Here is a 51754-nt window from a genome sequence, read left to right as displayed (position 1 = left end):
TTTGGTTTACAGAATTGAATGTCATTAGGTCACTTACGGATTTTAGGAGCTATCGTGGAGAGAGGTCTGCACCCGCCTTGATGTCATTCCCTTTCTGTAAATGCCAAATTTTCTCCACTACCAATGACATAATTCGGATCACTCTTCATGCTGATCCCGAAGGCTTTTGGGCCGAGGTGAAAACAATGATATGTAGGCTAATGGCATCATAGCGGATAATTGCATAGGGAATTTGATCTGAACCACACTAGTATTTCCTTGGCTTTAGCTTAAAAGTTGAATCTATGTAAAAGACTAGGCAATTATTGTTTACTTTGATAACCACGCTCCTAATCTATCTTTAAGTTTTAGAGATTGGATATCATTGATTGGTTTTTCCCAAAAATCAATCACCAGAGGAAACTCATTTGATTTCTCCCTATCCACTTTGCTAAGGGAGGAAGTTACCATAATCACTTTGATGTCGGCTTTTCTGATTTTTTTGATAAGAATCTCCAAAAAATCCCACCCGGACATTTTCGGCATGTTGATATCCAGAAAAATCAAAAGTTTTGAAGAATACTCATCAAGGGTGCAAATATAGTCCAATGCATTCTTAGCGTCACAAAAGCATTCAGGATTATCTGTCAATTTACTTTCTTTGATAATGATTTCGTGGAGAAAAATAACTCCGGGATCGTCATCAATAATAAAAACTTTTGGTTTAATTGCTGCCACTATTTTTCTAAATTTTCAGATTTCGAATGCGTATCTCTTACTATGTTGTCAAGTTGTATCAATGTCTCCAATAACTCGCTTTCAAGTTCTTCCCGACTTTTGCCTACATTTGAATATTTGGAATAATTTATCAATAATTGATTGATTCCCATTGCCTTAGTTAGTGGAGCTCTGACCAAATGCGACTGGTTCCATGTGATTTCTTTTAATGTTTTGTTTTGGGTTTCTATCTCCGATATTGCATTTTTCAATTTTTCATTGGTATTACTTAGCTCCAAAGTTCTTTGGTTAACCAACCTACCCAAATCATTCTTCATTTTAATGTTTAAATAATATTTGATTATAAAGTAGATCAAAAGAAATAGACAAACCACTAAAAAAACTTTAAATGTTAGGGTTTCAAAAAAATAAGCTCGAATTACTATCGGCAGAGAATGTACTGTATCCAATTTACCATGCCTGAAAATCTTTACTTCAAGATTATATTTACCAGGTTTTAGACCATTGAAAATCAGTTGTCTTTGGTCTTTGATAGGCAGCCATTGAGCATTTTTCCCTTCAATTCTATAAAAGATTGAATATTGATTTGGGTTTTGAAAGTCAATAAGGGTAAATGAAATCTGGAACATCTTTTCCCCTGGAGGTATTTCAATTTTATTCTCGAACGGAACATGAAGATTACCAACAAAAAGTTCATCCCATATAAAATTGATTCCTGTTTGCTCATAAGGTGAAATTGCAGCAGGATCAACAATACCGATTCCTTCTACTGTGGGAATCCAGATTTTTCCGGAAATGTCCTTTAAAGCCGCCGGGAAAATCAGGCCGTTGGCCTCTGAGTTGGGCATCCCGAGGTTTTTATTGTACAGAATGGAACTGATGAAAAAACCCTTGTCGGTATTTTCTTTAAATCTTTTCAATTCTGAATTTGGGATATATTGAACACCAAAATTATTGCTTATCCAAATTCCCTCAGAATGGTCATCTGTGATACTGTAGACACTTTGGGATTTCAGACCATGAGACTTTTCAAGTCTTTTAAATTTACTGTTGGAATAAAGTAACATACCTCCGTGAGTCCCAAACCAAAGGTCTTCATCTTTATCTTCATAAATACAATAAACAATGTCTTCTCCCGGGGTTAATGGCAATTTTAGATTTTCTATGTAACGGCCATCATTAATTCTAAAAATACCTTGATTCATGGAACCTATGAGTATTTCTTTATTCCTCAATTCAGAGATGCTAACAAAGTTGGTATTTGTGAACCTTTTTGGCAGGTCAACTTTATGGAGGATACCATTTTTATCAATATAGTGCATGCCGCCATACCTAGTCAAGATCCACAAACAATCTTTTGAATCTTTAAAAACAGCATACACGTGATTACTTTTTAACCCATTTTCCTGGGTTATTTTGCCTGTTATTTCTCCTGTTTTAAGGTCGATTACCGAAACTCCTGCTGTAGAGCCGGCAAAAATTTCATCACCGATCCCACCAATGGTTATTATACCGTTCTGAAGTAACCCATCCGCTACATTTATGGATAATATTTCTCTGGATTTAATTCTATGAATACCATCCGATCGCGTTCCAATCCAAATGCTACTGTCGGGTGCCTGGTAAATGGCTTTGATGTTTTTTTCTTGAAGGACTTCAAAGTCAAGTTGATTTACTTTTGCAGGTTTGACCAATGCAAGTCCTCTACCGAGCGTACCCAAATAAAGATTATCTTTTTCTTTAATGATTTTTCTAACAGGATAGTTTTTCAGTTCAGGATAAGAGAAACGGGTCACGTTTCCATTTTCAATCATTAACAGCCCCATTTCCAGTGATCCCGCCCATATTCTATTTTCGGAATCTGAGGTTAGGCTCACCGGGTTAATGTCAGTCAATTCTTCATAAGACAGGATTTTATCCATTTCGTAATTCCCTTTCAGTTGAAAAATGCCTGACTCAGGTGAAGAAATATAAATGGTGGAAGTGTTTCCAAATATTTTTTGTGCTGAAAAACTTTTTGCTGAAACAAGTCTAGCATTCTTTGATTTAAAGTTAATCTCATAAAGTCCCTGACTTGTGCCGACTAACATCAGTGAATTTTCGAGTTCGAAAAAACTGTGTATTTCAAGTATCGATTCGGGATTCCAAAAATCAAGCATCTGGAATCTGTTATTTTTCCAAATGTGTATTTCTCCCTTTTGAGTACCGATCAATATCTCCCCATTATCATTTTCTGATATAGCTCTTATCCAAGTATTTTCTACTATTTGGGAACAATCAATGACTTGTCTGATATTTTTATTCAATAAGGCAATGCTTTTGTCGCCTGAGGCCCAAATCCCTCGCCTTGTTTTAAAAAATGAATAATAGGACTGTTCCAGCATTTCCGGGTAGCTTTCTTTGTCAAAGACTTTAATAAAAGTCCCATCCAAGCGAGCTAATCCTTCTTCAGTAGACATCCACAAAAACCCCATGTTGTCTTTCTCCATTGCATAAACAGCGTTTTGTGGCAATCCATTTGAATTGTCCCATATTTCCAAAACGTAGGCATTTCCCGCTAATGCAGGGTTTTGCCTAACGCTGTCAATCATAGAAAGATTTAACCTTTCTTTAGATGTCAAAGACGAGGAGAATATAAATAATATGAAGAATAAATTAAATCGGATCTTCACAATCAAAATCGTCAAACTAGGAGTGGCATATTTTTAAATATTAAGCAAACTGGGATTGATTTTGCTTTAATTATTATTTCTTTAACGTAAATAATTTCAAGGAAATGGTATCATGAATGAATCATATTTCATCGTGGTTTTTTAGTTGAATCATTTTCAGCGGAAAAGTAATAAATTTTTAGTGCTTTTATAATGCAAAGCAAGTTTAATAAAACAGTGTTTTTTTTTAACGGAAAATCAAAAAAAACAATAGTTCAGGCATTTTGTGAAAATTTTATTTTTAATTCCATAATACATGGTATTAACTGCGGAATCCTGTATAAAAACCTATTTTGAATTTATAATCTGATATTCTCTAGATTTTGTCTAATTTGGTTTATCGGTGATGTGTCTGGTTTTATATGATTTTACTGATGAATGATGGGGAAGATTTTATGGAAGAACATCTCCTTTGATTTTACCAAATACATTATTCAAGAAAAACTGTAATCAACAAGCCTCTATCCTCCATTTACTTTCATCGTTTCGTTATTGAAAACAAAAGTTTTGTCATTGTCAAGTTCTATTTCAATGTCAAACATGATTTCTATATTGTCATTAGGAGGACTGTTAAATTTAAGGTAAAGCCTTTCATCCTTCAAAAATTTGTGATTTCTCTTTAAAAAATCATCAATGCTGTATTCCACCTGAAATGTCAGGGTCAAATTAAAGTAATCATTGATTTGCTGACCGATTTCCAGAATTTCCTGTTGATTGATTTGTACTCTTTTTTTATTGATAATCCGAATGGACTTCAAAGTCTCCGTGGAAAAGGATTCAGGAGGACTGCATGCAAAAGCCATATTTGAAAAAAAAGAACCGGATGTAGAGGGAGAATTATTTGCAATTTCCCGTAAACCAGAAACCCAAAAGGCTTTATATAAGGTTTGATGGAAATAATAACGGTTTGGATCCACTATAAAATTATTATCCGCCCTGTATAGATTCTCAACAGAAAAAGCAGAAATTGTAAAGTCAGGATTTTCAAATACTGGATAGCAGCCGCAAGGTCCATCACATTGATCCACACAAGATGAGATAGGGAAGATTCCCATCATTGTAAGGAAAAGAAAAAAAGCTACATATTTATTTTTCATCATCCTGATCGATTTTCAAGAAAGCCTTGTATCTACATTAAAAATGGAGACCTACTTCTTTCCAAGTAACCCAATATTCTACTCCAAACAGGTCTGAACTCGGAACAGATATACCGGACATTTCAGTTTTATGCAGAGAATTATATTGAATTTTCATTTTACTGGTATAGTTGCTTACATATATAAAAATAAAACTCATTATTCATAAACATGTTTGAAATCGAAAAAAAACTCAATCCAGGTAAAAAAACCTTCACTTTTGAGTTCAGTTTCTTCGATATAAATTAACTGATTATGATACCGATAGAGCATCCTTTTTGATTACCATTGGCAACGAGAAAAAGAAGGTGCTTCCCTTTCCCGGCTCACTTTTTACCCAAATATTCCCTCCATTTTCGACAACATATAACTGACAGAGGTTTAGGCCTAACCCTGTACCTTGTTCACCTTTGGTGCCTCTTTTACTTTCCACTAGGTCTTTTTGAAAAAGCTTTTCAACATCTTCAGGTTTAATGCCTATTCCAGTGTCTTTTACTGAAATAATCAATAAATCATCATCTTCATACGCATTCAGAGTGATTATTCCCCCATTATTACTGAACTTGATGCCATTATTGATAAGATTCCTAAGTATCAGATCCAAGTGATTTGGATCGACCAAAACTGAATATATCGGATCAATCTCGGAGATGATAGCAATGTTTTTTTGTCTGCAAAGGGTCGAGAAAAAATCAAGGATTGCACTGACCTTCTCATGAAGATTTACCGCTAAGGGGTTAGATTTGACCATTTTCATTTCTCCTATAGACCATCTGAGCAGATTGTCCAATACATTCATGATAGCACCTACATTTTTGTACAAGCTTGGAACAGTAGACCTGAATTCATCTTCGTCCATCATTTTTCTATTGTATAGCCCCAACAGCATATAAAGACTCCCTATGGGGTTTCTCAGGTCATGACCGATGATACTGAAGAGTTTTGATTTTACCTCATTGGCTTTTTCCAATTCAGCTGTTCTACTTTCCAAGAGTTCTTTTGCTTTTTTCTGCTTAAAATAATTACCCAAAGTAATTAGCGCAATAATCAGAATTGATATAAATGCAAAAACCAGGATGTTTCTCAAGAATTTTTCCTGCTGCAATATTTTCTCATTCTCCAAATCCGTTGCTTTTTGTTCGGCTTGTATCAAGGTCAAGCGTTTATCATATTCATATTCCGCTTCCAGTTTAGCAGTTTTTCGTTCAAGTTCCTGCCTGTTGAGACTGTCGGCATAAGCTGTGGACTGTTGAAAATGATAGAGTGCATTTTCAAAATTTCTCTGCTTTTCGAAGATCTGACTGAGGGTGATGTGGCAAAGTTGAATTTCTTCTTTTGAGCCCAATTCTTTTCCTATGGCAATCCCTTTTTTTGCTAATTGGGAGGCTAATTCCAGTTCACCAAGCCTCAAATGAATTTTTGCCAAGTTTGTAACACTCAAAAGAATTCCTCTCTTGTTTTCGGTTTGAGAGTCCATTTCCAATGACTTGTAATAATTCTTAAGGGCTGCTTGATAATTTCCTTGAAGCTCATAGACATTGGCCAGGTTATTTAAACTTGCTGATATACCGTCAATTTCATTCAGTTCTTCAGAAATGGACAATGATTGTAAAATGAGATCAATTGCCAAGTCAAATTTTTCTTGGTACTCATACAATTTGGCTATGTTGTGCAAGGTGGTTGAAATCCCTCTTTTGTCCCCTAGAGATTCTTTGATAGTCAATGATTTTTGAAAAAATGAAAGAGATTCCTCTAACTTTTCTTGTTTTTCATAAATCAGGGCCATGTTGTTATAAACAAAAGCGATCCCCATTGAATCTGACAGATATTCAGAAATACGTAGTGCTTTTAAATTTGCTTCAAGCGCAGGGGCATAATTAGCCTGATAATAATAGATGGTAGCTATATTTTTGAGACTTGAAGCAATTCCTTTCTGGTCATCAATGCTTTCTTTGATTTCAAGAGATTTTTCGTAGTTGAGTATGGCCTTTTTGTAGTCACCCAGTTTATTGTAGACATTTGCAATATTGTTATATCCGGAGGCAACACCTTTTTTGTCATCAACTTTCTCCCGGAAAATCAATGCCTCCTCAAAGAGTTGGATAGCATCATTATAATGGCCTAAAAAGTAAGAAACATTGCCCATCATGTGCAAACATTCTGATTCCTTATTGGTATCCTGAAGATTTTTGAACATGTGAGCAGCTTTCTCAAAAGCCTCAAACGAATTATACAATTCGTTCTCTTGGTAATAGGCCATTCCAAGATCTTTTTGGAGAATTGCAGTCTCCTGCTGATCTTGATTTTCAGTTAGGTTAAGGATATTGATCTTAGTTTGGATCGAATCCGAAATGCTTTTTTGTCCAAATGCACCAAAAAGTAAAAAAGTACTGAATAGGGTTGAAAGAAAGGTTTTTTTCATGCAAGCATGAGATTAATCAGAGGTATAAAGTAATTGAATAGCCAATAGATGCTAATCCTGTAAAGATATACAAGAAACTGAAGAAATAAGAATTAGTTTGAATAATACTGATTTTTGTCAATATGAATTTATAATATTTCAAAAAAATAGCCCATTTATTAAACAGTCTATATTTTCTTTCTTAGCGATTGAGTCAAGCTTTTTAGTTTTTAGAAATCAAAATGGATTATCCTGTACCCTCATTTTTCATTTTCAATTTCTCGGTAATTAGTCCAGAGTTTTTGTGTTTGATGATCACTTTCTTATCCTGATTGGGCAATATCTCTTCTTTGATCAACCAATGTTCAGCATCATATTCCTGATAAACCGAAGGTTTGGTCAGTCCTCTTTTTCCCCTCCAAATAGGAAGTTCCACAGGTTCCCACAATTTCGTTTTTGCTGATTTATAGGCTGCATCAATGATCGCATTGACCACATAGCCATCATAGAAGGTTTCTCTTGGCAGTAGCCCTTTTTCAAAGGATTCAAACATATCAATAAACATGTTAGGATAGCCAAGTTCATGGGCTTCATCGCCAACGGGGAATAGCCATCCGGAAGAAGACTCCGCTTTTTCCGCTACGTAGTTCGTTCCGGCACCAGTGGTAAACATTTCAAAACCAGTGCGCAGAAAGGAATTGATCCAGATGGTTCCTTCTGTTCCCATCACCTCATCACGAAGATCCATTCCTCCACGGAAAGTCCAAGAAACTTCAAATTGACCGATGGCACCATTTTCATATTTGACCAAGCCAATGGCATGGTCTTCTGCATCAATCGGCTTGACCTGGGTATCAGCCCAGCACATGACTTCCACAGGCAGTACATCTTTTCCAATAAAATTCCGGGCTATTTCAATACAATGGCATCCCAAATCTACAATGGCCCCGCCTCCGGCTTTTTCCAAATCCCAAAACCAATCGGCATGCGGCCCGGGATGGGTTTCTCTTGATTTAGCCCATAAAATGCGGCCAATGGATCCTGATTCTACACTTTTCATGGATTTCAGGAATTTTGGAGTATAACATAAATCTTCTAGGTACCCTGCAAAAATACCGGCCTCCTCACAGGCCAAAGTCATCCGAAGTGCTTCCTCGGCAGTTCTACCTAGGGGTTTGGTACACAATACGGGCTTTTTGTGTTTTACACAGAGCATCACAGCTTCTTCATGAACATAATTGGGAAGTGCTATGACTACCATATCCGTATCAGGATGGCTAACAGCAGCTTCCATATCAGTGGTATGGTGGGCCACATTATAATCTTTGGCAAACCTTTTTGCAGTCTCTTCCTTTCGGGCATAAACTACTTTTACCAGATCCTTGCCACGTCTTCCAATTAGGGATTCAGCGTAGAATCTTCCAATAAAACCTCCTCCGAGTATACAGATATTCACCATAGTTTAGTTGTTCAATATATTTCGGACTTCTTTTAAATTAATCTGATGTGTTTGACCCTTCATAGACATCACTTGACATTAAGGGTAATCTCTGCCTCTTTCTTCAGGAAGTCGGCCTTGGTCACTTCTTTTTTGCCACTTTCCAAAATGGCTTCATCAGGAACCACCCGAACGGGGGTGATGCATGAAAGATTTTTCTCTCTAAATGGAATATTATAAGATAGGTTGTAAGCAGAAATTACTGACCATCGGGCATTCTCAGATAAATTGGCCTCAGACCTATGTAGAAGATTAGGATGGAAAAATAAGACATCGCCAGGTTTCAATTCACAATAGATTAATTCTGAAGTTTTCACAGCTTCTTTTACAAAATCCGGATCTGCACCTTGTTGTTCTCCTATAAAATTATGCTCAAAACGTTGCATTTTATGAGTAGCCTTAAGAACCTGAAGACAGCCGTTTTCTCTGTTTGCTTCAGTTAAAGCCAACATCACTGAAATCATAGCTTCGGGATATAAAAAGCCATTTTTGTACCAATAGCCATAATCCTGATGCCATTCCCATGCCCCACCGACTTTTGGTTGTTTTTGCATGATTTTGGAGTGAAAATGGCAGACCTCTCCGGGACCTACTAAATCCTGGACTGATTCCACCAATCTTTTGCACCTTGACATCAAACCAAAGGAATCATCACCAGCGGTAAACCATAAAGTCAGTTTGGTTTTTTTTCCATCTTGATCATTGAGGTCAAAGGAATTTTTGGTGACAGTATCGTCTGTCGCTACTTCATAAAGCAGGTCAATTTCTTCTTTGCTAAAAAGTTGCCTTTTTATGATATATCCATCTTTTTTATAGGATTCAATTTCATCTTCGGTCATATTGGTTTGGGTTGATCGTTTGAGGCATTAAAGTTTACTTTGGTAATTACCGGATTAACTTCAAGTAATTACTCTTAATTTATCTACTATTTTGGAAATAGAAAAGTGATTTTGCATAGAACTGAAAAAAGTTGACAGCTTAAATTAAATCTTAATAACTGATTTGTGTTTAAGTAATTTAAAATGGATACAGCATTTATATATATCTCAATTAGATTAGACTGTCATAATTAATTGGAAAAAATATAGTCTCTTGTTATGCTTTGTAAAATCCTTTAGATTTATGGCATCACGCCATGAAAATTGACACACTATCCAATTAGGGCTGTTAGATAACCCATTTACCATGAAGTTCAGTTACCTTATTCTGTTTATTCTTTTCCCATTAAATTTAAATGATTTAAACCCTTTTCAGAAACCTGAAACAAGAGGGAGTTTTGAAAGCATTGCTCCAAGAAAGTCCGGAATAAGATTCCAAAATACTTTGACGGAAGCTCAGGGTACAAATATCCTTACTTATGAATATTTTTATAATGGTGGTGGTGTAGCAATTGGGGATATCAACAATGATGGCCTCGATGATATTTATTTTACTGGAAATATGGTCCCCAATAAGCTATACCTGAACGAAGGAGATTTTAAATTCAAGGATATTACCAAACAGGCAGGAGTGGAGGGTAATCATGCATGGACCACAGGTGTCACTATGGTGGACATCAATGCGGATGGTTGGTTGGATATTTATGTTTGTTATTCAGGCAAAGGAAGTCCTGACACCAGAAGGAATGAGCTTTTTATCAATCAAGCTAACGGAACCTTTAAAGAGCAAGCTGCTGAATATGGTTTAAACGATTCTTCCAATAGTATTCAGGCATTGTTTTTTGATTATGATCTTGACGGTGACCTTGACATGTACCTTTTGAACCACAATACTAAAGTCATCAATGAAATCGAGTTTGACAATGCCCGGCAGGATAGAAATCCTGAAGCAGGTGATAAACTCTACAGGAATGATGGTGGCAGGTTTGTAAATGTAAGTCAAGAAGCAGGAATATTGGGGAATTCAATGGGTTTTGGCCTCGGAGTGGCAGTTTCTGACATCACCGGAAATGGATATCCTGATATCTATATTTCCAATGACTACATAGAACCCGATTATTTTTATATCAACAATGGTGACGGTACCTTCACCGAAAGCCTTACAGATTACTTTCAGCACATTTCTTATTTTTCTATGGGTTCGGATATCAGTGATTTCAATAATGACGGCCTTCCTGATATTTTCACTTTGGACATGCTGCCTGAGGACAACAAAAGGCAAAAGTTGCTATATGGGCCTGAAAACTATGAACAATATGCACTGATGGTGATGAAGGGCTTTTACCATCAGAACATGAGAAACATGCTTCAACTTAACAACGGCAATGGTACCTTCAGTGAAATCGGTCAATTGGCGGGGATATCGAATACAGATTGGAGTTGGGCTACATTCTTTGTGGACGTGGACAATGACGGTTGGAAGGATCTTTTTGTTACCAATGGCTATTTTAGAGACTATACCAATAGGGATTTTCTGAAATTCAAAGGAGATTATTATTTCAACAAGGCCAGGGAAAATGAACCGGCGGACACACTCTTTTTGGTGACGAGCATGAGTTCTACTCCGGTTCACAATTACCTTTTTCAAAATAACGGTGACCTTACCTTCAACAACAAAAGTATAGAATGGGGATTTTCCCAACCTAATTTTTCCAATGGGGCAGCATTCGCGGATTTGGACAATGATGGTAATATAGACTTAGTGGTCAATAACCTGAATGCGCCCGCAGGAATCTTTAAAAATGCGCTTTCTGGAGACAATAAGCCAAATAACTTCTTACAGTTTGACCTGAAAGGGGAGGGTAAAAATACTTTTGGATATGGAACGAAGATTTCGGTTTATACAAAGGGGGAAATACAGTTTTTTGAGCAACAGCCCACTAGGGGATTCCAATCATCTATGAGTCACCGGATACATGTTGGATTGGGTGAAAACACAAAAGCAGATTCAGTATTGATTCAATGGCCAAGTGGGAAATCGGAAAAAATTATGGATGTGGAATCCAATCAGATTTTTGTTGCTGAAGAAAAAAACGCCGTTCAGCACCATGCTGAATCCCAAATAGCTTCGAGTCCTTATTTTACCCAGGTTCAGCCACCTTTAGAATTTAAGCATGAAGAGTACGGTTTCAATGATTTTAAGAGGCAGCCACTGTTGTTGAATATGATGACAACTTGTGGTCCTGTCATGTCATTGGGTGACATCAATAACAATGGATTCACAGATTTCTTTATAGGAGGTACCAAAGGTTCACCTGGAAAATTGTATTCCCAAGTGTCGACAGGGCATTTTATAGAGTACCAAGGACTTGACCTTTCAAAGGAAGAAGAATTCACAGATGCTGATGCCGTATTTTTTGATGCCAATGGAAATGGCTACATGGATCTTTACATTGCGAGTGGTGGATACCATGATTACCTCTCCAATGACGAAAGCCTTCAGGACAGACTATACATCAATCAGGGAGGAGGGAATTTTATCAAATCTGAAGATGCGCTTCCAAAAATAAGGTCCAGTGCTTCCTGTGTCAAAGTAGTGGATTTTGATGGGGATGGTCACATGGATTTATTTGTCGGGGGCAGGGTTGTTCCCGGAAAGTTCCCCCAAAGCCCTAAAAGCTTCTTGTTGAAAAATGATGGAAAAGGAAAGTTTGTGGATGTAATTGCTGAAACCATTCCTGAATTGGAATTTGGTGGAATGGTTACGGATGCTACATGGACTGATTTGGATGGGGATGGTCAAGAAGACTTGATTGTAGTTGGAGAATATATGCCGATCCGGGTTTTTCTGAATAAGGGAGGAAAAAGATTTGAGGAAGCCACTTCACAGTATTTTGATTCACCTGTCGAAGGTCTTTGGTCAGCTATTGCGATGGCAGACTTTGATGGAGATGGGGATATGGATTTTATTGTGGGCAATTTCGGATTGAACTCCCAACTCCGTGCCAGCAAATCCGAGCCGGTGAAATTGGTCTTTGCTGATTTTGATGAAAACAGCTCGATCGATCCCATTCTCACCCAATACATTCAGGGCGTTGAATATCCATTTGCGAGCAGAGATGAATTATTGGATCAGATGTATAATCTGAGAAGTAAATTCACAAACTATGAATCCTATTCCGAGGCCAAGTTGAACAATATTTTCAGCAAAGATCAATTGTCAAAGGCATCAACACTTCAGGCCACTGAACTCAGAACCCTTTATTTGGAAAATAAAGATGGAAAGCTGATACCACATGCTTTGCCCATGCAAGCGCAGTTTGCACCTGTATATGCCATTTCTGTATTGGATGTCGATCAGGATGGGCATCTTGATTTTATTTTGGGAGGGAATCAGAATTCCAGTCGATTGAGAATAGGAGTGATGGATTCCAATTATGGGCAGGTCTTCAAAGGTGATGGAAAAGGTAACTTCCAATATGTGCCTCAAAAAATGTCAGGGCTTAATTTTATGGGTGATATCAAATCCATGGAAGTCATTAAAGCCGGTAAGATGGATTTATTATTAGTAGGGGTTAATAATCAAGGTTTGGATGCTTATATGTGGAATAAAAAATGAAAATCGCTTTCAGTTTAATATTGCTTTTTGGTTTTTTCTACTTAACCCCACTCATCGTTTTTTCACAGGAAATAACCTCTGATTTTTCGGATTTGGTGCCTTTTGTGACCACACCTGATGAGGTGGTTGAGGCCATGTTGAAATTGGCAGAGATCGATGAAAATGATATTCTTTATGACCTTGGGTCGGGCGATGGCAGAATTCCCATAGCAGCAGCCAAATTGTTTGGAGCAAATGCCATAGGGGTGGAAATTGACGCAGCACTTGTGGCCTTGGCAAAACAAAATGCTCTTAAATCCGGTGTTTCAGACAGAGTGACTTTTGTGCAAGGTGATTTATTCGAAATTGATTTTAGCGATGCCACAATTCTGGTGGTCTATCTTTTTCCTGATATCAATCTCAAATTGAGACCTAAGTTTCTGAAAATGAAGCCGGGAACCAGGATTGTTTCCCATCGATTTGATATGGGAGATTGGAAGCCCGAGAAAACCGAAAGAATAGTTCTCCCTGATGGAAAAGAACATCTGATCTACTTATGGAGGGTTCCTCAATAAGTAATTCTTACAATAGACAAAAATTCCTGAAAATATTCCTTCTCAAAATAATAAAGCCGGAAACTAAGATTTAAGCAGGCATCAAATTCGATTCATGCGAACATCCGTCATCAGACATCGGTCAAAATAAGCCAAACAGGTGTCCTTTCCATCATCCCAGTCAAACTGAGTTAGACCTTCATTTCTTTGAAAGGATAAAGCGAATGCGTTTCTCTATCGTTACGATAATAAACAATGCCACAGATACACCGATAATTCTCCACCATGAGTCCATTTGCAAGGGACTGGAATTGAAAAGGGTGTTCATGACCGAGGTATAGATATAGAGCAATTGGAAAAAGATCATGGCTCCAATGCCAATAAAGATCCATTTGTTTGTAAAAAAACCAATTTCAGACAAAGGCCTAACCATAGAGCGGCAGTTGAACAGATAAGCAGCTTCCATAAAAATAAATACGCTTGTTGCAACAGTCTGACCATAGGAAAGCGATTGGCCAAGGAATTCCACCTCATATATATACAATCCAAAAGCAGATATCATCATCAAGGTACCAACCAATAGCGTCCGCATGATAAGATCCGTGGTAAGGATTGGCTGCTTAGAAGGTCTGGGTGGTCTATCCATAATTCCAGGCTCTTTTGGTTCAAATGCCAACATCAATCCCAGTAAGATTGCTGTGGTCATGTTGATCCAAAGTAATTGTACCGGTAGAATGGGAAGTTGAGAACCAATGACCACTGCGGCAAGGATAACAAGCCCTTCACCTAGATTGGTGGGAAGGGTCCACACGATAAACTTTGTCAGATTATCAAACACGCCACGCCCTTCTTCGACTGCGCCTTCTATTGAGGAGAAATTGTCATCAGTCAAAACCATATCCGAAGCATCCTTTGCCACATCGGTTCCAGTTATCCCCATGGCAACACCAATATTTGCTTGTTTCAGGGCAGGTCCATCATTGACACCATCTCCCGTCATCGCTACTATTTTGCCTCTTTCCTGTAGTGCCTTTACAAGTCGGAGTTTCTGGTCCGGTGATACCCTTGCAAAAACAGCCACTGATTCTGCAGCATCAGCAAAATCCCCGTTATCCAACGACTGAAGTTCCTTGCCATTTAAGGCTTTGAGCATACCATTTTCTCTCTGACCTCGCAATCCAATCTGATCGGCAATGGAAGCAGCAGTGACGGCATGGTCACCTGTTATCATTTTCACATCTATGCCTGCTTTTTGACAAAGTGCTACTGCTTCAATAGCTTCTTTTCTAGGCGGATCAATCATTCCTTGGATACCCAGAAAAACCATTTCTGAATTCACGTCATCATGGTTTACCCTTTCGAGGTCATTAGAGGGAGCTTTCATTGCAAAACCCAATACCCGAAGACCCTGAGCAGCCAATTCCTCTACTTTGGTAAGTATTTTGGTTTTGTCCAAAGCAACCAGTTTACCATGTTCATCATACATTCCGGAACACCTTTCCAAAATTGCCTCAGATGCACCTTTCATAAAAATAATGTGCTGTTCACCACCGTGAAGGGTTGCCATATACTGGTATTCGGATTCAAAAGGAATGCTACTTTTTCTAGGCATTGAATTCTCAAGGTCTTCAATTTTGAATCCAGATTTAAAACCTGAAACCAATAAGGCCCCTTCGGTGGGTTCACCTTCAATCATCCATACTCCATTTTTTTCTTTTAATGCACTGTCATTGCACAGTAGACCAGCTTGTAAACAAAGGGAAAGCGATTTGTGCAGTTCAAGGTTAACAGGCTGTCCGTCCAATTCGATAGTTCCTTCAGGCTGGTAGCCAAGTCCTGTAACATCAAAGTATTTATCCCCGGCAAAAATCTTTTGAACCGTCATCTGATTTTCAGTCAACGTCCCTGTTTTATCTGAACAGATTACATTGGTGCTTCCCAAGGTCTCTACTGCGACAAGTTTTCGGATGATAGCCTTTCTCTTGGCCATTTTGGAAACACCCAAAGCCAACATGATGGTTACCGCCACCGGCAAACCTTCAGGGATGGCACCTACTGCAAGTGCGACCGCAACCATAAAAATTTCACCAAAAGATTCTCCACGAACTAATCCAACTACAATCAAGATGGAAGAAAGACCAATAATCACCCAAAGCAGTAAATGGCTGAAGCTTTTTATTTTTTGCGTCAAAGGGGTTTCTAAATCTTGTGCGCTTGCTATGGATTTCTGGATTTTACCTACTTCAGTATAATCTCCAGTTGCTACTACAATTCCCCGACCTTGGCCATAGGTGACATTTGTTGAGGAGAAGCCCATACAGAATCTGTCTCCTAAAACATTTTCCGAATCGACGGGATCAATATGTTTTTGGACCGGAACTGATTCACCGGTCAAAGCGGATTCATCAACCTGCATGTCCCGAAGTTCGAAAAGCCGGATATCAGCCGGGAATTTATCTCCTGAACGTAACAAAACTATATCACCGGGAACAATCTCCACTGCCTCAATTACCTGTTTTTTCCCATTTCTAATGACAGCAGCTTTTGAGGCAAGGCTTCCTTCAAGGGCATCTATTGCCTTGAGGGCTTTTGTCTCCTGAATATATCCGATAATGGCATTGATCAGGACAACGCCAAAGATGACCGCGGAATCAACAAATTCATTCAGAAAAAAAGTGACTGCTGTAGCAGCTAGAAGAATATAAATCAGAGGTTGATGGAACTGTAAGAGAAACCTTACAAAAGCACTTATTCTCTTTTTTTTGGTCAAGATGTTTTTCCCGTACTTATGGGTTTTTTCTTCCACCTCAGTGGAACTCAATCCTGTCTCAGTTGATACATCGAATATTTTTGCTACTTCCGATGCTTCAATGTTATGCCAATCGTATTCTTGATTCATAGGAATGCGGTTATTAATTTAAATAATGACTGTTTTTTTGGCATAACTAAAACTTAAGAAAGCAAAAAAGATTTGTAAAAGGATACTCAGTAGGGCTGAATCGGTTGGAAAATAGAAAGGGCATCTTATTGAAAATTGACTTAAATATTTCAAATGAAAAATAGTTAAATTTTAAGGGATGAACAAAATGATGATCAACTATTTTAATATTTGGCAATAAGAAAACCTGACCATGTGGCTGAGGTGTGGAACGTTTGTTTTTTCGATCTCAAAAACTGTAGGCAATTGAAATATTTAGCAGGCCAAATCTCCAATTGTCATCTCCAATTGTCATCTCCGATGCCATTTTCAAAAAAAGGATTCTATCTTGGATGTTTCTTCTTTTGATTGGCTTACAAAATCTTGAATAGCTTTAATGGTATTCATTTATCGGATAATTTCTCTAATTTAATTATAAAGTCCATCTAGAAATCAACATGCCCAACCAACAAGATGCTTATTCCTTTTTCATAAAATCAAAAGCTCCCTTTCTCAGGTTGATTCCATATTCCAAATAAGCCTTGAGACATGCCAAAAAATTGGACCAACCCTCTGTATTCCCCTTAAGCCAATTAATACCTGCTTCATCATTATCCATTTCTCCTTCAGTGATCCTGACCAAAGTAGAACCATCTTTTTGTGGCAGAAGATTGATTTCAACTTCCAATTCCTTTTCCCCAATATCCCAAGAAAAGGTGATCAGTTCGTTGGGTTTCATTTTACCTATTCTGATAGGTGAGGATTCCTCAAACTCCGGAAATTCCCACCAAACCGTTTTTCCTTCTTCCATTGGGCCGGTACTTTTGGAAATAAAATACACGCTCATTTTTGATGGATCAACAATGGCATCATATACTTCCTGAACAGGCTTTTTGATTTGTAAAGCGGCATTGATCTGTAGCTTTTTCATTTCTTGGAGGCTTTCAATTTTTTATTGATAATCCAACGACATCTATTAAATCCTATTCAATATACAAAAGACTATAGTCAATGGAATATTGGGATAATTAACAAGAATGCTATCAGGGCAGTTGCAAAACAAAATTCAATGTAAGAGAATCATACTTGAATCACAAAATAAAAAATATTGTATCTTCGCTAAGTATGGATGAGAAATTAAGAATATGGTTAATCAAGGAATTATAGATACTGTGAAAAAATACATCATGATTATTCCCAAAGACCTTGGGGTTAAAAGGGCATATATTTTTGGATCCTTTGCTAAAGGAATGGAAAAGGAAGGGAGTGACATAGATATTGCGTTGGTCCTTGAAAATATGCCTGATTTTTTCTCTACCCAAAGACAATTGATGAAATTAAGGAGGAAGATAGATCTACGAATTGAACCCCACCCAATAAAAGCGCAGGATTGGAATTCCTTGAATCCGTTTGCAACCGAAATCGAACAAACTGGAATTGAAATAAGAATTTGAATTTGAGATATAAATTCCATTTCTTAACTTTCTAAAAGTTGATTTTCAGTATATCTTTAAGTTCAATTAAAATACCAATCCCTCTTAGTCAAGTATCCTAAACTTTATGATTTGATCAGTCCCCTAATTTTCCAATTTTTAATCTTCCAATAAATTTCCTCTGCAACCACTTTCAATCCTCCAGATAAACAATCCTTCCTCCCACCACAGTCATTTTCACTTTCGAATCCAAGATTTCATTTTCAGGAATTTCCATGATATTTTTGTCAAAAACGGTGAAGTCAGCTGCTTTTCCAACCTCAATGGAGCCTTTGAAATTCTCCTCAAATTCCGCGAAGGCACCATCCAGGGTATAAGATTTCAGCGCCTGCTCCCTTGTCATTTTTTGATCAGGTTCATAACCTCCTTCAGGAAGCATTTTAAGGGTTTTTCGGGTTATAGAGGCATAGAAAGAGGGGATAGGATCCAATGGTTCCACAGGTGCATCAGTTCCGTTGGAAATGGTTGCTCCTGACTGAAGCAGTTTTTGCCAAACATATGCACCATCCTTGATCCGCTTCGCCCCTAGACGTCCGATGGCCCAGGGCCTGTCAGAACTCAGATGAATGGCCTGAATGGCTGCTATAACTCCCATTTCACCAAATCTCGTAATGTCATCCGGATGAATGTGCTGGGCGTGTTCTATTCGGAAGCGATGGTCAGTGATTTCCGGAAATTTGGAAAAGGCAGCTTCATAGCGGTCCAATACTTCCCGATTTGTTCTGTCCCCAATGGCATGTGCGCAAACCTGAAACCCTAATTGTAAACCTTTCTCTGATACTTCTGATACCAGTGAAATAGGCATGGTCTCGTGTCCTGTATGTCCGGGTTTGTCCTCATAATCTTCCAGTAGCCAAGCGCCCCAAGGTCCTAAAGCACCATCCATATTGAGTTTAATGGATCGTACAGTGACCATGTGGTCTTGATCTATATGAGGTCCTTTTTTATACCATTCCTGTATCAGTTCAGGCTGACGGCTGGAAAGCATGACATACAATCTTGAGGTGAGCCGGTCTTCTTCCTTAAACTGCTCCAAAAGGTCAATAAAATCCTGCCCGCTTCCTGCGTCATGAAAGGAGGTAATACCTTTTTCTGCCAATTCCAACAAGGCCAGTTCCAAAGCCTTTTCCCTTCTTTCAGGTGTATCTTCCGGAATCAGTTTCCTTACCAGTCCTGATGCCGTTTCCACCAATACCCCGGTAGGATTCCCCAACTCATCTCTTAACACTTCACCACCTTCGACTTCTTGCCTGGGATTTTCATTGCCCAGTGGCGTAATTCCCGCCATTTCCATTGCCTTTTGATTGACAAATGAGGCGTGTCCTGAAGCATGGGAGAGAAAAACCGGGTTATTGGGGGTGACGGCACTGAGCTGTTCATGGGTCTGGAAACCTTTTATGGTATTATCTGGCATTTTCAACCATTTATCCTGATGCCAGCCCCTGCCTGTTATCCATTCCCCGGGTTCAGCTTTAGCAGCAGCCTCGGCTACCTTTTCGATCAGTTCGTCATAGGTTTTGACATACATCAGGTCGATATCCAGTTTATTGTACCCAATTCCCATCAGGTGACCATGGGATTCGATAAATCCCGGGGTCATGGTTTTGCCCTGAAGGTCTATTGTTTCTGTATTCTTGCCAACAAATTCTTGGATTTCTTCGGTAGTCCCCACTGCCAGAATCAGCCCGTCTTTGACTGCCACCGCTTCCGTTTTGGGATTGGCTTCGTCCACGGTATAGACTATCCCATTGATATAAACCTGATCCGCAGGATTTTTTGGACCTGAGTTACAGGAAAAGAGGATTAAACCTAGAAGTCCGATGATGAATATGTTTTTCATAGCTATAATGTTCTCATCCAAAACTAGGAGATATAATCAGAAGTAGCAAAACCATTGATGTAATAGGGTGAGATTGCAAAATAGGTTAAATTGGGTTATATTTAAATACATAAAGTGTATCGAAAATGAAAAAATAAATTAAGAACATGTCTCATGAATCAACAGAAGTTTATAATTACCTAGTCTATTTGAAAAAATATCTTTTTGGTGATTTGGAGCTTTTTCGTGGACTAGCTAGAAATGCAGAAGCTGAAGAATTAAGGATTCGTGAAACTTCAATTGAAACTCATGTAATACCAACGACACAAAGCCCTAATTCATTTCTGTTTACGTTTGGGACTCCACTCATTTCAAGGTGTACAATTCCACATGCATCAGTATTGTTTTCAACAATAGACATTTTAGGATTTCTAATTAGAACAGAGCCTAATTATAAACGAACGACGAAAAATTTTAAAAATTTTTTTGAGTCATTATCACCTCCAATTACAGAGAATGAACTATCAGTATTGATAGAAGTTTACAGGCATGGAATAACACATAGTTATTTTCCTAAATTAGGATTAGAAATATCCTATCATTCTACAAATCCAACCGAAAGAATCATATTTAAGAATGAACTTGGTGACCTTGTTTTAAATATAAATGTTCTTGAGACTATTGTTACTGAACGATTAAGTGAGCTAATAAATAAGTCCGAACTTTACAATAACATGGACAATCAATATAGGATTTTAGTTGAAGGATATGAAAATGGATGCAGGACAATAATTAATTTACTTAAATCGAGACTGCAAAATTCTGAATTATGAAAATTTTAAAACTATGACTACATACGAAATAATTTCATTGATAAAAGAATGCATAAAAAAGGCTCAAGTCTTCTCTAATAATTTAGGTGGATCAACTTCATTTCATTGAAACTATTTAATTAATTGCATCAATGAAAATAATTTTTACCTACAGATATTCAAATAGCTCTTTTAAAATGAACGAATTAAAAGAAATCGAATATGGTGATGGGGATGTGATAATTTTAACTAAATATTATAAATATTAACAACAATTACATCAGAGCATAAATTATGGCACCTAGTTATTCAAAAACAGTAATTTTGCTTTTAATCCACATCATACTTCAATTTTCTTGTAATTATAAAAATAGTTCAAAAATGAGTGGGCATGATATTATTGTTGAAGAAGAAATGTCTAAAGACACATTGGTAGTAGATAAAGAATCAACTATTCAATTAAATGAGATTGATATTGAAATGATCGGAAGCATAAGTGACTCAACATTTGATTATCGTTTAAAATCTTTTGATAATATTTACTTTGGAAGCCATGATAACAGATTTAGGGACAAAGTGAAGCTATTAAATTTTACATTCACTACTTTTCCACAAGAGCACCAATATTATGGTTTATATAAATTATACTTATCGTCTGAGTTAGACTTTCAGGAAAAAACAGAACTTTTATTAGAAGAAATCTCAATCTTACTTGATCAAAAATATGGGAAAGGGGTAAAGGTTGGAAAATTAGTAAAGCAGGGACCATCGGCGCTTTTTGTCTATCGTGCAAGCACACTTTTTGGAGAAAAGTTTAAAGAAGAAGATATCCCTAAAGATGAAGACAATAATTTTATTCACAAAACATGGGAAAATAGTGAAGTAGAAATCAAAATTGGATATGTAATAAGTTACAATTTAACCGAGAATAAAATGGATCCCAAAGGATATAGTTTTGAAAAAGTATACAAACCATACATTGATTTATCCAATAAATATTTGATTTCCCTGATTTCAAATTCTAATGTGACTGAATTTGAAATAAATAGAAAAAAAAGGCTAAAAGAAAACAAATCTAAATTTTAAAGCAAACAAGCCCCTCTCTGAATGTATTCTAACTTTTAGCGGTGCCTTGGTGTAGTTTACCATCCCTACAAGCGGGCCTAAAGCTAAAATATCCGTATCAGCTGATATTTCTTTACGCTTTGTCCTACCCCTGTATTCCAACCTTTCGTATTGCTATCGGGATATAATTGGAATTCAGCACATGATCACCAAAAACCAATTCAATCAAAGCTATTTATTCTGAGTAATTTCTGGTTTTGGACGAACTTGAATTGAGTTTTTTTGATCAGCCCAGTCGGACAGGGACTAAAAAATAAGGCTGGAAAAAAATATATTCGTATCTTGAGTTTGATTAACACAAAATACAATGAAAAAGTCACAATTATTGGAAACTATTCAGGATATGCCGGAAGAATTTTCTGTAGATGAACTAATGGAGAAATTACTGATTTTGCAGAAAATAGAAGAAGGACAACAACAAATTCTGGATGGGAAATTTTTTTCAGAGGAAGAAGCTAAACTGAAACTGGAAAAATGGTTAAAATAATCTGGGCAGAAAGGGCAATTGACGATTTGACCAATATCGGAAATTATAGCAGCAGGTTCTCAGATAAATATGCCTCCTCAATTATTTAGAAACTCTTCAACAAAGTGAATATTTTAAAAAAGATGCCTAAAATTGGAAGGGTGGTACCAGAAAAGAATGATGAGAATGTTAGAGAATTGATAGAAGGTAATCATCGAATCATTTATGAGTTGAGAAGTGATGAACAAATTGAAGTGTTGATGGTCCATCATTCATCAAGACCCCTAGAATAATTTTTCTATTTCCTTGAATTATCATATTTTCAATTCATTTTTTGTCTTTTAAAGTGAGAAATAAAGCCCTTTCTGGGTGTAATCTAGCTTTCGGAGCTGACTGGGTTTAGTTTGGCATCCCCACAAGCTGGCCCAAAGCTAAAATATCCGTATCAGCGGATATTTCTTTACGCTTTGTCCTACCCTCATATTCCAACCAATTTGCAATTGGAATTTAACGCAGGATCACCAAAAACTACTTCAATCGAACCTATTTATTCTGAGAATTTTCCGGCACTTGAATGGTATTAAAAACACCCATCATCACTGGAATTACAAATTCCAAGGATAGAAATGGTGTAGATACAATCTACACCCAGCGCCCTCGCAAATATATAATCCCCACTAGGTTTAATCTAGCGTTTGGTGCGTCTGGGTGTAGTTTGTAACCACTCTAATATACCAACCAATTTACAATTGGAAATCAATGCATGATCACCAATAATCCACTTCAATCAAACCTTTTAATCCAGAGTAGTTTCGGGCACTAGAATATAAATAATCTTCAGGCTTTTCCACAATTCCGGCACTTACAGGATTTTCATGAATATAATTCATTCTGGTTTCGATCATTTCAGGACGATAAAGTTCAATGGCATGGTTCTCATGTGTCCAGAATTGTACTTCACCTGACCTTTTGTTGAATTTGGCATGATAAGAAAAAACCATCTTCAACCACTCTTTCCTGCTTTCTTGTGGATTTTCTTGAATCATTTTTAGCAATTTCTTGCTGGTAAATTTTTTGAAATCACGGACCCAATCGGACAATTTTCCATCTTTCTGTTGAACGACTAAGTGAATGTGGTTTGTCATAATTACGAACCCGAATAAATATAGTCCCTTTTCTTTCCTGCAATATGTCAGATTTTCCAAAATAAAATCCCTGTAATCTTTTCTTGAAAAAACATCAGCCCATCCAACTACTTGGAAAGTCAAAAAATACGGCATTTCTTAGTCTCTAATTTGAAAAGCTTCTCCCATAACTAAAAATATTTCATCTATACTGGAATTACAAATTCCAAGGATAAAAAAGGTGTAGTTACAATCTACACCTAGCGCCCTCGCCACTCAATATCTGCCTAGTGACTTCAGATATATCCGAGTTAATCCCTTAATTGATAAAGATTACTTACTAACTTGTACAAAATTTAAAAAAACTATGAAATTTCAAATAAAAATCAATTCATTCAAAACTTTAGATGAGGTTTCAGATTATTGGTCAACAGCGGATTATATTGAATTATTGGGTCTATTTGGATTTCCTGATGCTGAAAGTTCGGATGAAGATTCATTGCGGGAGTTGTTGATGATGGCCATAACCGATTATGAACCCAATGAAGCTGCTGCCATTGTTTTGGAATATAAGCTGAGTGATGATTTGAACAAAGGGCAGATAGAACAGATTTCAAATGACATGTTGCTGGATAAGATAGCCGAGGAATACCCGGAGATCAATCTTCACGGCACCCTTTTTCACATCAACCAACTGTTGTATAAAGCCTTTAATGGCAAATTCCCCAACACCAAAGCCAGTCAGTTTGAGTGTACCATTACCCCTCTTGGAAAAGATGAGGATATTGAATTGACGAAAGAAGTCACGCTCAAATTATTGAGTGAAGGACTTTCCGACAGCAATCTGATCAAGAGGTTGTTTGGAGATAAGATGACAGGCGCAACTCCTTTTCCGGAAGCGGAAGACATTCTATGGGATTTGGCAACAACAGATGGACAGAATTTTAAAATCCTGACTTCAGAATATTGGTTGAGTCAAGATGATTTGGTAGCTGAGGAATTTGAAGGAAATTATGAAAAGCCAGAGGAAATCGAAGAGGATTAAAGCTTATATTGAGTAGTTTCTGGAACTTGGAAAAAACCCATTAAAAGATGATGCCTGATCGTTTTGTCTGATCTTTTTCAATACGAATAACTGTTGGAACACGTATATCAATGCCAGACCAATGAAAGCTAAATTGACACTGACCATAAAAAAGAGCGTCATTGATGCCGCCAAAAGGAGGGCAAAGAACAAAGGAATATCCCTTTCGCGGATGTTTTTGAACGACATTGGATTTTGTGAAATTAATTTTCAATAATTTTGTACATTTAATTGATTTTCAAAAAATATGGAAGAGATAAAGAAAAAATATATCATTGATGAATCTTCAAAGAAGGTAGCTGTGCAAATTGACATCAATGATTATGAAAAACTTGAGCAACTAATTGAAGATTATGCTCTTGGTAAATACATGGAGGAAAATGATCCTACTGAAGTTCTTACATTAAATGAAGCGAGAGTACTTTATGAGAAAATGAAAACCGAAGAAAAAGGTGGAAATACAGGTAAATAAACAGTTTTTGAAGGATCTTTTGAAAATTCCGATTCCAACTAGAGAAAAAATAGAAATATTGGTTTTTGAGGAGGCTGAATCTTACAAATCTTTAGAAGAAACTGGATTGTTTATCAAGTTAAAAGGATACAAGAATTTTTATCGGGCAAGATTTGGGGAATATAGAATTGGAGTTCAATATTCGAATGGTAAAATTATTTTTGAAAGAGCTCTTCACAGAAAAGATATTTACAAATTTTTCCCATAAGCTACTCAAGGCATTTTCTCAACCCTTCTTCCAATTCAATAGGTTTGAGCCCAAACGCCTTTTCAATCTTAGAGGAATCAAAACAATAAGCCTGATCCAACTGATACCTTAATTCCTTAACTTCTTTCAAAACAGGGATAAAGAGAGAAACCAAATTGAGCATAAAGGGGCCAAGAATCTGAAGTTTCGGCTCAACCCCAAGATGTTTGGCAATGATGTCTACAGCTTCCTGTCCTGTGGGATAAGCCTTGGAGGTTGGTAAATGCCACACTTGATTCCAGGCATCTTTCTGTTGTGCTAAAAATGCGGTGGCATAGGCTGCATCCGGGATATAAGTAAAGGAATGTTTTTTGTCGCCTGCATAAAGCCATTGAGCGGTTTTTCCGACTTTCATGCGGTTGATAACCGATTCATTGAGGAAGCTCAGTTTTGCTCCCGGGCCGTAAAAGTCCGCTGCCCTGACGATCATGGCAGTTAGTTGACCTGAACTTATTTCGTCCAAGATCATTTGTGCAATTTTAGCCCTAACTTTCCCTTTTTTGCTTTGGGGATTGACAGGAATTTCCTCAGTTAGGTGACCGACATGTGATGGATCATAGCAGTACATGTTGTCAAAAAACACCAATTTTGCCCCATGTTTTTTGCATGCTTCAATGGTGTTTTTCATGATAATAGGCCACTGTTCCTGCCAAATTTTGGTTTTGTAAGTGATGCCGGAAACAAGATAGACAATATCAGAACCCTTAACTACCTCATCTAACTCGCCTTGATTCAAAAGATCAGCCTTCATCAATTGGTCTTTTGGGTTGATTTTCGAAGGATTGCGGCTGACCAATCGGATATTGTCAGTGTAGGCGGTCAGGTCTTTGGCCAAAGAAGTTCCGATGTTACCTGTCGAACCAAGGATGGTGTGGAGGGTAGAATTTACCATTTTTTTTATTGACAATTTAGGAATTAATTCACTATTAAATGAAATCATCAAACCTTATAATACTCCACAAATCTCCCATCAAAACCGGCCACTTTTTCTATTAGGGCCATTCGCTTCTTTTCGTCCAAAGCTTTAAACTTTCTAGCCAGGTCGATTTTTTCCTGAAGCATTTCTGAATGGTCGGCACCAGTCACCAAAACCGATATCGGAAGAGACCAAGAGAAGTAAAGGGCTTCTTCGACAGTCAGCGCATTGGGAACAATTCTAGGTTTGTCTCCATGGCTAAAGTGGGAAGTACCTCCAAAAAACCCACCATTTGCCAAGGTTTTCATGGCAATTGGAGCCATATCTTTTTTGAGCAATTGGGGAAGGACGTTGTTGATAAAGCTTTTGTAATTGGGGTCAAAGGCATTGATGGGCATCTGACAGACCTGAAGGGCATCGGTCCGTTCCAGCATCCTTTGATGGGCTTTGTAATCTGAATGACCGGAGAAACCTACATATTTCACCTTTCCGCTTTTCTGGGCTTCCAATACCACATCAAGCACACCGTTTTTGATTCTATTGTCCACATCTGATGGACTTCCCACCGCATGGATAAACCAAAGGTCCAAGTAATCGGTATTCATTCTTTTCAAGGTGCCTTCCAGATGTTCTTTCATAGTTTTGGCATCTCTAGCGGTTGATTTACTTTGGATAAAGGCGACGTCACGGTATTTTGGGGTTAGAAACATGCCATATCGTTTTTCCGATAAGCCATTACCGTATGATTCAGCATTATCAAAAAATCTCACCCCACCTGCCAGTGCTGTCTCGATGGTTTTTTGGGCTTCCTTTTCACTCATTCGGGCAATATGTGCCCCACCCAAGCCCAACATGGTGACTGATGTACCTGTTTTTCCGAATTTCCGTTTGGGAAGCAGTTCACCTAATCGATCCCTTTCAGGAGTGCTTCTGGTAGCAAGTATATTTCCGAAAGCATCAGTCAATGGTTTTCCGGAAAGGGGAAGCATCATTCCTGCAGTCAATCCTGCCAATGATTTGAGGAAGGCTCTCCTGTCTTTTGGTTCTTCCGAGTTTGAGATTTCCTGGGTTTTCCATGGCCAATCCACACATGTGTTGATTTCCGGGAACAGTACATGGTCCGCTTTTCCCTTGAAAACAAATGTGACCACTTCGTAGCCTTGCAGTTTTTCTTTGACAGTTTGCAGAGTTTGGCCTGTAACCAACACGTCATCCACCAATAAAATTTTAGAGCCTTTCTCCACGGGTACCTTCAAATCCTCCAATAAAACCGGCATTTCTCTTTGCGGCGTATTTTCATCATCACGGTAGTTGACTTGAACTACCAATAATTTTGCCCCCATTTTTTGAGCGACCATTTGGGCAGGTATGGCACCACCTCTCCCAATTCCGATGACCAAATCTGCATGGGGAATGGGGTAGCTGTTCAGTCTTTGTTGGATGAGGGTTAGGGTTAAGGGTTGTTTGGTTGCCATGATTGAAGAAGGTTTTTGGTAGGATTTATTTTGAGATTTCCCAAGTTGGATTTCCGTATTTCAGAAGCAGGAAATTCAACAAAAACAATATCCCGATACCCGGTAATGCACGGGATAGAGAACCAAGGAAAAACTCCATCGGCGCAGCAGGCATGAAGGGGATGACAAACAGCAGCAGGGAAGAAATCACTTTAGCGCCAATATATCCAAAAGGTGCTGCTATCCATTTTAAGGTTTTATGGTTGAGCAGGAGAAAGGCAATTCCTGTAAATAATACCAACTCCAAAGTAAGTACCATCAAAAATCCCCAATTCGGATTACCGGTAACCAGAAAATTGAGCAAAGGTGCCAGTATGGCTATTGGTAGGGCCACCTTCCAATCATACCAAAAGAGAGCAATGAATGGAATATAAAACATGGGTAGGAGATAGGCCCCGATGGGAAAGCCATTATGCGGGGGAATCAGATGAATTATAAATGGAAAAAAAACAGCGGCCATTAAAATCACAGCGGTGGTTTTGATCCAGGAAATGCTTCCGGGTTTGCTGACGGTGTCCATATTGAAGGGGATTTGTTGGAAGACATAATTTAAGGAATAATGGGGGAAAATTTATTATTTTTGAAAAAAAGCGAAGACCATGGCGAAACTCATTTTGGAAATAGAAGATAAAAAGCTGAAATTCTTCAAAGAAATTCTTCAAAATTTTTCCTTTGTAAAGATCGAAGAAAGCCAAGTATTTTGTGTTTCATATTTTTTTGGGGAAAAAATCAATAGCAGTAAAATTTATTAGTTAATATTACTAATCATTTGTTATCAGTTTTTTAAATCCAAAATTACTGTTTATGAAATCATACAAAGTTGAATCTCTGATTTATTACACCAAAATAACTTCTGATTCCAAGCATATCGTTAAAAAGTCACAAGAAGAAATTCAATCAAAATTGGATGAATATGCTCAAAAAGGTTATCGTTTGGCCTCCACAAATTCTACAAGTTTTGGAATGGCCATTTACGTTTACCTATACTTTGAAAAAGATGAATAATTTGATTCATTTTGGTGTGGTTTAAAATTTTTTCTGACACTGTTTGGTATCCTAAAAACCTTCGGAAATTGATTCCTAATAAAGGAAATTCTTGAGGGCACAAATTTCGACATAAAGGGAGGTTTATGAAGAAACGAACATCGAAAAAAATGAATCGCGAACTTTAACTGAAAAGACAATTTCTTATTTCTATTAAGGAGGAAAACCTTCGAGGTCTAGAAAAAGACCTCAAAGGTTACCACCTTCATCCTTTTTAAAACCTCCTTACCCTTCATCAGGTTATTTCACAGCTTCTACCGTATACCCTGCTTTTCTCAATAAAGCTATCACCCCCGTTTCTGAAGCCAAGTGACCGCTTCCTACTGCAATGAAAGTTGACTGCTGATGAATCAGCTCTTCAATGACAGGTATCCAATTGGCATTTCTGTCGGCCAATAGCAAATCACCATATTCCTTGAACATATCATTATCGGTGATTAGACGATAAAGTCCTTCGATATCTTCTTCCAAATAAGCGGCCACCAAACTTTCAAATTCTTCCATGCCATCATCTTCCGTAACAAGCTTTGCGAGGTCCTCTATTTGTATTCTTTGAGGTATTTCATCAAAAATCCCTACCTGAAAGGCGACAGTCTCCAAGCCCACCATTTCTATTTGCCGGTCTTTGGCTTTTTCTACAAAAAACATCTCATAGCTGCTTTGTTGTTCACAGGGCAGCATTTTGAGCATGACCATGGAAGATAGGACAAAGGGTTTTAAAATACCCAATTGATCTAATCCTACACCATAGGATTTGGTTAGAAACTCATCCATTGCAGCAGCTTGTTCGGTTGTTAAATCGCCTTTGATGTTTTTGAAGTCTTTGTTGACAGAAAGCTGTTGCATCTCTGCCATGATATTCGGATCCGTCATGTTCAGCTCCAAAGCGATTTTCCGGGTAGATTCCAGGGCATTTTCGATCCTTTCATCCATAAAGAACTGATCTTGGCAAATGATATGGATAGTGCCGAAGAGATAGGATTCTTTTTCAAGTCCTTTTCCGGAAATTTTCCACAATAGTGATTTTTCATCACCTTCATTGGCAATGACATTAAAAAACAAGAACACCAAAAGTATGCTGGCGATTAAGGATTTTGAATGGACTGTTTTCATATCAAAATAATTTATTAAGTTTTATCGGACCAAAAATAGAGCCCAAGTAAAACAATTGTTGCTTAATATACAGAAGCGCACAAATTTGCATTATAAACGCAGGTATTAATTACCAACCTCCTTTTATTTTCATAACATAACCAAATCTCTTCATAGTAAAATCAAGGAGTTGTTCTATAACGGGAAACGGTGAGCCCACCTATTATTATTGTCAACAGTAATAAATGTCACAGAATAATTGCTCATAATCCCTCACTTTTGATTCTATCAATTACATTGGGTAAATCCGATCTATACAAAAAGCCTTTATTATTTCTATAAAATCGGTTGATTGGAATCAGAATACAAACTCAAATCAATCAAATTCAAATAACAAACCATAAATGAAAAATTCCAAAAGAGAATTTCTTAAAAAACTTGGTGCCCTGGGAGCGAGTTCAGGCTTAATCGGAGCAGGTTCTTTAGTAACCTCATGCGAATCACCGGATAAACAGTCAACCATGACAGGAGAACAAGATACGCCATCTGAATTTAAAGTTACCATTTTCCAAACTACAGACGTGCACTGTCAGATCCATCCACATGATGAATTGTTTTGGGAGGACGGTCAAATTGCCTTTAGGAAAACAGGTGGTTATGCCAATATACATACCTTTATTCAACAGGAAAGGGCAAAATCTGAACATTCATTTTTGATAGATACAGGGGATATGTTTCAGGGGTCTATGCTTTCTGTAAAAACAGAAGGAAAAGCTATCGTTCCCATCCTGAATGCTATGTCCTATGATTTGTATTCTCCGGGTAATTGGGAAGTGGTTTATAATAAGCGGCCCATGCAGCAATTGATGGGGGCACTTCATGCAGGAAAAGTTTGTGCCAATATGTACCATGACCTGGGAAACGGTGAAAGAGGCGAACTGATTTTTCCTCCTTATTACATTTGGCAAGTAAACGGCGTTAAGTTTGGCTTTATAGGTTATAATGATCATTTGGTTCCCAGAAGACAGTCTCCGGGATATAGTGAAGGGATTATTTTCACCAAGCCGGAAATGAATCTTGCCCACTATGTGGATGTATTGAAAAATCAGGAAAACTGTGCTTTTGTGGCCATCATGTCTCATATAGGTCTTTCCCAAGAAATAGCGCTTTCCAATAACCCTGCCTGCGAAGGTGTGGATTATATATTGGGTGCTGATACGCACGAAAGAGTCCGAAAACCCATTCAGGGTAAATATGCCAAGGTGGTGCAGCCGGGTGCATTCGGATCTTTCTTGGGCAAGCTTCAATTGCAGATCAATGACGGGAAAGTTGTGGGTGATACCTATGAATTTATGGAAATAGACGCAGATAAGGTTACGCCATCCCCAAAAATCACGAAAATAATTGATCAGGTAGAAGCACCATATAAGGAAGAAATCAATACTGTTGTGGGTTACAGCACCATACCACTTTACCGTTATTTTGTGATTGAAAACCCAATCGATACCATGGTGGTGGATGCTGTCCAATGGCAATTGCCTGAAGTGGATATTTCTCTTTCCAATGGATTTAGATTTTGTCCGCCAAATGCGACACCTGATGAAACGGGTAATATTCCAATTACAAGGGGTTTTGTTTATGATATGCTGCCTGTAAACAGTGTGATACGGACCGGTGAAGTTACTGGAAAACAGCTCCATGATTGGATGGAAAATGAGCTGAACAATGTATTTGCCGAAGATGCCGGAAAAAGATTTGGCGGTTGGGTGACCAAATTCAAAGGAATGGAAATCACTTTCAATGCATTTGGTGAAGAAGGTGAAAGAATTCAATCATTCACGGTCAAAGGTGATCCTTTGGACCTGAACAGAACCTATTCCATTTCTGCCTGTGAAAGAGATGGTGACCCTATGGACGTGGTATGTAGAATGAACAATGTGAAAAATGTTGTCAATACGCCGTATACACTTCACCAAGCGGTGTTAGGTTATTTGGCAGAAAACTCACCTGTCACCCCCACACCAAGAGGACATGCCAAAGCCTTGGATGCACCGGCGACTTTATTGAGTCAGGTTTCTGGGGTGGATTATGAGTTTAGGTAGTTAGTCCAGTTTTCAGTAGGCAGTCGCAGTAGGCAGTATGGGGGGGTGTCAAAGCAAACTGAGACTGCCAACTGAATACTGAACTCCCCCGCAGCTAAGCTTCGTACATGGTACTTTGTACTTGGTACAATCCTTCATCCCTTCTTCTTCCCATACTCATATGGAAACTTCACATATCGGACCATGAGTATTCCGGGGAAGGCGGCGATGACGATCCAGACAAAAAATCCGGGGTAGCCGAGTGCTTCTTGGATAAAACCTGAGGCCATTCCGGGAAGCATCATTCCCAAAGCCATAAAACCGGTGGCAATGGCATAATGGGAAGTTTTGGAAGGGCCTTCTGAAACATAGATCAGGTACATCATAAAAGCCGCAAATCCAAAGCCATACCCCAATTGCTCAATCACCACAACTGCCCCTGCATAGAAAGCAGATTCAGGTTGGAAATAAGCCAATACATAATAAAAGAAATTGGGAACATTGAGTGCCAAAATCATGGGCAGCATCCATTTCCCCAATCCGTCTTTGGAAATCACTATTCCGCCAATGATTCCTCCCAAGGAAAGGGCGATAATCCCGAAAGTCCCATAAATCAATCCCACATCTGAGGTGCTCAATGCCAAACCTCCGACTTCTCTGCTGTCCAGCAAGAATGGTGAGGCCATTTTAACCAATTGAGACTCTCCAAGACGGTAAAACAAGATAAAGGCCAAAGCGGTCCAGATTTCTTTTTTCCTGAAAAAGCTTTCAAATACTTTCCAGAAAGTCAGGCTTTCTTCTTTGACGTAATCTTTTGCTTTTTCCACATTCGGGGTGACCAGAAAGTTTACCAAGGTGAGGACCAAGATCAATGCAGCAATCATCACCATGGTGAGAGACCAGGCTTTTGTATTGTCTCCATATTTCACTTCCAGATACCCTGCAAAAATGACAAATAGCCCTTGCCCTGTGACCATGGCCACTCTATAAAACGTGCTGCGCAAACCAATAAAAAAAGACTGTTGCTCTTCTTTCAATGCCAAAAGATAAAAACCATCTGAGGCGATATCATTGGTAGCTGAGGCAAAGGAAGCCAACCAAAAAAAGGCAAGACTGATGACAAAAAACTGATTGGTGGGAAGTGAAAGACCCACACCCAAAAAGGCAAGAGAAAGTACCAATTGCATGGCTAGGAACCATTTCCTCTTGGTGCCATAAAGATCCACAAGCGGACTCCAAAAAGGTTTGATGACCCAGGGCAAATACAGAAAGCTCGTATAGAGTCCAATATCCGAATTCTCAACCCCAAGGTTTTTGTACATGATGACGGATACCGTTATTATCAATACATATGGGATTCCTTCGGTCAGGTACAATGGGGGAACCCAATACCAGGGGTTGTTCGGGATTGACTTTCTCATGCTTTCTTTCTGATCAGGTTTTGGTAGATACTGATTTCTGAGCCTTCGATGAGGATTGCATTTACTGTATTTTTATAGAAATCCGCAGGGCCGATTCCACCGATAATGGCGTAAGCATAGCCCATTTCTTTTAAAGCGAGAAGACTTTTGACCAATAATACTTTCCCTATGCCTTTTCCTCTCATACTTTCCAATGTCCCGGTTGGTCCGAAGAAGTTCTTCGCGGTGGATTCAAAGCAGGCAAAGCCGAGGATCTCATTATCCTTTTGGGCAATGTAGCAATTGACAGGAAGGTGGGAAAATGCAGCTTCTGTTTCGTTTTTCCAATATTGTCCAAAATGCTCCATCACCCAATCGCAGATATAGGATTTTTCAGGTGGAATGGGTCTTCTGAAAACTATGTTTTCTTTCGCCAACTGTTGTTCTTTTTCTGAGATATCCGGAAGATCCATTAGCCGGACAAGCATATCTTTCATTTTATTGCAATTGAAGGGTTCTTTGGATTTCAAAAACCATCGGTTTGCTTTCTTTGCCAAATCTGTCCAGAAAGCTCAATGCTACATATTTTGGATTGTTCGGGGTCAGTACCGGGAGTAGCATCCTGTTGCTGTCGTCCAGGTATATTTTTTGGGTGATGGTATTTTCATTTCTTTTTTGGAGGTCCTGAATGGTAGGGGAGACATGTATGACTGCAAACCTATAATCAGGATCCAAGACTTGTGGGAATTGGAAGGCAAACCCATTCCCATGGGGAATCAAAATCGGTGTTTGAGGCTCTTTTGAATTTGGATAGGTTTCAAATATATCGGGAGTCAAGACAGCTTGTTGGTAATGGTTTTTGTACAGAAGATCTGCCACATCTCTATTTTGAAGATACATGGACTTGGCACTGAAATACGCATTTCCAGAGATATTTGGGGTGATTTTTGACAAACCGATCTGATTGGGGACTTCCATGGGATTGTCCCAAGCCTTATCAGCATTGTTCCGGATTTTATAGGGGCCGTTTCCGATATAAATCTTGGTATCATTGCTGTTTTTGGACCACCAACTGATCAATTCACGGTGAGAGGCCAGGTCATAATCCATGCTCCAATACAATTGGGGGATCAGGTAATCAATCCAACTGTTTTTCATCCAAGTCAGCACATCTGCATAGAGGTCATCGAAATTGGTCTGTCCCGCTTGGGTATTTGATCCATTGGGATCTATTTCCTTATTTCTCCAAACCCCAAATGGACTGATACCAAATTGTACCCATGGTTTTTCAGATTTGATGGTCTCTTGGACTTCTTTGACCAAAAGGCTGACATTTTCCCTTCTCCAATCATCGAGTTTTTGACCTTGCCGGCCATATTTTTTAAAGGTTGCCCCATCATCAAAAACAACTTTATCCACTTTGTAGGGATAGAAATAATCATCAAAGTGTATGGCGTCCACATTATAATGCTGCACTACTTCCCTGATGATATTGACCAAATGTGCTCTTACCTCAGGAAGTCCGGGGTTATAATAATACTTGGTATCGTACTTGACCATCCAATTTTTATGTTTGAAAAAATCATGCTCAGGACTGAGGAGTTTGGTGTCAAGATTCATGGTAGCTCGGTAGGGGTTCAGCCATGCGTGGAATTCCAACCCTCTTCGATGTGCTTCCAATATCATCCAAGAAAGCGGATCTTCTGTTGTATTGGGTTTTTGGCCTTCCTTTCCTGTCAGATATCGTGACCATGGCGCAAAGTTGGAGGGATAAAATGCATCTCCTGAAGTCCTGATCTGAACGATGACTGCATTGAAATTGAGTGATTTATAATAATCCAACAATTTGATAAAATCTTCCTTTTGCTTGTTGAAGGGGTCGGTAGGACTGCTAGGCCAGTCAATATTGGCCACTGTTGCAATCCATACCCCTCTGAACTCCCTAGGACTTGGGGTCAATTCCAACTCTAAAGTCTTATAAAATTCAGGTTGATCGGGCATTGTCACGGTTTTTGATGGGTAGGTGGTTTCATTGCCCTGCGGTCCCGTTCCGCGGATAGTTCCCCGTTCTCTCTGATCAGTAGTTGTGGTAACTGTTTTGCAGGATTGTAAAAACAATGTAAAGCAAAGTAGATAAATAAATGTTCTTGAAATTTGAATCAGGTAATTTGGTTTCATTTTTTGGCTTAGGGTTTGCTTTTTAAGTTCAGGTCACTGAGTTTTTTTCTCAGCTGTTTCATGAATTTTGGTCCGGGGTCCTGTTTTTGGGTCAGGTAATTGGGGTCTGTTTCTTTCCAGATTTCAGTGCCCTGAAAATCATAGTATTCATGATGTCCGATCATATAGGTCAGTTTATGCTTTTTATGTAGGTATCTGATGAGGTCTGCATTTGCCTTCAATTGAGCTTTTGTCAGTGGATCCTCGGGTCCTCCGATATTTTCAATACCAATAGCCGTATAGTTTAATCCAATGGTATGCCTTCCAAAAGTGGTGTCCGGCAAAAGCCTGAAAATCGTCCCATCTCTATCCACAAGAAAATGGGCGGAAACATTTAAGTTACTGGCAGTGGTCAATTCAGGCCTTCCACCCAATTGAACAGGATTGAAAACATTGAACGTGGCCTCCAAAGTAGGTACAGCTGTCCAATGAACCACCACCATGGTCGGTTCGATCGTCGCCGTTTCCTTGTCTAGCCCATGCCTGACTTTGAGGTATTCCAGGGAAAGTTTTTCTCTTTCTTCATCGAAAACTATGGGTTTTTCGAAGATTCTAAAAGTTGGGGCATTGCATGAAAAGATCAAAGAAACAAAAGCAAAGAGCAAATAGAGATTTCTTAATGTTCTCATTCGTGAGGGTATTTGGGAGGTTTGGCAATCAATTCTGAATATATCGCTAAAATACATGAATTTATCAGAGCAACCTTCAATTTCGAATTGCAATTATTTGCTGTTTTAGTTTTTTTTCTTCTTATTAATGATTTAATCCTTGCAAAAAACAGAAGCCCAATACCAATATGCTCAAAGAAGAACGTCAAAAATATATCCTGGATCAGGTGCATCTTCACCATCGGGTCTTACTCAATGACTTATCAGAAGCATTGAACGTTTCCATTGATACTGTCAGAAGGGATGTGAAAGAACTGCATAAGGAAAAGAAGCTCAAGAAAGTACATGGGGGAGCGACATCCTTTGGTTTTATGACTTTCTCCAAAAATGACGGAAATGTTTATTTGCAATCGAAAAAAATCATTATAGCTGAAAAAGCAGCTTCACTTTTGAAGTCAGGCCAGATTATTTTGATGAGCGGGGGGACCACAAACCTTGAATTGGTCAAAGTTTTTCCAAGAAAGATTGAACTGACGGTGTTTACGCCCAGTCTTCATATTGCGTTGGAGTTGATGGAGTTTCCAAATGTAGAGGTGATTTTCCTGGGTGGAAAACTACTTCATGAAGCCAAGTTCGCCATCGGGGGTACGGTGGTCAATTCACTTTCCCAGATCCGGGTTGATATGTTGTTTTTGGGAACAGGTTATCTTGATCCCAAACATGGATTGACGGAGTTTGATTGGGAGGTAGTACAGGTAAAAAAAGCGATGATTGAATCTGCCAAAAAAACGGTCATACTTTCTGTTTCTGATAAGTTGCATTCTGTCCAAAGATATCAGACATGCGATTTGAATGCCATTGATATTCTCATCACAGAATTGAGTCCCATTGATGCATTTTTGGATCCTTTTAGAGAGTTTCCGATAGCGCTGCTTTAAAAAAAGGTGTAGGCTTATAATACAGATTCTGAGATTGAAGTAGGTGTGTGTTGGAACGCTGATGACGCTGATTTGACTGATTTTCACTGATTTTTTTTATCTGCGTAAATCTGCAAAATCAGCGTCATCTGTGTTCAATAAACAATTGATTGATATCAAGAATTACAAAAGCTTTCTCAACACAAACTCCACACACCTTGCTGCTAGTCTGGCAGTGGTATTGTCTTGGTCATATTCAGGATTCAGTTCTACCACATCCACGCTGATCAATTTGCCGGAGCCTGCGATCCATTCGAAAACTTTAAAGGCAAGTTCAGGAGAAAAACCCATCGGGGAAGGTGCACTGACCCCGGGTGCATAGGCTGATGAAAACCCATCCAAGTCAATGCTCAGGTAAATTTTATTGACGCTATTGCAAAAATCATTTAAAACCAGCACGATATTTTCCCAGTTGGAAAGCGTGAAATCTTCCATCTCCATCCAATTCACCTTTAATTGTTTGGCGGTATTGAACAGGGAGGAGGGGTTTGCAGCACTTTGAACTCCAAGGCAGAGGTAATGAAAATCAGATGGGTAGGCTTTGGCCAATTGAAAGAAGGGAGAACCTGAATGTCCTTGGCCATTTACCAAAGCCCTCAGGTCAAAATGGGCATCCAAATTGATGATTCCGAGTTTCTCACCTTTGGTTTTCACATGATTTAATATTCCACGCCCATGGGCAAATGCCAGGTCATGTCCACCGCCCAGCAAAACCGGAAAAACCTTATCGGCCAAAAGTTCTGAAACCGTTTCGGTGATGAGGTCATGGCTTTCCTCCATATTATTATCCAAAGTGACAATATCACCCAGATCAAAAATTTGGGGTTCATTGGGGAGGTGAAAGGCCATAGGAGCCATCATTTTCCGAATGGCAATTGGACCGTTTGCAGCGCCTCGTCTTCCTTGATTTCTGGAAACACCCTCATCTCCGGCATAACCAAGCATCGCGACCTTTCTCCCCTTGGATTCTATTGGCAATTTTAATTCCTCCAGGCATCGAACTGCCTGATGCCAATATTGAAGATCTTCGGAGCTTCGGCCTATCCAGATAGATTTGGGTGTGGGTTGGTGCAAGGGTTTTGTTTTATGAATGAAGTGTCAAGTTCTGATTTAAATTGATCATTGGAGATTCTTCACTTCGCTGAATGGTTTGTTTTCAATTTAAGAATTTTTCATAGCTCGTTCAGAATGACGGCGCAGGGAGACATGACACCCTCATCCCTGACTTCCGGCAGGCAGGCGTATTCACTCTTCTCCCGTCTTCCAACTTCTTTCCTCAACATCGGTCATCGGTCATCGGTCATCCAACCCTACATCTCAAAACCTTTTCTATGTTCTCTTCCCACAAACTGATTTGCTTCCTCCAAATTGGTGATCAACATGTTGTCCCCATCCCAAAGCAATTTTTTCCGACCGTAAAACTCCATTTGACCTTTGCTGTTTTCTCTTCTGAGCATGTAGCTTCGAATCGCCAGGTTTCCCATCAACACTGTTTCTGTCATGGGACCAGCATAATCGAAAGAAGAAGTCAAGCCTTTGTGTTCAGCACTGCCAAAGCCGGCCTTACAGGCATCCACCCATTTTCTTTGGTGTCCATATTCAGGTTCAATGTTCTCCTCCGTTTCAGGGCCAAATTCTGTTGTTCCATCATTAAGATAGAGTTTTGGCATCAGCGGGGAACTGTCATTGATGTTGGTTGAGATAATTCCTTTTTCTCCCATAATGAGTACGCCATTGGCACTGCCTTTTCCGCCTATATCATGATCTGCGGGAATGATATCAGGGTGGGAAGGTCTGATACCTCCATCACTCCATGTCATTTCTATGGGAGATTGGCTTTTATCCGTTGCTGCAAAGTGAAGGGTGATGAAAGATGATGCAGGACAACCTTCAGGATTATAATCAGGGGTCCACATACGGGAGAATACTGTTCCTACGCTACATTCGGCACTTTTTGGATAGTGCAATCCCAATGTCCTGAAAGGAATGTCAATCAAATGGCAGCCAACATCTCCAAGGGCGCCTGTACCATAATCCCACCAACCTCTCCAATTGAATGGGTGTAAATTCGGGGTAAAAGGAATTTCCGGAGCCGGGCCTAACCAAAGGTCCCAATGCAGGTCATCGGGTTTCTTACTGGGTTCGGGTTGAGGAAAAGCAAATCCTTGGGGCCAAACAGGACGGTTGGTCCAGACCTGTACCTTGGATATTTTGCCCAACTTACCTGAATCCACCCATTTTTGGACCAAGTTTAAATATTCATTGGAACCGCCCTGATTGCCCATTTGGGTGACAACTTTTTGTTTCCTTGCCATTTCGGTCAGCATTCTAGCTTCCTGAATGTTATGGGTCATGGGTTTCTGAACATAGACATGTATGCCCTTTTGCATGGCCATGGCGGCAGCAGGACCATGGACATGGTCAGGTGTGGAAATGGTCACGGCATCAATATCTTTTTCTTTATCCAGCATTTCCCGGTAATCTGCATATAATTTGGCTTTGGGAAAATTCTCCACAGATCTTTTTGCTGAACCTGAAAAATCCACATCACAAAGTGCAATGACCCTTTCACGGCCGTTGACGGAAGCATTCATGATGTCGCTTGAACCTTTTCCTCCTGCACCTATGGCTGCGAGGTTCAATTGGTCGGAGGGGGCGGTAAAACCAACGCCCCCGAGCACATGTCTAGGAACGATAAAAATGGACGAGGCAATGGCTGCGTTTTTGATAAACTCCCGACGGGAATTACCTTGAGCAATGTTCTTGGGTTTTTTCATGGATCTGTAAGGGTTAGCGTTTTCTCACGCCTTACAAGATAGAAATCCAAGTCTTTAAATCCAATCCCGATTGTGGGATCGGAAGATTTTCTTTTTAATGTATAAAGAGCTTTTTGGTTTCTGCGATATTTCTGCTGTTGATTTTGATGATGAATAGACCTTTGGAAAAGTTCTTCGAACTGAAGGTATAGGTTTGGTTCAGGGTATTGGGATAGTCGACATTGTGGACCATCGTTCCATTGCTACTGATGATCTGAATGTTGACATTTTCAAAACTTCTGAGGTTGAACGAAATATTGAACAGGTCCCTGGCAGGATTTGGGAAGAGTACGGCATTTCCAACTTCAGGTCTTACCGGTTGAGGGTCAGCCCTGAGGAAAAACTCAAAGTTGTCAAAATATATCGGGCTATTGGATTCTTCTCCGTTTTCGATGACAATGGACATCCTGCCATTTAACTCTCCTTTTCCCGTAAATTGGGACAAATCAACAAATTCTCTTCTAAACTCGCTGGGATTGTTTGGATTGACAGTAGGTCCTGTTACTGTGGAGATTTCGGAACCTGTTTTTCTCCAAATTTCAGTATAGGTGTTGCCTGCGTCCTGGCTTCCGAGGATTCTTAAGACTGTATTGGGACTTATCTGACCTGCTGCCATGTCAAAAAGAATACTTGCCTGAGAACTCCTTGAAAGATCCAAAAGCGGAGTACCAAACCAATAAGAATTGTTTGGAAGGGTATTTTGAAGAACTAGGACATTGTCCCCCAATGTGCCTGATTGATTTGAAGTCAGGGTAAACGCCGGTGCATTTCTTTGCGGATTGAGGCTAATCCATGGTCCTACCTGTGACCTATTGATGAAACTTTCCCGCCAAGGGGATTGAATCCTGTCCTGGTCATGGATGATATGCCGAACTATCTGTCTTGGCTGTTCAGGTTCATTTTGATCCCAATTTGGAAATAAAGCTGTAAAATTAAGGATGTTGGGACCTTCACCCGTTGATTTGGGGAGTACAAGGTCTACGGATTGGCCTACTTGGATATCTCCTGAAAACACATATAATTGGGCAGCGCCGTTGTTGGTCTGTCTTCTCAGGACCAAATTACTTAAAGGTAAGTTTCCTGTATTGGTAATGTTAATCGATTCTTCGGTCGTGGCAATAGAACTGATCGGAAACGGTAAAGTCAGTTCATTGATTGTAACATCGTAGCGGTATTGTTGTTGGTCCAATATTTCCAAATCTTTGATGTAGATGTTGTTGCCATTGTCATTTTGGTTGATAATGGCCACCCTGACATCAGAAAGCCCGGCATAAGCGCTCAAATCGAGTATTTCTCTTCTAAATTGGTTTTGGCTGGTTGGGATAAATTCACTTGAAATCAGTTCCGAAGTACTCAAAAACCGCCAATCTTTGGCATAATTGGCATTGATGATTTCAAAATTATTTCCACAATCCGTAGATACGGCCACGATCAGAAAGTCAGACGAGTCATCATCGGACCTCGCGGCATGGGCCATCATGAAAGTCAGTTGTGCATTGGTACTATTGGTCAGGTCTATCCTAGGCGAAATCAAGAAATCCCTTTGTCCAATATCTTCATAATTGAAATTCTTCACCACCAAGGCCCTTGAGGTTTGCCCGTCCAAGGTCAATTCAGTCTTTTCCCAAGTCAGTGAATCATCAGGATTTTGAATGAGCCAATTGATGCCAATGTCATCCAAATTAAGCGCATATGGAATTGAAATTTCAGGTTGTAAAGCAGGGGAGGATGTTCTTGTATTGTTTAATGGATTTGCATCGGCCACACTGTTGACCAAAATGATATTGATCTCAATATTATTTCCGGTCGCGGGTAGGGTGATGGGATCAAATTCCAGTATTTCTTCTTCCAATTCTCCCAAATCCATTTCAAAGTCCTTGGTCTGAAGGATATTTCCATTATTGCTGATAGATAGACGGGCCGAGCTGACCCTGTTGGTACCGAAATTCAGGACTTCAACTTTTGGGTTAAATTCCAAATTACAGAATAAGTCCGAAGGTTCAATCAACCGTTCAATGGCCAAATCATTTTCAAATCTCGCAGGGGCAATGGTTCCACGGCTATTGACCAAACTTGCTCTAAACGGACTTTCTGCCAATACCACATCGAACCGTTCTACCTGACCTAAGGTAAATAAATTATAACAATCGTTGCTGGTATAATCCATAAAATTCTCACTCATATCCTTGCTGCCGCATGAAAATTTTGGATCTACAAATCTGCAAACAAAGTTATTTGCTTCAAATTGAGCAGGGGTATCTTCCACAAAATCATCGATATCACAACCTGAAATGTCATTATTTCCCGGTCCCCAAGTGTGGTGCAAGCCAAGAAAATGACCAATCTCATGTGTCAAGGTCCTTCCGTTTGATTCTGGGTCTGCATTTCCGCCTCCACCAAACCAAGGATAATTCATCCATACTCCATTGAAACCCTCAGGCAGAACCTGAGTGGGTGAACCCGGTAGATTTGAAAAGGGCAATCTTGAAAATCCCCGCAGTCCGGCGGAAGTAAATGTCATCACCCATATATTCAAATATTCTTCTGCCGGCCATAAGGAAGTTTGCCAAATAAGGCTTGCTTGTTCAACATTGTAGCTATTCCTTGGCCCCTGAACCCTGACCACGCCATCAGTAGGTCTTCCTCTTGGGTCCTGTCTAGCCAATACAAATTCTATTTGTGCATCTGCTGCGACGGGAAGGAATTCAGCAGGGGTATTGGATGCGTCAGGATTTAATCTCCTGAAGTCCTCGTTCAACACGCGAATTTGGGACTCTATCTGCTCCAAAGGAATATTGGCGCCGGTCCCGATGGGGGTACCATTATGGATGACATGAACGACCACAGGAATTACTCTTGGGTTTTCCTGCTTTCTCTGAATAGCTTGATTTCTTTTACCCTCAGCAATCTTTTCCTTCATCCAAGGTTCAAATGATTCAGGCGTATTGATGATACCGTATTTTTCTTCCAGGATTTTCTCAAAATGATAGGTGCCACAACTTTCGTCATGCACATGTTCTGTTTGGTATAGTTGTCCAAAAAAAGCCTGGGCGAAACTGTTTCCTAGTGTAAAAAACACAAGAGAAGCAGTAATTAAGGAGGATTTTAGTGATAAAGATTGTAGAGGATGCATGCTGATCGAGGAGTACTTGAGGAATCTTAAATGTCAAAATGTAGAACATGGGAATGTTCCAACAGTTTTGAAAATTGCATTTTTTTGAAAACTAATTCAAAATCACAATAAATAAAAATGTTTTTTTCATGCCAAGTGAGAATTTAAATTAAATAGGACTTCTGATTTAAAATCCACTTTTAATTGTTTGTCTTTCAATTTTCTTTTTCTGATCCGAACGGATTGAAAAACATCTTGTTTGTAAGTCCATTTGGCGATTTAAAATTCAGTTCAAAATATTTGGATAAGGATGTTCACCGAGTAATTTTGTTATTGATGAGTAATTTTTTTACTCGGAGTGGGAAGGAGGGTAGATTGTAGATTTTATTCACAACAAAAAGACCAATAGACTTTGCTAGAATCACTGGTTACATCCAAAACGCGTATTAAGTTGTTGTTGAAATTCTTTTCATACGACAACGCAGCATACCTGCGTGCTTTGGCGAAAGAGTTTGACGAATCTACCAACGCAGTGAGGGTGGAGTTGAACAGATTGACGGATGCAGGGCTATTGACTGCAGGCAATGAGGGTAAAACCATCATGTACAGGGCCAACCATCAGCATCCGTTTTTTACGGAGATCAAAAATATGGTTTCGAAATTTTTGGGTTTGGATCAGCTTTTGGAACAGGTGGTAAGGCGCTTGGGGAATGTACAGAAAGCTTATATCATCGGTGATTATGCCCAAGGAATAGATTCCGGGACGGTCAAACTGATTTTGATCGGAAGGGACATCGACCTGGAATACCTGGATTTTTTGGTGCAGAAGACCTACGAAAAAGTAAAAAGAAATGTAGATGTCAAGGTACTGGAAGAAGAACCTACCGAGATCACAGGTTTATTGGTTTATGGTTGATAAAAAAAATGATTTACTTATAATTAACAGAAGCACCCAAAGCCTTTTAAAGTAACGAATGACGGACGAGGGATCACCCACGGAGCCAAAAAAACCTATTTAAACCAAATTTTGGAATGAAATTGTCATCTACTGGCATCATTGCATACATACATATAAAATAATAGATAATTTAGCCAAATATTAATCACCTCATAAGTTTACAGATTTGCAACGAAGTATTTTTATTTCTGTCCTATTGGCAATAGTGATCTTTCAGATATTGGGAGAAAAGGTACCCATCCATGAAGGGGCCTATGGGGATGGGCTGTTTTATAGAGAGGTAGCCGTTTCCTTTTTGGATCAAATTGAAGATGAAAGCTATAATATCATTCAGATTCAAAGATTGCTACCCTTTGCGATGGTGAATATGATTTTTTCCTTGTTTGGCTTTGACCATGATTATGATAGCCTGATGAGTGGGATGTTGATTTTTCATTTCCTGATGCTGACTCCCGGGATCTACTGGTATTTTTCCCTTGGCAAAAAAATGCGGCTGAGAAGTTCATTGATCTTTTTGGGCTTTGTGCTGCTATTTGTGAATTTTGCTATCCTGAAAGAAACCTGGTACAATCCTTTTTCCACTGATTTCACGGGTTTGATCTTGGGCATAGGACAGGTCAATTATTTTGTGAGGCATGAAAGGCAAAAGCTTTTTCTGGTTTCCATTATTGGAGGGTTTGTTTCGCCCACCTTGTTGCTTACAGGTCTGATTCTGATCTTTTTACCAAGTGATTTTATGCAAATGCATGAGGGAGAGAGGCCAAAATCCCTTTTCCCTGTGTTGGCTTCAGCGGTATTGTTGTTTCTTCTCATCATGGTCAGTGCCTTCACGGGACGTTTTGCTACCGGAGAGACTTGGGACATAGTACTGCACAAGCTTTCCTTGCTGGCAATGGTCGCTTTTGTATTTGTTTTTATGTTCAAAAACACCATTCAGTGGAAGGAAAGTTGGCAACTGTTCCGGAAAAAACTTAAATCACAGAAAGCCATCAGACTGATGACGATCTTATTGGCTTTTGTCTTTATTGTATTTCTATTGTCCGGAAGCAACCAAAATATCCATATAGAAAGTTTGGCCCAAGCTTATTTCGGGGATATGCTTCGGTATCCTTTGGATTTCCTGGTGGGTCATCTGCTATATTTTGGATTCCTTATTCCACTTTCCCTGGTGTTTTTCCCAAGGATGATCAAAGAAATGGCCAAGTTGGGAATGGGCTTTACAGTGCTTTGTCTTATCTTCTTTGTCCTCTTATTAAATCCGGAATCCAGGTTGTTGATGCCGTTTATACCTTTTCTGGTCTTTTTGTTGTTGAAGGCAGTGAGAACCTACAGGATATTGGATAAGGATTTGTATGTGGTGGGAGGCCTGAATATATTACTGTCAACTTTTTGGTTGCCTCTGAATGTGAATGAGATGTCAGCGTCCCTGATGTCGGTGCAAAAAGAGGTCATAAACGCTTTTCCCGCGCAAAGGTATTGGATGCATTTTGGTGATATGATGTCTTTTCCTGTGTATTTTGTGGGGGGGATACTTTTCTGCCTCTTGGTGTATGTAGCGTATAGGGGGAAAAGTAGGTATATTAGGTTGAGGAAAGAGGAGTCTTAGGTTTTAGTGGGCAGTGTTCAGTTGGCAGTGTTCAGTAGGCAGTGTTCGGTAGGCGCAGTGGGCAGTGTTCAGTGGGCAGTTTGCAGGAGGGTTGTGATAACCTTTGAGGTCTTTTTTCAGACCTCAAAGGTTTTTTGCTTAAGTTGGAGGTTAATACTTGGGTTGGTGGGGGCGGTCGCTCATAAAATAAGAAAAAAGCTATTTAGATGTCTGAATCATTGTTGTTAAAACCGTACCAACCCGAATTGAAAGCCGATTGGGATGCAGTGGTGGGGTCAAGTATCAATGGGACTTTTATCCATACAAGGGATTTTATCGCGTACCATGGAAATAGATTTAAGGAATGTTCCTTGATTTTTTATTGGCTGGGAAAGCCTGTTGCGGTATTTCCAGCTGAGTATTCAGATGGCCATGTTTTTTCCCACCGGGGACTGACGCACGCAGGTTGGATCGTCTGTAAGGACTTGGAGGAGGGGCAGCTCGAGCAGATTTTAAACACTACCTTTCAATACTTTGAGCGGCTTGGCTTTCAATCTTTGGAAGTCAGGTCTGTACCTGATTTTTTTTGTTTGGGAAGCAATTCGGCATTAAAAACAAGCATCCAAAAATTTAAGCCCGAAATCGTCAGCAAACCAATCTTTCATGCCACTCCCTTACCTTTTGAAATCTCGGATAGGGGGAGAAAATGGGGGAGAAAAAAAGCGGTTTGCCAAGGCCTAAGGGTAGCGGAAACCGATGATTTTGAAGGTTTTTGGAACAATGTCCTGGAACCTCATCTTTGGGAAAAATTCCAAAATAAGCCTGTCCATCAGTTGAAAGAAATCCGCTATTTAAAATCCTGTTTTCAAGAAGAAATCAAACTATTTGCTGTTTATCGGGAAACGGAAATGTTGGCGGGAACAGTCCTCTTCCTTCAAAATAAGGTAGTCCATTGCCAATATATCGCGAGTACAGCCAAAGGAAGGGAAAGCCGGGCGCTTGACCTGCTTTTTGATGAGTTGCTGGACAAATTCAATGTTGACAAATCTTACCTGAGTTTGGGAACATCCTTGGATGCCAGGACAGGTAAACCAATACCGAGCCTGGTAAAATGGAAGGAGAGTTTGGGGGGGCAGGGAGTTGAGGGGTTGGTGTTGAGGTGGGAGGGAGGAGAAGGTAGATTTTAGAAGGTAGATTTTAGAGTGATGGAGGAGGGAGGATGAGGGAGGTGATTGTAGATTTTAGAGGGTAGATTTTAGAGTGAAGGATGAGGGGTGAAGGATGAAGGAGAAAGGAGGAGGGATGAAAGGAGATGGGAGAGGTGAGAAAGGGGAAAGGATGGTTGTCAGGGGGATAGGGGAGACGAAGCTTGTGTGGAAGAATGAGGGGGGATTTATGGTCTGCTTGATGGCTGGAAGAAAGAGAAATAAAACCTCTAGAAATGGCAGGAATGATAGCCCGGTAATTTTTACCGGTAGTAAAGATTAGGTTTGAATCCTAAAGTCCCTTAGGATTTCCTGCGGAAACAGGGACGATATGGAAATGGATAAGACATCCAAAAAAACTTTTATTGGGGTAAATGGTCCGTTTACCCCGGTTGGGGTAGAACACCGCAAGGTTATTTACTTTGGTTCGAGTTTGACGTTTTGGCCATGCATGATCTGGGCGGCGATTTTTTGGTAGAGGGCCACATTATTGGAGGGGTTGATCAGGATGGTATCCGCTGTGAGTGCTGCATTTTCAAGGTCTTCGAAGGACAATTTCTCCAACCATTTGGAGGCGTTGATTTCAAAGATGAATGATGGATTGTCATTATCGTTGGCAGGGTTCTGGTTTCTGGTATCCAAAGCCTGTTCAAACCTCGGGTTGATATCAAAAAGTTCGATCTGTAAATTGAGCAATTCCCTTTTTTGGCTGAAATAGGCTGCATGGATCATGACAGCAGGCATTCCCGGAAAATCCATCAGTTCTATACCAAAGGTCAGGTTTTTATAATTGCCCTGAGGGACATTGATCTGAAAGTCCTCTGAATCATTTCCCTTGTCAAAGGATATCTTCTTTATTTCGTTGAATTTGATGTCGAGGTTTTTGCTGAAACTGCTGGTGATGTTATTTCCCTCGACGGTAAGGTCCAATTTCTTGATACAGATAAAACCTTCCTGTATAATGATATTGGGCTGGTCTGAAGGGAATAGCTCCATGGTGCCCTCGTATTTGCCTTTGATGTTAAAAGTAAGGCCAATGTAGTTTTCGTCAAGTTTGTGTGAAAAATAATCATGGGCAAAATGTTGGATAATGAGCATAGATCGAGCTAACTATTTTGACTTTAAAATATTGAGATAGATGTACAGTTAAACCATTCAATCACCTATACAGATCTAGTCAAAAACAACATAACGGAACTCTGGTTTTTGGGTGATCAGAGAACGAATAAATGATAAATTTTTGACAATTAATAATGATGATGGAAACTAATATCGTCTTTTGAGTGTGCTTTTTTTTTGATGTTTTTGGGTTGTTTTTTTATTTATAAAATATTGAAAATGAGTTTGATGATTGATCATTTGTAAAAAGTGCTTGATATTTTTGAAATGCAATAATTGAATATTTAGCATCTTTTTATTCGTTATGAAGAAATTTTGAAAAAAGTCGTTTTTTATTGCTGTTGGAGGTCTACTGGGTTTGTTTTGGGTTTTTTGTTCTGTGATTTGAGGGGGAGGTAGGTGGGGAGAATGGGCTTTCTTGCCCCACCCCGCCCTCCCCATCTGGGGAGGGAGTCTCTGTCCTGGAGGATATTTTAATGTTGGAAGGTTTTAGCACAGTAGGCTCATTGGTGTCTTTTCCGAATCGATGGCTATCAGTACGGGAGGGCTGAATATGCTTGGAAGTACAGGGTGAGGTGCTGAGAATCCTTTCGGTTTAATTCAACTTTGATGCACCGCCCCCTGGAGTCTTTATCATAGGGATATGGGATTTTTTAGGTTTGTGTTTGGGATTACAAATCCTTGTTATCTGGGTTCGGGAATGCAAATCCCGAACAACGGGGTAGAAGACCGGAGTTTGGAAACTCCATACTCAGAGGTCACGAAGCCAGAGTCTTCGGACAACTGCAGCAGCCCCGAAGTGGGCGAAATATGATTAGCCCCGGATAAGGTGCTGGGAATCCTTTCGGTTTCTTTTCACCCATGTGCACCGCAACCCGGGGTCAGAAGGCGTCGACGGATCAATTTCGGGACGGAGGCGTCTTTATTGGAACGGAGGTTTTTTACCGAAATGGAGGGGGGTTCTTTTTAAGAAGAATTTATTGATGCTCCTTTTTGTGAGTAACGTCTACCCCATTTTTCTTTCATTTCCTCTTTTACTTTTTTGCCCCGAGAAAATCGGGACAGGCTTTGACCAAAAAAGTAACAAAAAAGTCAAGACAATGGAAACCTATCAGCGCACAAGGCCAAGGCCGGCCCGGTCCATTGTCTTCCCGCCCACTACCCTGAGAAATGAGGGTTGGTTTCAAATTGAAGGTTCCTACGCAGCAGCCCCGAAGTGGGCGAAATATGATTAGCCCCGGGTAAGGTGCCGGGAATCCTTTCGTTTCTTTACACCCATGTGCACCGCAACCCGGGGTCAGTAGGCGTCGACGGATCAATTTCGGGACTGAGCCGTCTTTATTGGAATGGGAGGTTTTTTACCGAAATGGAAAGGGGATCTTTTTAAGAAGATTTTAATTGATGTTTTTTTCAGTGAGTGCCGTCTTTCCCAATTGATTTCCATCAATTCTCTTACTTTTTTGCCCCGAGAATCGGGAGGCGATTTATGATTATCTTGTCCGCCGTGGCGGAGCCCCGGGTAAGGTGCTGGGAATCCTTTCGGTTTCTTTACACCTATGTGCACCGCAACCCGGGGTTCGAAGGCGAAGTCATTCTAAATTTCGGGACGGAGTTGTTTTTATTGGAACCGGAGGTTTTTTACCGAAATGGACGGAAAGCCATATTCCGGAGAGAGAATTCTCGCCACAAATAGGACAACTGGATTCAGTTGAAAGACCGGAGTTTGGAAACTCTGTACTCAGAGGTCACGAAGCCAGAGTCTTCGGACAACTGCAGCAGCCCCGAAGAGGGCTAAATATCGGTAGCCCCGGTAAAGGTGCTGGGAATATCTTTCGGTTTAATTCAACCTTGATGCACCGCTGCCCGGGGTCTTTATCATGGGGATATGGGATTTTTTTAGGTTTGTGTTTGGGATTATAAATCCCGGTTATCTGGGTTCGGGATTGCAAATCCCGAACAGCGGCGTAGAAGACCGGAGTTTGGAAACTCCGCACTCAGAAGTCACGAAGCCAGAGTCTTTGGACAACTGCGGCAGTCTGAAGACTGCAACATTGTGGTCCAAGCCTGCCTACGGTAGGTAGGTCTGAAGACTTGAACCATGAGATGACCTGAACCATGGGGGACTGGTCAACTTGTGGCTTTTGGGTTTAAAAAAAAATTGGGCAGAAATAACCTTTCTGCCCAATTATACAAATATCAATTTTACTTTGAAAAAAACCAGCGTTCTACTGCTACTGAGTTGTCATTGGTTTCAGTGATGCTAAATACGAATTTGCTCGTGGAAAATTCCTCGATGGCAAATGCGGTAGTGGAGCCACCTGCAGTCAGAAAAAGATTTGAGTTGGTGTTTTCCCAATCAAAGCCACTACCTTCAAAATTACCGCCTAGATCTTCTCCTGTACCATCTTTTTTGAAAACTACCTGTCCCTGATTTATACTTTCGCTTTCACCGGTCAGGACTCCATCAACATAATCCTCTTGGACGTATCTGTCTATATTCCAAGTTCCTATGATCCATTTTTCAATATCCTGTGCATCATCTTGACAGCCCGCTAAAAGGAAAGCCGACATCAACATTGTCAGAAGAATGCTTTTGTTTAATCTATTCATGGTTACGAGTTTTTATAACTAATTTATATTTGTGCAATCAGTACAGCCATTTGCTTTTTTTTGTCTAAAATATACTGACCTGCCCAACACAGAGGTAAAATATCTACTTTTCTCAATCATCATATTTTTCTTCAAAGGCCTCGATTGCCTGTTCGAATTTTTCCCAAATCTGCTCAGCAAGATCAGTGTTTCCATCAGGGCCGCCTTCATAAATCTCAATAACGCCATCACCATTGCCATCTAGGGCAGAGGAAAGATCTATTCCGCCATTTTCTGGGTCAAAAAGCTTTGATAAATCGAATTCAACAAGTATCACACTTAACTCACTTGGTGTTAATACCACATTGTCACTATTCTCGAATTCTATTTCAATTTCATCGTTTTCTTCTGTCCAGAACACAAAGGGAATTTCTCCGATTAATCCTTTAATCACCACTGATTTGTTAAACATTTCAGAGTTGGGGTCTTCACTTTCCCGGATTTTAAATTCTATTTCATCGTAAGCAGCCACAGGTAAAGCAACATTGGCCAGCGTCTCGGTCAGGCCGCTTCCATCATCGAATAATTGTACTTCAAAGGGACCGTTAAGCTCCAAGTCTGAGGCAAAGGCATCTGAGGCGAAAAGCGGATCGTTATCGTCAAATTCAAGTTCTACCTCTTCAATGTTAACGACAAAGGAAGTAATCTGCACGGCATTTAATAATCTCCCTGAAGCCAAACCCGCAGCAGAACCGTAGCTGCCGGTAAAATTGATCCTTGCATTGTTGGCCGGAGTTTCCTCAGTCTTTTCACAGGAGAAAAGCACGATTGCTGTTAGCATTGCCAGCAGGCTGGTTTTTAGACTTAAGTTTTTCATAATTTTGTAGTTGAATTGAACATTTTTGTTAATAAACAAGCGAGATTTGATAAGGATTTATCTTATCCATTATTTAAAATTAGGTTGGGAATCAATAAAAAAAAAATTTGTATCAGTTCACTTTTATGGCCAAAAAACTGAAATATGGCTATTTTTGCCCCGTAAAACTTTTTCTTATTTCTGAAATACAAATAAACAATTGTAAGAAATTTTGAATTTTTTTTGATTATTTTAAAGGAACATCAGAGTTTGAGGTAATACTTCGGTTTGTTTTTATACACCGCCGCCCGGGGTCAGAAGGCGTCGACGGATCAATTTCGGGACTGAGCCGTCTTTATTGGAACGGGAGGTTTTTTACCGAAATGGAGGGGGTGTTTATCTTTAAGAGGTTTTTTTGAAGTGCTTTTTAGTGAGTACCGCTTTTCCCATTTGATTTCCATTAATTCTCTTACTTTTTGTCCCCGAAAAATCGGGGCAGGCTATGATACAAAAAGTAACGGTCGTGTACTGAAATAGGTTGACACAATTTAATTTAAAATTGTAAACCTATATA

General features: G+C 39.5%; 43 protein-coding genes and 1 pseudogene. 20 read left to right on the top strand and 24 right to left on the bottom strand.

The features are described from left to right. The coding region (locus tag HMJ38_RS25415; protein ID WP_228780218.1) for a hypothetical protein at positions 1-212 on the top strand (212 nt) is incomplete at its 5' end. A gap of 97 nt (positions 213-309) precedes the next feature. Here HMJ38_RS25415 and HMJ38_RS22600 read toward each other — a convergent pair. The 6 genes from HMJ38_RS22600 to HMJ38_RS22575 form a co-directional block, all read right to left on the bottom strand. Beyond that, on the bottom strand, positions 310-717 hold the full coding sequence (locus HMJ38_RS22600) for a response regulator (RefSeq protein ID WP_194976720.1): 408 nt from the start codon (positions 715-717) through the stop codon (positions 310-312). Further along, a complete protein-coding gene (locus HMJ38_RS22595; protein WP_194976719.1) occupies positions 717-3308 on the bottom strand; it encodes a ligand-binding sensor domain-containing protein in 2592 nt (863 codons plus the stop codon). Before HMJ38_RS22595 ends, HMJ38_RS22600 begins: the two co-directional genes overlap by 1 nt. A gap of 581 nt (positions 3309-3889) precedes the next feature. After that, a complete protein-coding gene (locus tag HMJ38_RS22590; protein WP_194976718.1) occupies positions 3890-4528 on the bottom strand; it encodes a hypothetical protein in 639 nt (212 codons plus the stop codon). 289 nt (positions 4529-4817) lie between these two features. Next, a complete protein-coding gene (locus HMJ38_RS22585; RefSeq protein WP_194976717.1) occupies positions 4818-6986 on the bottom strand; it encodes a tetratricopeptide repeat-containing sensor histidine kinase in 2169 nt (722 codons plus the stop codon). A gap of 226 nt (positions 6987-7212) precedes the next feature. Continuing rightward, entirely contained in the window at positions 7213-8424 is a 1212-nt protein-coding gene (locus HMJ38_RS22580; RefSeq protein ID WP_194976716.1) for a Gfo/Idh/MocA family protein, read from the bottom strand. 68 nt (positions 8425-8492) lie between these two features. Beyond that, on the bottom strand, positions 8493-9302 hold the full coding sequence (locus HMJ38_RS22575; protein ID WP_194976715.1) for a phytanoyl-CoA dioxygenase family protein: 810 nt from the start codon (positions 9300-9302) through the stop codon (positions 8493-8495). Between the two features lie 346 nt (positions 9303-9648). Between HMJ38_RS22575 and HMJ38_RS22570 the strand changes: the two genes are divergently transcribed. After that, the gene (locus HMJ38_RS22570; RefSeq protein WP_194976714.1) at positions 9649-12960 is read left to right on the top strand and encodes a VCBS repeat-containing protein; all 3312 of its coding nucleotides are present in this window, start codon (positions 9649-9651) and stop codon (positions 12958-12960) included. Continuing rightward, positions 12957-13514, top strand: a complete 558-nt coding sequence (locus tag HMJ38_RS22565; protein ID WP_194976713.1) for a class I SAM-dependent methyltransferase — start codon at positions 12957-12959, stop codon at positions 13512-13514. The genes HMJ38_RS22570 and HMJ38_RS22565 overlap by 4 nt, the downstream gene beginning before the upstream one ends. Positions 13515-13692: 178 nt before the next feature. On the opposite strand, the gene HMJ38_RS22560 is transcribed toward HMJ38_RS22565, so the two are convergent. Further along, on the bottom strand, positions 13693-16392 hold the full coding sequence (locus tag HMJ38_RS22560; RefSeq protein ID WP_194976712.1) for a cation-transporting P-type ATPase: 2700 nt from the start codon (positions 16390-16392) through the stop codon (positions 13693-13695). A 496-nt stretch (positions 16393-16888) separates the two neighbouring features. Continuing rightward, positions 16889-17341, bottom strand: a complete 453-nt coding sequence (locus HMJ38_RS22555; protein ID WP_194976711.1) for an SRPBCC domain-containing protein — start codon at positions 17339-17341, stop codon at positions 16889-16891. Between the two features lie 214 nt (positions 17342-17555). On the opposite strand from HMJ38_RS22555, the gene HMJ38_RS22550 reads away from it, so the two are divergent. Further along, the gene (locus tag HMJ38_RS22550; RefSeq protein ID WP_194976710.1) at positions 17556-17864 is read left to right on the top strand and encodes a nucleotidyltransferase family protein; all 309 of its coding nucleotides are present in this window, start codon (positions 17556-17558) and stop codon (positions 17862-17864) included. Positions 17865-18036: 172 nt separating this feature from the next. Here the strand turns inward: HMJ38_RS22550 and HMJ38_RS22545 are convergent, their stop codons facing one another. Then, on the bottom strand, positions 18037-19743 hold the full coding sequence (locus HMJ38_RS22545; protein WP_194976709.1) for an amidohydrolase: 1707 nt from the start codon (positions 19741-19743) through the stop codon (positions 18037-18039). A 146-nt stretch (positions 19744-19889) separates the two neighbouring features. Here HMJ38_RS22545 and HMJ38_RS22540 point away from each other — a divergent pair, with 146 nt between their 5' ends. The 4 genes and pseudogenes from HMJ38_RS22540 to HMJ38_RS22525 all read left to right on the top strand — a co-directional run. Further along, entirely contained in the window at positions 19890-20555 is a 666-nt protein-coding gene (locus HMJ38_RS22540; RefSeq protein ID WP_194976708.1) for a hypothetical protein, read from the top strand. A gap of 273 nt (positions 20556-20828) precedes the next feature. Next, positions 20829-21620 carry a hypothetical protein gene (locus HMJ38_RS22535; RefSeq protein ID WP_194976707.1) on the top strand — a complete coding sequence of 264 codons (792 nt, stop codon included), beginning with the start codon at positions 20829-20831 and terminating at the stop codon, positions 21618-21620. A 346-nt stretch (positions 21621-21966) separates the two neighbouring features. Beyond that, entirely contained in the window at positions 21967-22146 is a 180-nt protein-coding gene (locus tag HMJ38_RS22530) for a hypothetical protein (RefSeq protein WP_194976706.1), read from the top strand. Positions 22147-22247: 101 nt separating this feature from the next. Beyond that, positions 22248-22418, top strand: a pseudogene (locus HMJ38_RS22525) (type II toxin-antitoxin system RelE/ParE family toxin); the annotation flags it as partial. Positions 22419-22892: 474 nt separating this feature from the next. On the opposite strand, the gene HMJ38_RS22520 reads toward HMJ38_RS22525, so the two are convergent. Continuing rightward, entirely contained in the window at positions 22893-23405 is a 513-nt protein-coding gene (locus tag HMJ38_RS22520; protein WP_228780217.1) for an REP-associated tyrosine transposase, read from the bottom strand. 211 nt (positions 23406-23616) lie between these two features. Here HMJ38_RS22520 and HMJ38_RS22515 point away from each other — a divergent pair, with 211 nt between their 5' ends. The 4 genes from HMJ38_RS22515 to HMJ38_RS22500 all read left to right on the top strand — a co-directional run bounded on the left by HMJ38_RS22515 (position 23617) and on the right by HMJ38_RS22500 (position 25052). Further along, positions 23617-24294 carry a hypothetical protein gene (locus HMJ38_RS22515; RefSeq protein ID WP_194976704.1) on the top strand — a complete coding sequence of 226 codons (678 nt, stop codon included), beginning with the start codon at positions 23617-23619 and terminating at the stop codon, positions 24292-24294. Positions 24295-24415: 121 nt separating this feature from the next. Beyond that, the gene (locus tag HMJ38_RS25820; protein ID WP_394355079.1) at positions 24416-24550 is read left to right on the top strand and encodes a DUF6364 family protein; all 135 of its coding nucleotides are present in this window, start codon (positions 24416-24418) and stop codon (positions 24548-24550) included. 30 nt (positions 24551-24580) lie between these two features. Further along, positions 24581-24805 carry a hypothetical protein gene (locus tag HMJ38_RS22505; RefSeq protein WP_194976702.1) on the top strand — a complete coding sequence of 75 codons (225 nt, stop codon included), beginning with the start codon at positions 24581-24583 and terminating at the stop codon, positions 24803-24805. Next, the gene (locus HMJ38_RS22500) at positions 24786-25052 is read left to right on the top strand and encodes a type II toxin-antitoxin system RelE family toxin (RefSeq protein ID WP_194976701.1); all 267 of its coding nucleotides are present in this window, start codon (positions 24786-24788) and stop codon (positions 25050-25052) included. The genes HMJ38_RS22505 and HMJ38_RS22500 overlap by 20 nt, the downstream gene beginning before the upstream one ends. A 1-nt stretch (position 25053) precedes the next feature. Here HMJ38_RS22500 and HMJ38_RS22495 read toward each other — a convergent pair whose 3' ends face one another. The 3 genes from HMJ38_RS22495 to HMJ38_RS22485 are packed head-to-tail and all read right to left on the bottom strand — an operon-like array spanning position 25054 to position 28041. After that, a complete protein-coding gene (locus HMJ38_RS22495; protein ID WP_194976700.1) occupies positions 25054-25983 on the bottom strand; it encodes an NAD-dependent epimerase/dehydratase family protein in 930 nt (309 codons plus the stop codon). Between the two features lie 47 nt (positions 25984-26030). Beyond that, a complete protein-coding gene (locus HMJ38_RS22490; RefSeq protein WP_194976699.1) occupies positions 26031-27482 on the bottom strand; it encodes an aldo/keto reductase in 1452 nt (483 codons plus the stop codon). Positions 27483-27507: 25 nt separating this feature from the next. Then, on the bottom strand, positions 27508-28041 hold the full coding sequence (locus HMJ38_RS22485; RefSeq protein WP_194976698.1) for a hypothetical protein: 534 nt from the start codon (positions 28039-28041) through the stop codon (positions 27508-27510). 284 nt (positions 28042-28325) lie between these two features. Between HMJ38_RS22485 and HMJ38_RS22480 the strand changes: the two genes are divergently transcribed. Next, positions 28326-28526 (top strand): DUF4177 domain-containing protein, encoded by a 201-nt coding sequence (locus HMJ38_RS22480; RefSeq protein ID WP_084122690.1) that lies wholly within the window; start codon positions 28326-28328, stop codon positions 28524-28526. Positions 28527-28805: 279 nt separating this feature from the next. Here the strand turns inward: HMJ38_RS22480 and HMJ38_RS22475 are convergent, their stop codons facing one another. Continuing rightward, entirely contained in the window at positions 28806-29678 is an 873-nt protein-coding gene (locus HMJ38_RS22475; RefSeq protein WP_194976697.1) for a TraB/GumN family protein, read from the bottom strand. Positions 29679-30061: 383 nt separating this feature from the next. Between HMJ38_RS22475 and HMJ38_RS22470 the strand changes: the two genes are divergently transcribed. Further along, the gene (locus HMJ38_RS22470; RefSeq protein WP_194976696.1) at positions 30062-31759 is read left to right on the top strand and encodes a bifunctional metallophosphatase/5'-nucleotidase; all 1698 of its coding nucleotides are present in this window, start codon (positions 30062-30064) and stop codon (positions 31757-31759) included. A gap of 134 nt (positions 31760-31893) precedes the next feature. Here the strand turns inward: HMJ38_RS22470 and HMJ38_RS22465 are convergent, their stop codons facing one another. Genes HMJ38_RS22465 through HMJ38_RS22450 form a run of 4 tightly spaced genes read right to left on the bottom strand, consistent with a single transcriptional unit; the run spans position 31894 to position 35984 of the window. After that, the gene (locus tag HMJ38_RS22465; protein WP_194976695.1) at positions 31894-33159 is read right to left on the bottom strand and encodes an MFS transporter; all 1266 of its coding nucleotides are present in this window, start codon (positions 33157-33159) and stop codon (positions 31894-31896) included. After that, complete coding sequence (locus tag HMJ38_RS22460) at positions 33156-33635, bottom strand: GNAT family N-acetyltransferase (protein ID WP_194976694.1); 480 nt, start codon at positions 33633-33635, stop codon at positions 33156-33158. The genes HMJ38_RS22465 and HMJ38_RS22460 overlap by 4 nt, the downstream gene beginning before the upstream one ends. Position 33636: 1 nt before the next feature. Further along, positions 33637-35316: a glycoside hydrolase family 10 protein gene (locus HMJ38_RS22455; protein ID WP_194976693.1), complete on the bottom strand. Its 1680-nt coding sequence runs from the start codon at positions 35314-35316 to the stop codon at positions 33637-33639. A gap of 8 nt (positions 35317-35324) precedes the next feature. After that, complete coding sequence (locus HMJ38_RS22450) at positions 35325-35984, bottom strand: N-acetylmuramoyl-L-alanine amidase (RefSeq protein ID WP_194976692.1); 660 nt, start codon at positions 35982-35984, stop codon at positions 35325-35327. Positions 35985-36151: 167 nt separating this feature from the next. Between HMJ38_RS22450 and HMJ38_RS22445 the strand changes: the two genes are divergently transcribed. Next, entirely contained in the window at positions 36152-36901 is a 750-nt protein-coding gene (locus HMJ38_RS22445) for a DeoR/GlpR family DNA-binding transcription regulator (protein WP_194976691.1), read from the top strand. Positions 36902-37063: 162 nt separating this feature from the next. Here HMJ38_RS22445 and hutG read toward each other — a convergent pair whose 3' ends face one another. The 3 genes from hutG to HMJ38_RS22430 form a co-directional block, all read right to left on the bottom strand. Then, on the bottom strand, positions 37064-38014 hold the full coding sequence (gene hutG, locus HMJ38_RS22440) for a formimidoylglutamase (protein ID WP_194976690.1): 951 nt from the start codon (positions 38012-38014) through the stop codon (positions 37064-37066). Positions 38015-38250: 236 nt separating this feature from the next. Further along, positions 38251-39717 (bottom strand): Gfo/Idh/MocA family protein, encoded by a 1467-nt coding sequence (locus HMJ38_RS22435; RefSeq protein ID WP_194976689.1) that lies wholly within the window; start codon positions 39715-39717, stop codon positions 38251-38253. Positions 39718-39811: 94 nt separating this feature from the next. Next, complete coding sequence (locus tag HMJ38_RS22430) at positions 39812-42889, bottom strand: zinc-dependent metalloprotease (protein WP_194976688.1); 3078 nt, start codon at positions 42887-42889, stop codon at positions 39812-39814. A 391-nt stretch (positions 42890-43280) separates the two neighbouring features. On the opposite strand from HMJ38_RS22430, the gene HMJ38_RS22425 reads away from it, so the two are divergent. From HMJ38_RS22425 to HMJ38_RS22410, 4 genes are all read left to right on the top strand, one after another. Then, positions 43281-43784 (top strand): winged helix-turn-helix domain-containing protein, encoded by a 504-nt coding sequence (locus HMJ38_RS22425; protein WP_194976687.1) that lies wholly within the window; start codon positions 43281-43283, stop codon positions 43782-43784. A 208-nt stretch (positions 43785-43992) separates the two neighbouring features. Then, the gene (locus tag HMJ38_RS22420; protein ID WP_228780216.1) at positions 43993-45432 is read left to right on the top strand and encodes a hypothetical protein; all 1440 of its coding nucleotides are present in this window, start codon (positions 43993-43995) and stop codon (positions 45430-45432) included. 206 nt (positions 45433-45638) lie between these two features. Then, positions 45639-46598 carry a hypothetical protein gene (locus HMJ38_RS22415; protein WP_194976685.1) on the top strand — a complete coding sequence of 320 codons (960 nt, stop codon included), beginning with the start codon at positions 45639-45641 and terminating at the stop codon, positions 46596-46598. Between the two features lie 94 nt (positions 46599-46692). Beyond that, positions 46693-46899, top strand: a complete 207-nt coding sequence (locus HMJ38_RS22410; RefSeq protein WP_194976684.1) for a hypothetical protein — start codon at positions 46693-46695, stop codon at positions 46897-46899. A 134-nt stretch (positions 46900-47033) separates the two neighbouring features. On the opposite strand, the gene HMJ38_RS22405 is transcribed toward HMJ38_RS22410, so the two are convergent. Continuing rightward, the gene (locus tag HMJ38_RS22405) at positions 47034-47714 is read right to left on the bottom strand and encodes a hypothetical protein (RefSeq protein WP_194976683.1); all 681 of its coding nucleotides are present in this window, start codon (positions 47712-47714) and stop codon (positions 47034-47036) included. A 1121-nt stretch (positions 47715-48835) separates the two neighbouring features. On the opposite strand from HMJ38_RS22405, the gene HMJ38_RS25575 reads away from it, so the two are divergent. Continuing rightward, positions 48836-48970, top strand: a complete 135-nt coding sequence (locus HMJ38_RS25575; RefSeq protein ID WP_262892909.1) for a hypothetical protein — start codon at positions 48836-48838, stop codon at positions 48968-48970. A gap of 967 nt (positions 48971-49937) precedes the next feature. Here HMJ38_RS25575 and HMJ38_RS22400 read toward each other — a convergent pair. Together HMJ38_RS22400 and HMJ38_RS22395 are read right to left on the bottom strand one after the other, a co-directional pair. After that, a complete protein-coding gene (locus HMJ38_RS22400) occupies positions 49938-50345 on the bottom strand; it encodes a hypothetical protein (protein WP_194976682.1) in 408 nt (135 codons plus the stop codon). 112 nt (positions 50346-50457) lie between these two features. After that, positions 50458-51201, bottom strand: a complete 744-nt coding sequence (locus HMJ38_RS22395; protein ID WP_194976681.1) for a DUF4382 domain-containing protein — start codon at positions 51199-51201, stop codon at positions 50458-50460. Between the last annotated feature and the right edge of the window lie 553 nt (positions 51202-51754).

It is taken from the genome of Aquiflexum lacus (assembly GCF_015476655.1).
In the GTDB taxonomy this organism is placed as follows: domain Bacteria; phylum Bacteroidota; class Bacteroidia; order Cytophagales; family Cyclobacteriaceae; genus Aquiflexum; species Aquiflexum lacus.
The sequence above is the reverse complement of the archived record's forward strand: the minus strand, read 5'-3'. Positions and strand labels throughout refer to the sequence as shown.

Coding starts and splice junctions, on each gene's coding strand:
- HMJ38_RS25820 (WP_394355079.1), top strand. CDS start 24,416: ATGAAAGCTAAATTGACACTGACCATAAAAAAGAGCGTCATTGATGCC.
- HMJ38_RS22475 (WP_194976697.1), bottom strand. CDS start 29,678: ATGAAAACAGTCCATTCAAAATCCTTAATCGCCAGCATACTTTTGGTG.
- HMJ38_RS22550 (WP_194976710.1), top strand. CDS start 17,556: ATGGTTAATCAAGGAATTATAGATACTGTGAAAAAATACATCATGATT.
- HMJ38_RS22405 (WP_194976683.1), bottom strand. CDS start 47,714: ATGCTCATTATCCAACATTTTGCCCATGATTATTTTTCACACAAACTT.
- HMJ38_RS22430 (WP_194976688.1), bottom strand. CDS start 42,889: ATGCATCCTCTACAATCTTTATCACTAAAATCCTCCTTAATTACTGCT.
- HMJ38_RS22470 (WP_194976696.1), top strand. CDS start 30,062: ATGAAAAATTCCAAAAGAGAATTTCTTAAAAAACTTGGTGCCCTGGGA.
- HMJ38_RS22480 (WP_084122690.1), top strand. CDS start 28,326: ATGAAATCATACAAAGTTGAATCTCTGATTTATTACACCAAAATAACT.
- HMJ38_RS22435 (WP_194976689.1), bottom strand. CDS start 39,717: ATGAAAAAACCCAAGAACATTGCTCAAGGTAATTCCCGTCGGGAGTTT.
- HMJ38_RS22515 (WP_194976704.1), top strand. CDS start 23,617: ATGAAATTTCAAATAAAAATCAATTCATTCAAAACTTTAGATGAGGTT.
- HMJ38_RS22575 (WP_194976715.1), bottom strand. CDS start 9,302: ATGACCGAAGATGAAATTGAATCCTATAAAAAAGATGGATATATCATA.
- HMJ38_RS22545 (WP_194976709.1), bottom strand. CDS start 19,743: ATGAAAAACATATTCATCATCGGACTTCTAGGTTTAATCCTCTTTTCC.
- HMJ38_RS22505 (WP_194976702.1), top strand. CDS start 24,581: ATGGAAGAGATAAAGAAAAAATATATCATTGATGAATCTTCAAAGAAG.
- HMJ38_RS22530 (WP_194976706.1), top strand. CDS start 21,967: ATGAAAAAGTCACAATTATTGGAAACTATTCAGGATATGCCGGAAGAA.
- HMJ38_RS22560 (WP_194976712.1), bottom strand. CDS start 16,392: ATGAATCAAGAATACGATTGGCATAACATTGAAGCATCGGAAGTAGCA.
- HMJ38_RS22485 (WP_194976698.1), bottom strand. CDS start 28,041: ATGGACACCGTCAGCAAACCCGGAAGCATTTCCTGGATCAAAACCACC.
- HMJ38_RS22520 (WP_228780217.1), bottom strand. CDS start 23,405: ATGCCGTATTTTTTGACTTTCCAAGTAGTTGGATGGGCTGATGTTTTT.
- HMJ38_RS22535 (WP_194976707.1), top strand. CDS start 20,829: ATGGCACCTAGTTATTCAAAAACAGTAATTTTGCTTTTAATCCACATC.
- HMJ38_RS22580 (WP_194976716.1), bottom strand. CDS start 8,424: ATGGTGAATATCTGTATACTCGGAGGAGGTTTTATTGGAAGATTCTAC.
- HMJ38_RS22445 (WP_194976691.1), top strand. CDS start 36,152: ATGCTCAAAGAAGAACGTCAAAAATATATCCTGGATCAGGTGCATCTT.
- HMJ38_RS22465 (WP_194976695.1), bottom strand. CDS start 33,159: ATGAGAAAGTCAATCCCGAACAACCCCTGGTATTGGGTTCCCCCATTG.
- HMJ38_RS22415 (WP_194976685.1), top strand. CDS start 45,639: ATGTCTGAATCATTGTTGTTAAAACCGTACCAACCCGAATTGAAAGCC.
- HMJ38_RS22565 (WP_194976713.1), top strand. CDS start 12,957: ATGAAAATCGCTTTCAGTTTAATATTGCTTTTTGGTTTTTTCTACTTA.
- HMJ38_RS22495 (WP_194976700.1), bottom strand. CDS start 25,983: ATGGTAAATTCTACCCTCCACACCATCCTTGGTTCGACAGGTAACATC.
- HMJ38_RS22590 (WP_194976718.1), bottom strand. CDS start 4,528: ATGATGAAAAATAAATATGTAGCTTTTTTTCTTTTCCTTACAATGATG.
- HMJ38_RS22455 (WP_194976693.1), bottom strand. CDS start 35,316: ATGAAACCAAATTACCTGATTCAAATTTCAAGAACATTTATTTATCTA.
- HMJ38_RS22400 (WP_194976682.1), bottom strand. CDS start 50,345: ATGAATAGATTAAACAAAAGCATTCTTCTGACAATGTTGATGTCGGCT.
- HMJ38_RS22595 (WP_194976719.1), bottom strand. CDS start 3,308: ATGATTGACAGCGTTAGGCAAAACCCTGCATTAGCGGGAAATGCCTAC.
- HMJ38_RS22555 (WP_194976711.1), bottom strand. CDS start 17,341: ATGAAAAAGCTACAGATCAATGCCGCTTTACAAATCAAAAAGCCTGTT.
- HMJ38_RS25575 (WP_262892909.1), top strand. CDS start 48,836: ATGGAAACCTATCAGCGCACAAGGCCAAGGCCGGCCCGGTCCATTGTC.
- HMJ38_RS22585 (WP_194976717.1), bottom strand. CDS start 6,986: ATGAAAAAAACCTTTCTTTCAACCCTATTCAGTACTTTTTTACTTTTT.
- HMJ38_RS22570 (WP_194976714.1), top strand. CDS start 9,649: ATGAAGTTCAGTTACCTTATTCTGTTTATTCTTTTCCCATTAAATTTA.
- HMJ38_RS22395 (WP_194976681.1), bottom strand. CDS start 51,201: ATGAAAAACTTAAGTCTAAAAACCAGCCTGCTGGCAATGCTAACAGCA.
- HMJ38_RS22540 (WP_194976708.1), top strand. CDS start 19,890: ATGTCTCATGAATCAACAGAAGTTTATAATTACCTAGTCTATTTGAAA.
- HMJ38_RS22490 (WP_194976699.1), bottom strand. CDS start 27,482: ATGGCAACCAAACAACCCTTAACCCTAACCCTCATCCAACAAAGACTG.
- HMJ38_RS22410 (WP_194976684.1), top strand. CDS start 46,693: ATGAAGGAGAAAGGAGGAGGGATGAAAGGAGATGGGAGAGGTGAGAAA.
- HMJ38_RS22460 (WP_194976694.1), bottom strand. CDS start 33,635: ATGAAAGATATGCTTGTCCGGCTAATGGATCTTCCGGATATCTCAGAA.
- HMJ38_RS22450 (WP_194976692.1), bottom strand. CDS start 35,984: ATGAGAACATTAAGAAATCTCTATTTGCTCTTTGCTTTTGTTTCTTTG.